General features: G+C 67.0%; 52 protein-coding genes, 1 other RNA gene and 1 pseudogene (1 of these 54 cut by a window edge). 23 read left to right on the forward strand and 31 right to left on the reverse strand.

The window, feature by feature from the left end; genetic code table 11:
* Positions 1-133: 133 nt before the first annotated feature.
* From ACZY0X_RS29530 to ACZY0X_RS29560, 7 genes are all read right to left on the reverse strand, one after another.
* Positions 134-955, reverse strand: a complete 822-nt coding sequence (locus ACZY0X_RS29530) for a serine hydrolase (RefSeq protein ID WP_463775471.1) — start codon at positions 953-955, stop codon at positions 134-136.
* Positions 952-2,352 (reverse strand): amino acid permease, encoded by a 1,401-nt coding sequence (locus tag ACZY0X_RS29535; protein WP_463775472.1) that lies wholly within the window; start codon positions 2,350-2,352, stop codon positions 952-954. The genes ACZY0X_RS29530 and ACZY0X_RS29535 overlap by 4 nt, the downstream gene beginning before the upstream one ends.
* A gap of 8 nt (positions 2,353-2,360) precedes the next feature.
* Positions 2,361-3,758: a type III PLP-dependent enzyme domain-containing protein gene (locus ACZY0X_RS29540; RefSeq protein WP_463775474.1), complete on the reverse strand. Its 1,398-nt coding sequence runs from the start codon at positions 3,756-3,758 to the stop codon at positions 2,361-2,363.
* A gap of 122 nt (positions 3,759-3,880) precedes the next feature.
* Complete coding sequence (locus ACZY0X_RS29545; RefSeq protein WP_463775475.1) at positions 3,881-5,389, reverse strand: PucR family transcriptional regulator; 1,509 nt, start codon at positions 5,387-5,389, stop codon at positions 3,881-3,883.
* Positions 5,390-5,587: 198 nt separating this feature from the next.
* Positions 5,588-6,355 (reverse strand): GTP pyrophosphokinase, encoded by a 768-nt coding sequence (locus ACZY0X_RS29550; RefSeq protein ID WP_463775476.1) that lies wholly within the window; start codon positions 6,353-6,355, stop codon positions 5,588-5,590.
* A gap of 41 nt (positions 6,356-6,396) precedes the next feature.
* Positions 6,397-7,581, reverse strand: a complete 1,185-nt coding sequence (locus tag ACZY0X_RS29555) for a cytochrome P450 (protein ID WP_463775478.1) — start codon at positions 7,579-7,581, stop codon at positions 6,397-6,399.
* A complete protein-coding gene (locus ACZY0X_RS29560) occupies positions 7,568-8,935 on the reverse strand; it encodes an ABC1 kinase family protein (protein ID WP_463775480.1) in 1,368 nt (455 codons plus the stop codon). The genes ACZY0X_RS29555 and ACZY0X_RS29560 overlap by 14 nt, the downstream gene beginning before the upstream one ends.
* 126 nt (positions 8,936-9,061) lie before the next feature.
* Here ACZY0X_RS29560 and ACZY0X_RS29565 point away from each other — a divergent pair, with 126 nt between their 5' ends.
* Entirely contained in the window at positions 9,062-9,661 is a 600-nt protein-coding gene (locus tag ACZY0X_RS29565; protein ID WP_463775481.1) for a TetR/AcrR family transcriptional regulator, read from the forward strand.
* Between the two features lie 25 nt (positions 9,662-9,686).
* On the opposite strand, the gene ACZY0X_RS29570 is transcribed toward ACZY0X_RS29565, so the two are convergent.
* Positions 9,687-10,514: an oxygenase MpaB family protein gene (locus tag ACZY0X_RS29570; protein WP_463775483.1), complete on the reverse strand. Its 828-nt coding sequence runs from the start codon at positions 10,512-10,514 to the stop codon at positions 9,687-9,689.
* Between the two features lie 36 nt (positions 10,515-10,550).
* Between ACZY0X_RS29570 and ACZY0X_RS29575 the strand changes: the two genes are divergently transcribed.
* Positions 10,551-11,525, forward strand: a complete 975-nt coding sequence (locus ACZY0X_RS29575) for a cobalamin biosynthesis protein (RefSeq protein ID WP_463775484.1) — start codon at positions 10,551-10,553, stop codon at positions 11,523-11,525.
* Here ACZY0X_RS29575 and ACZY0X_RS29580 read toward each other — a convergent pair.
* From ACZY0X_RS29580 to ACZY0X_RS29590, 3 genes are read right to left on the reverse strand one after another with little or no spacing between them, the layout of a single operon-like run.
* Positions 11,507-12,358: an SURF1 family cytochrome oxidase biogenesis protein gene (locus tag ACZY0X_RS29580; RefSeq protein WP_463775485.1), complete on the reverse strand. Its 852-nt coding sequence runs from the start codon at positions 12,356-12,358 to the stop codon at positions 11,507-11,509. The genes ACZY0X_RS29575 and ACZY0X_RS29580 overlap by 19 nt on opposite strands.
* Entirely contained in the window at positions 12,355-12,900 is a 546-nt protein-coding gene (locus tag ACZY0X_RS29585) for a low molecular weight protein-tyrosine-phosphatase (protein WP_463775486.1), read from the reverse strand. Before ACZY0X_RS29585 ends, ACZY0X_RS29580 begins: the two co-directional genes overlap by 4 nt.
* Positions 12,857-13,513 carry an HAD hydrolase-like protein gene (locus ACZY0X_RS29590; RefSeq protein WP_463775488.1) on the reverse strand — a complete coding sequence of 219 codons (657 nt, stop codon included), beginning with the start codon at positions 13,511-13,513 and terminating at the stop codon, positions 12,857-12,859. Before ACZY0X_RS29590 ends, ACZY0X_RS29585 begins: the two co-directional genes overlap by 44 nt.
* Positions 13,514-13,584: 71 nt before the next feature.
* Between ACZY0X_RS29590 and cobC the strand changes: the two genes are divergently transcribed.
* Genes cobC through ACZY0X_RS29610 form a run of 4 tightly spaced genes read left to right on the forward strand, consistent with a single transcriptional unit; the run spans position 13,585 to position 17,571 of the window.
* On the forward strand, positions 13,585-14,607 hold the full coding sequence (gene cobC / locus ACZY0X_RS29595) for an Rv2231c family pyridoxal phosphate-dependent protein CobC (protein WP_463775489.1): 1,023 nt from the start codon (positions 13,585-13,587) through the stop codon (positions 14,605-14,607).
* On the forward strand, positions 14,604-15,728 hold the full coding sequence (locus ACZY0X_RS29600) for a Nif3-like dinuclear metal center hexameric protein (RefSeq protein WP_463775491.1): 1,125 nt from the start codon (positions 14,604-14,606) through the stop codon (positions 15,726-15,728). Before cobC ends, ACZY0X_RS29600 begins: the two co-directional genes overlap by 4 nt.
* Positions 15,725-16,459, forward strand: coding sequence for a zinc ribbon domain-containing protein (locus ACZY0X_RS29605; protein ID WP_463775492.1), 735 nt, complete (start codon positions 15,725-15,727; stop codon positions 16,457-16,459). The genes ACZY0X_RS29600 and ACZY0X_RS29605 overlap by 4 nt, the downstream gene beginning before the upstream one ends.
* Positions 16,459-17,571 carry a bifunctional RNase H/acid phosphatase gene (locus ACZY0X_RS29610; protein ID WP_463775493.1) on the forward strand — a complete coding sequence of 371 codons (1,113 nt, stop codon included), beginning with the start codon at positions 16,459-16,461 and terminating at the stop codon, positions 17,569-17,571. The genes ACZY0X_RS29605 and ACZY0X_RS29610 overlap by 1 nt, the downstream gene beginning before the upstream one ends.
* Here ACZY0X_RS29610 and ACZY0X_RS29615 read toward each other — a convergent pair whose 3' ends face one another.
* Positions 17,572-18,147 carry a helix-turn-helix domain-containing protein gene (locus ACZY0X_RS29615; RefSeq protein ID WP_463775495.1) on the reverse strand — a complete coding sequence of 192 codons (576 nt, stop codon included), beginning with the start codon at positions 18,145-18,147 and terminating at the stop codon, positions 17,572-17,574.
* 47 nt (positions 18,148-18,194) lie between these two features.
* Between ACZY0X_RS29615 and ACZY0X_RS29620 the strand changes: the two genes are divergently transcribed.
* Positions 18,195-19,748 (forward strand): FAD-dependent oxidoreductase, encoded by a 1,554-nt coding sequence (locus ACZY0X_RS29620; RefSeq protein ID WP_463775496.1) that lies wholly within the window; start codon positions 18,195-18,197, stop codon positions 19,746-19,748.
* A gap of 129 nt (positions 19,749-19,877) precedes the next feature.
* Here the strand turns inward: ACZY0X_RS29620 and ACZY0X_RS29625 are convergent, their stop codons facing one another.
* From ACZY0X_RS29625 to ACZY0X_RS29640, 4 genes are all read right to left on the reverse strand, one after another.
* Positions 19,878-20,234, reverse strand: coding sequence for a transcriptional regulator (locus ACZY0X_RS29625; protein ID WP_463775498.1), 357 nt, complete (start codon positions 20,232-20,234; stop codon positions 19,878-19,880).
* Complete coding sequence (locus ACZY0X_RS29630) at positions 20,231-20,695, reverse strand: hypothetical protein (RefSeq protein ID WP_463775499.1); 465 nt, start codon at positions 20,693-20,695, stop codon at positions 20,231-20,233. Before ACZY0X_RS29630 ends, ACZY0X_RS29625 begins: the two co-directional genes overlap by 4 nt.
* Before the next feature lie 75 nt (positions 20,696-20,770).
* Positions 20,771-21,190, reverse strand: a complete 420-nt coding sequence (locus ACZY0X_RS29635; protein WP_463775501.1) for a VOC family protein — start codon at positions 21,188-21,190, stop codon at positions 20,771-20,773.
* 22 nt (positions 21,191-21,212) lie between these two features.
* On the reverse strand, positions 21,213-21,653 hold the full coding sequence (locus tag ACZY0X_RS29640; RefSeq protein WP_241404615.1) for a helix-turn-helix domain-containing protein: 441 nt from the start codon (positions 21,651-21,653) through the stop codon (positions 21,213-21,215).
* 29 nt (positions 21,654-21,682) lie between these two features.
* Between ACZY0X_RS29640 and rnpB the strand changes: the two genes are divergently transcribed.
* Positions 21,683-22,085: RNase P RNA component class A (gene rnpB, locus ACZY0X_RS29645), an RNA gene on the forward strand.
* 29 nt (positions 22,086-22,114) lie between these two features.
* Here the strand turns inward: rnpB and ACZY0X_RS29650 are convergent.
* Positions 22,115-23,614, reverse strand: coding sequence for a CYTH and CHAD domain-containing protein (locus ACZY0X_RS29650; RefSeq protein ID WP_463775503.1), 1,500 nt, complete (start codon positions 23,612-23,614; stop codon positions 22,115-22,117).
* A 180-nt stretch (positions 23,615-23,794) separates the two neighbouring features.
* On the opposite strand from ACZY0X_RS29650, the gene ACZY0X_RS29655 reads away from it, so the two are divergent.
* Positions 23,795-24,574 carry an enoyl-CoA hydratase/isomerase family protein gene (locus ACZY0X_RS29655; protein ID WP_463775505.1) on the forward strand — a complete coding sequence of 260 codons (780 nt, stop codon included), beginning with the start codon at positions 23,795-23,797 and terminating at the stop codon, positions 24,572-24,574.
* Between the two features lie 46 nt (positions 24,575-24,620).
* Here ACZY0X_RS29655 and panB read toward each other — a convergent pair whose 3' ends face one another.
* Complete coding sequence (gene panB, locus ACZY0X_RS29660; protein ID WP_463775507.1) at positions 24,621-25,463, reverse strand: 3-methyl-2-oxobutanoate hydroxymethyltransferase; 843 nt, start codon at positions 25,461-25,463, stop codon at positions 24,621-24,623.
* 158 nt (positions 25,464-25,621) lie between these two features.
* Between panB and ACZY0X_RS29665 the strand changes: the two genes are divergently transcribed.
* The 7 genes from ACZY0X_RS29665 to ACZY0X_RS29695 all read left to right on the forward strand — a co-directional run bounded on the left by ACZY0X_RS29665 (position 25,622) and on the right by ACZY0X_RS29695 (position 36,151).
* Entirely contained in the window at positions 25,622-27,013 is a 1,392-nt protein-coding gene (locus ACZY0X_RS29665; protein WP_463775509.1) for a WS/DGAT/MGAT family O-acyltransferase, read from the forward strand.
* Between the two features lie 45 nt (positions 27,014-27,058).
* Complete coding sequence (locus ACZY0X_RS29670; protein ID WP_463775510.1) at positions 27,059-28,573, forward strand: alpha/beta hydrolase; 1,515 nt, start codon at positions 27,059-27,061, stop codon at positions 28,571-28,573.
* 82 nt (positions 28,574-28,655) lie between these two features.
* The gene (locus tag ACZY0X_RS29675) at positions 28,656-30,185 is read left to right on the forward strand and encodes an alpha/beta hydrolase (RefSeq protein WP_463775512.1); all 1,530 of its coding nucleotides are present in this window, start codon (positions 28,656-28,658) and stop codon (positions 30,183-30,185) included.
* Between the two features lie 75 nt (positions 30,186-30,260).
* Positions 30,261-31,598, forward strand: coding sequence for a glutamine synthetase family protein (locus ACZY0X_RS29680; protein ID WP_463775514.1), 1,338 nt, complete (start codon positions 30,261-30,263; stop codon positions 31,596-31,598).
* 59 nt (positions 31,599-31,657) lie between these two features.
* Positions 31,658-34,621 carry a bifunctional [glutamine synthetase] adenylyltransferase/[glutamine synthetase]-adenylyl-L-tyrosine phosphorylase gene (locus tag ACZY0X_RS29685; RefSeq protein WP_463775515.1) on the forward strand — a complete coding sequence of 988 codons (2,964 nt, stop codon included), beginning with the start codon at positions 31,658-31,660 and terminating at the stop codon, positions 34,619-34,621.
* Entirely contained in the window at positions 34,614-35,294 is a 681-nt protein-coding gene (locus ACZY0X_RS29690) for a PaaI family thioesterase (protein WP_463775517.1), read from the forward strand. The genes ACZY0X_RS29685 and ACZY0X_RS29690 overlap by 8 nt, the downstream gene beginning before the upstream one ends.
* Positions 35,291-36,151, forward strand: coding sequence for a TIGR03619 family F420-dependent LLM class oxidoreductase (locus tag ACZY0X_RS29695; protein WP_463775519.1), 861 nt, complete (start codon positions 35,291-35,293; stop codon positions 36,149-36,151). The genes ACZY0X_RS29690 and ACZY0X_RS29695 overlap by 4 nt, the downstream gene beginning before the upstream one ends.
* A gap of 98 nt (positions 36,152-36,249) precedes the next feature.
* On the opposite strand, the gene ACZY0X_RS29700 is transcribed toward ACZY0X_RS29695, so the two are convergent.
* The 3 genes from ACZY0X_RS29700 to ACZY0X_RS29710 form a co-directional block, all read right to left on the reverse strand.
* Positions 36,250-36,675, reverse strand: coding sequence for a DoxX family protein (locus tag ACZY0X_RS29700; RefSeq protein WP_463775521.1), 426 nt, complete (start codon positions 36,673-36,675; stop codon positions 36,250-36,252).
* 28 nt (positions 36,676-36,703) lie between these two features.
* Complete coding sequence (locus tag ACZY0X_RS29705) at positions 36,704-40,078, reverse strand: hypothetical protein (protein ID WP_463775522.1); 3,375 nt, start codon at positions 40,076-40,078, stop codon at positions 36,704-36,706.
* A gap of 76 nt (positions 40,079-40,154) precedes the next feature.
* Complete coding sequence (locus tag ACZY0X_RS29710) at positions 40,155-40,670, reverse strand: PaaI family thioesterase (protein WP_463775523.1); 516 nt, start codon at positions 40,668-40,670, stop codon at positions 40,155-40,157.
* 258 nt (positions 40,671-40,928) lie between these two features.
* Here ACZY0X_RS29710 and ACZY0X_RS29715 point away from each other — a divergent pair, with 258 nt between their 5' ends.
* The gene (locus ACZY0X_RS29715) at positions 40,929-41,603 is read left to right on the forward strand and encodes a PadR family transcriptional regulator (protein ID WP_463775525.1); all 675 of its coding nucleotides are present in this window, start codon (positions 40,929-40,931) and stop codon (positions 41,601-41,603) included.
* Between the two features lie 10 nt (positions 41,604-41,613).
* Here ACZY0X_RS29715 and ACZY0X_RS29720 read toward each other — a convergent pair whose 3' ends face one another.
* Positions 41,614-43,317 carry a 3-ketosteroid-delta-1-dehydrogenase gene (locus ACZY0X_RS29720; RefSeq protein ID WP_463775526.1) on the reverse strand — a complete coding sequence of 568 codons (1,704 nt, stop codon included), beginning with the start codon at positions 43,315-43,317 and terminating at the stop codon, positions 41,614-41,616.
* A 151-nt stretch (positions 43,318-43,468) separates the two neighbouring features.
* Here ACZY0X_RS29720 and ACZY0X_RS29725 point away from each other — a divergent pair, with 151 nt between their 5' ends.
* From ACZY0X_RS29725 to ACZY0X_RS29740, 4 genes and pseudogenes are all read left to right on the forward strand, one after another.
* Positions 43,469-44,608 carry a Rieske 2Fe-2S domain-containing protein gene (locus ACZY0X_RS29725; RefSeq protein WP_463775527.1) on the forward strand — a complete coding sequence of 380 codons (1,140 nt, stop codon included), beginning with the start codon at positions 43,469-43,471 and terminating at the stop codon, positions 44,606-44,608.
* On the forward strand, positions 44,605-44,895 hold the full coding sequence (locus tag ACZY0X_RS29730; RefSeq protein ID WP_463775529.1) for a ferredoxin: 291 nt from the start codon (positions 44,605-44,607) through the stop codon (positions 44,893-44,895). Before ACZY0X_RS29725 ends, ACZY0X_RS29730 begins: the two co-directional genes overlap by 4 nt.
* Positions 44,892-45,356, forward strand: coding sequence for a nuclear transport factor 2 family protein (locus tag ACZY0X_RS29735; RefSeq protein WP_463775531.1), 465 nt, complete (start codon positions 44,892-44,894; stop codon positions 45,354-45,356). Before ACZY0X_RS29730 ends, ACZY0X_RS29735 begins: the two co-directional genes overlap by 4 nt.
* Before the next feature lie 63 nt (positions 45,357-45,419).
* Positions 45,420-45,608 (forward strand): annotated as a pseudogene (locus ACZY0X_RS29740) (hypothetical protein); the annotation flags it as partial.
* A 94-nt stretch (positions 45,609-45,702) separates the two neighbouring features.
* Here ACZY0X_RS29740 and ACZY0X_RS29745 read toward each other — a convergent pair.
* From ACZY0X_RS29745 to ACZY0X_RS29780, 8 genes are all read right to left on the reverse strand, one after another.
* Positions 45,703-46,485 carry an SDR family NAD(P)-dependent oxidoreductase gene (locus ACZY0X_RS29745; protein ID WP_463775532.1) on the reverse strand — a complete coding sequence of 261 codons (783 nt, stop codon included), beginning with the start codon at positions 46,483-46,485 and terminating at the stop codon, positions 45,703-45,705.
* Positions 46,486-46,499: 14 nt separating this feature from the next.
* Positions 46,500-46,928, reverse strand: a complete 429-nt coding sequence (locus ACZY0X_RS29750; protein WP_463775534.1) for a nuclear transport factor 2 family protein — start codon at positions 46,926-46,928, stop codon at positions 46,500-46,502.
* Positions 46,929-46,930: 2 nt separating this feature from the next.
* On the reverse strand, positions 46,931-48,007 hold the full coding sequence (locus ACZY0X_RS29755) for a hypothetical protein (RefSeq protein ID WP_463775535.1): 1,077 nt from the start codon (positions 48,005-48,007) through the stop codon (positions 46,931-46,933).
* A gap of 126 nt (positions 48,008-48,133) precedes the next feature.
* Entirely contained in the window at positions 48,134-49,075 is a 942-nt protein-coding gene (locus ACZY0X_RS29760; protein ID WP_463775537.1) for an alpha/beta hydrolase, read from the reverse strand.
* 2 nt (positions 49,076-49,077) lie between these two features.
* Positions 49,078-49,944, reverse strand: a complete 867-nt coding sequence (locus tag ACZY0X_RS29765) for an SDR family NAD(P)-dependent oxidoreductase (RefSeq protein ID WP_463775538.1) — start codon at positions 49,942-49,944, stop codon at positions 49,078-49,080.
* The gene (locus ACZY0X_RS29770) at positions 49,941-50,438 is read right to left on the reverse strand and encodes a polyketide cyclase (protein ID WP_463775540.1); all 498 of its coding nucleotides are present in this window, start codon (positions 50,436-50,438) and stop codon (positions 49,941-49,943) included. Before ACZY0X_RS29770 ends, ACZY0X_RS29765 begins: the two co-directional genes overlap by 4 nt.
* A 49-nt stretch (positions 50,439-50,487) precedes the next feature.
* On the reverse strand, positions 50,488-52,059 hold the full coding sequence (locus ACZY0X_RS29775) for an acyl-CoA synthetase (protein ID WP_463775541.1): 1,572 nt from the start codon (positions 52,057-52,059) through the stop codon (positions 50,488-50,490).
* Positions 52,056-53,228, reverse strand: coding sequence for an acyl-CoA dehydrogenase family protein (locus ACZY0X_RS29780; protein WP_463775543.1), 1,173 nt, complete (start codon positions 53,226-53,228; stop codon positions 52,056-52,058). The genes ACZY0X_RS29775 and ACZY0X_RS29780 overlap by 4 nt, the downstream gene beginning before the upstream one ends.
* A 102-nt stretch (positions 53,229-53,330) precedes the next feature.
* On the opposite strand from ACZY0X_RS29780, the gene ACZY0X_RS29785 reads away from it, so the two are divergent.
* Positions 53,331-55,220 (forward strand): flavin-containing monooxygenase, encoded by a 1,890-nt coding sequence (locus ACZY0X_RS29785; protein WP_463775544.1) that lies wholly within the window; start codon positions 53,331-53,333, stop codon positions 55,218-55,220.
* Positions 55,217-56,104, forward strand: a complete 888-nt coding sequence (locus tag ACZY0X_RS29790; protein ID WP_463775546.1) for an SDR family NAD(P)-dependent oxidoreductase — start codon at positions 55,217-55,219, stop codon at positions 56,102-56,104. The genes ACZY0X_RS29785 and ACZY0X_RS29790 overlap by 4 nt, the downstream gene beginning before the upstream one ends.
* A gap of 9 nt (positions 56,105-56,113) precedes the next feature.
* On the opposite strand, the gene ACZY0X_RS29795 is transcribed toward ACZY0X_RS29790, so the two are convergent.
* Positions 56,114-56,443, reverse strand: the 3' portion of a protein-coding gene (locus ACZY0X_RS29795) for a Dabb family protein (RefSeq protein ID WP_463775548.1). 297 nt of this gene lie beyond the right edge of the window; only the last 330 of its 627 coding nucleotides appear in the window; its start codon lies beyond the right edge, outside the window — the gene reads right to left on this strand; it ends in the stop codon at positions 56,114-56,116.

Below are 56,443 nucleotides of genomic sequence, written 5' to 3' on the forward strand. Positions count from 1 at the left end.
TGCTGCCCTGCCTACGAAACGCCATCGAACAACACCCCTAACCAACTCAGGTGTTGCAGCGACCGATTGAGACTGAGCGCAGAACCACGACGCTCACGCAGAAGTCGGGGCAGTTGTCACCGCGTTCCGGCGCTCAGCGCGCCAGATGCTGTCGGACGGCGAGGCCGATGCGCCCCATGGCCGCCAGCACTGGGTCGCGATGGTCCTCACCCCATGTCCAGTTGGCCAGGACGGCGTAGGCGACCCTGCGCCCGCTGGCGGTGTGCCCGACACAGCCGATATCGATCCGCGCGTCCGAGATGGTTCCGGTCTTGTTCCACAGCTCGAAACCGTGGTCGGCGTCGGTGTGAGCCAGGGGGTCGAGACCGAACGCCTGCGCCACCATCGACAAGTCGGTGTTCACGCCGAGCCAGCGCCGCACCCGCTCGGATACTGCGGCGCTGTGGATGGTGCCGGCGTCGACGCGGGCGACGAATTCGCACAGCTCCGCGGCGTTGCCTCGGGAGAGGGTCAGTGGATCGTTCTTGGGACGGTCCAACCGGACTATGTCCCGTAGTCCGCTCTCGGTGAACCCGAGATCCCGTGTCGCGCTTTGCACGACCTCAAGCCCGAGTCGGCGTAACAACATGTTCGTTGCCATGTTGTCGCTGACGGCCCCGACCAACAGGCAGAGGTCTTCAATCCGTTGGTGTTGCTGCCGCAGCAGGTAGAGGATGCCCGAGTCAGCCACCCGGTCCTCAGCCGTGGCGACGACGATCTCGTCCGGGTCCAACGTTCCGTCCTCGAATCGCCGTGCCACCTCTGCCAACAGGAATACTTTTCCAACGCTGGCTGTCTTGAGCACCCGATGCGAATCGTGTTGCCACAGAGTCTCGCCGGTGGTCAGGTCCTTGACGTGCACCGACACCGTCGCCGTGTTGGGCAGCCAGGATGAGGCCTGAGCGAAGAGGCTCATGCGACTTCGTCGAGTTCCGGCACCTCGGCGTCGACGGGGACTCTGCCGAACCGCTTGCGCAGCGTGTACGCGATCAGGACCACGATCAAGCTGAACACACTGGCGGCCAGCTGCACGCGCTGATCGGCGTTGAACACCATGGCTGCCAGGACGATCGCGTAGGCCACGATGACCGCGTAGGTCAGATACGGGAAGAACCACATCCGCAAGGTCAACTGGGAGGGGTCTTCGCGCTCGATCGTGCGACGCACCCGCAATTCCGACACGGCGATCATCACGTACATGAAGATCGCGACCACGCCACAGGAGTTCACCAGGAACAGGAACAGGGAATCGGGGGCGAAGTAGGCGAGCCCCACCGAGATCCATCCGATCACCGTGCTGGCGAGGACGGCACGTGCCGGAACGCGGCGGGTGTCGGTCTTCACGAGCCACTGCGGTGCGTCACCGTGCGACGCGAGAACCCGCAGAATGCGAGACGAGGTGTAGATGGAGGAGTTCAGCACGGAGAGCACGGCGGTGAGGATGACGAAGTTCATGATCATGGCGGCCCCTGGGATCTCCAGCTTGTCCAGGGCGGCGACGTAGGGACTGGACAGCACCGATCCGTCGCTCCAGGGCAGGATGCACACGACCAGGAAGATCGAGCCGACGTAGAAGAGGATGATCCGCCAGATCACGCCGGTGGTGGCCTTGGCCACCGACTTGGCGGGCTCGGCGCTCTCCGCGGCGGCGATGGTGACGATCTCGGCTCCACCGAACGCGAAGATCACCACCACGACCGCACCCAGTATCGATCCGAATCCGTTCGGGATGAACCCGCCGTGGTTGACCAGATTGCCCAGGCCACCCGAGTCACCCGGCCAGACCCCGAGCACCCAGAGCACGCCCAGCGTGATGAACGCGACGATGGCCGCCACCTTGATGCTCGCGAACCAGAACTCGAACTCGCCGAACCACTTCACGGAGATGAGGTTGACGGCGGTCATCACAACCATCAGCAGCATGGCCATCACCCACAGCGGTAACCCGACCCACACGTGCAGGATCTGTGCGCCGGCCACGGCCTCCACCGCGATGATGATGACGTAGTAGTACCAGTACAGCCAGCCGATGGTGAACCCTGCCCACGGTCCGATGCCGATGCGGGCGTAGTCGGCGAACGACCCGGCCTTGGGCTTGGCGACCACCATCTCGCCAAGCATGCGTAGCGAGCACAGAACCAGAGCGCCTGCCAGACAGTACGAGACGATGGCCGCGGGTCCTGCGGTCTTGATGACCGCTCCGCTACCGACGAACAGCCCGGCACCGATGGCGCCTCCGATGGCGATCATCGTCATGTGCCGCGTTTTCAGCGACCTGGCGAGGCCCGACTGGGGCTCGGTGGTTGAAGACACGTGAGAACTCATTCCGATGGGGTTGACGGGGACAGTGATGCAGAGGGCAGGGGCACGAGAGACGGCTCGCCGGACTCGGCGACGATCTGGTCGATGGATTGAGCGCGACGAGCTAGTGACCAGCGCCGGTGGCCGGCTGCGTCGGAATCAGAGGGGGTCTCGATCGTGTAGACGGCCGGTCGCCCCAGCGCGTTGTAGGAGAAGTGGCTGGAGAAGTAGTAGCCGCCGGTCTCCGGAATGGCCACCAGGTCGCCGGAGTGAATGCGCGGGAGTTCGCGGCCGACGGCCAGCATGTCACCGCTGAAGCACGCGGGGCCGGCCACATCCTGGACTAGTCGCTCGTCGTGCCGACGCCGCCCTGCTGCGTCGTAGACGTCGATCCGTAGCGGCCACGCGTCCGGCGCGAAGACCGTGCGGGTGGCGACCTGCACACCGGCGTGGGTGACGGCGATCGGCCGGCCGCCGGTGACCTTCGTGTACTCGACACGGGTGACTGTGGTGCCGGCCTTGGCCGTCAACGCCCGACCGAACTCGGTGATCAAAGTGTATGTCCCATCGAACAACTCGGGTGCGACGGACTCCAGGGCGGCACGGTGATCGGCGAAGGTCGGTGTGATGTCGTCCGAGTCGAAGTTGACCGGGAGCCCACCTCCAACATCGATTCGCTGAACTTGCTGGATACCGACGCGGATGGCGATCTCCTGGGCAAGGTCCACGAGATTGCGCACACCCTCGGCGGCGTGCCTGAGGCTCAGCCCTTGGGAGCCACTGTGCACGTGCAGCTGGGTCAGCCACGGCCGGGAGACGAACGCATCGATGAGGCGTTCGCGGTGATCCGCCAGCCCGATACCAAACTTGGACGTCGTAGTCGCGGTACTCATGGCGTCAATGGCACCCGCTCCGGTCTGCGGATTGATCCGCACGCCGATGATCGATCGGTGACCTCCCACTCGCCCGATCGCTTCGTCGACCCGCGCGAGTTCCTCGAAGTTGTCGACGTTGAACGAGATACCCAGTTCGAGGGCTCTCGTGATTTCCGTTGTGGTCTTGGCTGGGGAGTCGAGCACGATCCGATCCGCAGGGAAGCCGGCGGCCAGGGCCAGCCCCAGCTCGCCCGGACTGGCTACTTCGCATCCGAATCCCGCCTGCGCGAACCGCGTCAGGACCGGGCGCAGGGTGATCGCCTTCGCCGCAATGGTGTGCAGCGCCGGCATACCCGCCGGGTAGGTCTCGCTCAGAGTGCGCATCAGCTCATCGAGTGTGTCCAGGTCGATGACCCCGCACAGCGGGTGCAGGTCGTCGAGGAACCCTCGCCCCGCCACACCGGCTACGACCTCGTCGCGGCGGCGCAGCAGCGTGTCGGGGTGGGGTAGGACGTGTCCACCACACGTTGTTCCAGAAATCACAGCTGAAACCCTATGAAGAAGGACCATTCTGTGCCGGTCGCGTGGGATGAGGAATTATCCACGGATCTTCTGTCGATACTGAGGGTCACTCATGACAGCTGGGTCAGCATCTCCGAAATGCACTAAGGGCGACCACGATTTTCGTCAGATTCCACGGGGGGCTCAGCCCGACGAGCCTGATCCCGCCCCCACACCAGCAGGCCGAGGGCAACCCGAAGCCGCGCCACCGATGACTGCACTTCGATACCGGAGACCACGCCGATCCGCTCCAGTCGGTACCGCAGTGAATTGGCGTGAATCCCCAACTCGCGGGCCGCTTCGGCGAGATTTCCCGGATGTGCAAGAACTGCCGCGACGGTGTCGACGTATGAGGTTCCGTGGTCGCTGTCGTGCTGGCGGAGCGTCTCCAGTGGTTCGGCGATGGCGTGTGCCATCGGAGCCAGGAGGTCGGCGGCCAAGATCAGGGTCAGCGCGTCCGGCACGTCAGCTGCCGTGATGACCGTGGGACCACCGCGCGCCGGGGGCAGCTGGGCCGCATCTTGCAGCGAAGCGGCGTCGAGGACCTGCCGAGCGACCCGTGCGGAAACCTGCAGGTCCGACAGGGCGTAGACAGCAGGTCCGACCGACACCAAGCCCGCGCGGCCGCGTGAAACTCGAGCCAGCTGCTCCGTCAGCCAACTGGCCAGGTCCGGCTCCCCGGCCTCGCCGGCCAGAAGCGGTAGGACGACGAGCAGGTCGGAGCCCACTTGTGCCGTCCTCGCCCCGTTTCGCAGCGCCTGAATATGGAACATCAGCGAACGAGACGAGGGAGTGTCCAATCCCAGCGCGACCACGGCATGTCTGGCATCAGGTTGCAGCCCGAGCAGCGCAGCGGGAACCCCGGGATCGACCCCATGCGAAAGCAGGTCGACCAGCGCCGACTCCTGAAGCCGCCTTTCGTATTGGTCGCGGTGAACCTCTCGGAGCAGCATGGCGGCGGCGGGCTGGCGCACCTGTAAGAGCAGCTGTCGTAGGTCCTCACGGTCGGTGTCGTCGTTCAGCGCCGCCCAGATCGTGCCCAGGGTCTCGCTTCCGGACCTCAGGGCGACCACCATGCGCGCCGGGTCGTCGGCCTCGGCATTGCGTACCACCACGTCGTCGGATCGCCAGATCGCGGGCAGGAATCCTGTGGCCATCAACCGCTCGACCCGCCATGCGGGTACCGCACCCCCCAGGATCGTCTGATTCCGGATGGGATCGACGTCGTGGTCGACGACCGAGTATGCGAGAACACGCGAATCCAGGTCCTCGATCGTCACTGGTGCCCCGCTCCTGGTGCTGATCCAGTGGGCCAGCGCCTGCAAGTTGTCCACCTGCGGGGCCGGTGTGACGATGCGCCCGGCCCCGAGAAGCCGAATGAGGGCACTGAAGAGCTCGGTCCATCCGACCCACGGGGACCGCCGGAACAGATGGATCTGATTGTCCTGCAGCAGCGAAATATCTCTCGTCGCGTCCGGCGGAAGGACGAGGGCCGCGGCCGTCCCAACCTCGTCCAGTAGTGACCCGAGTGCGAAGCGATCCTCGATGCGTGCGCTGACCAGCACAATGCTGCCGCTGTAGTCAGACTGCGTGCCGGGCTCATGTAGGACCACGTCCCGCACCACTGGATCAGCTTCCGGTTCTGCTCCTGCTATGAATGGCACCAGCATGCCGGCTGCACCGGAAACGAGTGCAGACAACGGTTGATCAGGGTCGGGGTCACTCACGGTCGCCGATAGTCAAGTGCCACAACCGAAAACTCTACAACCTGCGACCCGCGCCAAGCGTGAACCGCCGAGATGGCAGAACTCTCATGTCAGATTTGGGATGCCGCCTTGCTGCCGCACGAGGCGGGCGATGACGGAATCTGACATCGGAATGGCGCCCCGCGCGAGTTCGACCGGCACCGGCGGCAGATCACCATGCACGTCGCGATGTAAGCGCTCCATCTCGTCATCCAATCGCGCAGCGGTGGCCGCGGCATCGCTGAGGCTGCGTGAGATGTCCGGCGGCACTTCGCCATCGAACTTGTAGTAGATCTTGTGTTCCAGGCTGGCCCAGAAATCCATGGCAACGGTGCGTAGCTGCACCTCCACCGGGACGGTGACGGGTCCGGTGGACAAGAAGACCGGGACTTCCAGGATGAGATGCAGGCTGCGGTAGCCGTTCGCCTTCGGCTGACGTACATAGTCCTTGACCTGTAGAACTGTGAGGTCGTCCTGCCGGGTGAGGGCCTCGGACACCCGATAGACATCAGAGGTGAAGGAACACGTGATGCGGACACCGGCGATGTCGGTGATCGTCTCGCGGATTGTCTCGAACCGGGACTCGCAGTTCTTGCGCTGGATCTTGTCGAGGACGCTCTCGGGCGTCTTGAGCCGGCTGGTCACGTGCTCGATCGGGTTGTACTGCTGCAGGTGCTGGAACTCCTGTTGAAGGATTCCGACTTTGGTGGTGATCTCCTCCATGCCGAACTTGTACGAGAACATGAACCGCGAGAACTCCTCGCGCAACGACCGAAACTCATCGAGGTCGAAGTCGAGGAAGGTCGCGGGATCCGTTTCAAGCACATCGTCCATAGAGACCAGCATGCCTGTGATCGCAGAATGCCCTGGTCGCCCTACTTTTTTGTGAACACAGCCGGGATGGTCAGTGGGCCGCGGATGGCGGGGGTGTCGCGCCAGGTGGGGTCACCCGCGAGTACGGGCCGACGCCGCAGGATGTGCTGCAGGGCCGCAGTCGTTTCGAGCCGCGCCAGCGCAGCGCCCAGGCAGTAGTGCGCGCCGTAGCCGAAGCTCAGCGGTGCGGGTCCGGCTCGGCCGGGGCGGAACTGGTCGGGCTGGCGGTAGACGGCGGGGTCTCGGTTGGCGGCGGCGATGCACACCAGAGCTGTTTCACCACGGCGGATGTCGATGCCGGACACGGTCTGGTCTGCGGTGGCGGTGCGTGCGGTGGCCTGTACAGGAGCGTCGAGCCTCAGCAGTTCGGTGAGAACCGCGGGATCGGCCTGGTCGATGTGGTCGGCCAGGCGGGTGCCGTCGGTCGTCGGTGTGAGCAGCCGGACGAGGCTGGCGCCGAGCAGATTGGCGGTGGTCTCGTGGCCGGCGACGGCGATCAGGATGGCGGTGATGACGACCTCGTCGAGGGTGAGGTCGGCGTCTGCGGCCAGGAAGCTCAGTAGATCGTCGGTGGGATGGCTGCGTCGGTCGGCAGCCGCGGGCAGGAAGTCGGCGATCAGCGCCGCGGCCGCGGCCAGACCTTCCTCGAGGTCGTGTTGATCGGCGAAGCCGCCCAGGATCCGGACTATGGCCGGGGAGTGCTCGCGCAGCGCGGCGCACTGCTCGGGGTCCAGACCCAGCCAGGCTCCGATGACGGCGACCGGTAGCGGGAGCGCGATCTCCGACATGACGTCGACGGGAACGTCGGTGGGAGTCCTCGAGACCGCGTCAACACAGATCGACTCGACACCCGCTTCGAGTCCGCCGATGAAGGAGCGGCTGAACACATCCCGCACGGCGCTGCGCAACCTGTCATGGACCGGGCCGTCAGTGAACAGCATGCTGGCGTCCACGAATGCCGAGCTGATCATGGGCGTCGCGGCGGATATGGCCGCGTTGGCTCGGGGGTCGCTGACCCAGTCCCGTCCGCCGAGCACGTCGCGGGCGGCGTCGTGGCTGAGGATCAGCCAGGCGTGCGCGGTGTCGTCCCACACGACATCGCCGTCGCGGCGCCGTGTCTCGTAGAACGGATAGGGGTCGGCGGCGTCCCAGGGGAGTCGCGGCGCCGCGATCTCAGGGGTGGTCATGCTGATCCAGGGCGCCGGGCAGGCCGCGTTCGCGCACCCATGCGTGGTGCAGCTTGCCGAGTTCGGTGATCGGCTCGGTGACACCGTCGATGTCGTCCATGATGGCGCGCATGGGCAGAGTTGCGCCCAAGCCGGCGGTCACCGCGTTGAGGGCGAAAGTGCTGCGGCCGGCGAACACGTAATCGTCCGGCGCGTTCATGCGGCCCATCGGATGGTCAGGGCCACGCGCGCCGAAGTAGCCATGGAGGACGCGCCGCGTTGTCTGCGGTGAGTAGGTCGCCGGCTGAGGCGCCTCGAAAATCTCATACAGCGCCTCCGCCTGCCACTGGTACAGCTCGTCAGCGGTGAGGTCCGACTCGTTGTCGAGGAAGCCGGCCTGCACCATGAGGTCGCGGTAATCGTTGGTGCGCCCCTCCATGACTGCGCGGAACATGGCGACCACTCGCCACCGCTCCAGTTCGGGCAGGATCTTTACACAGCCGAAGTCGACGAAGCCCACGGCGCCATCGGTGTTGAAACGGTAGTTGCCGGGATGCGGGTCGGCGTGCAGAAGATTGGCGTGACGGAAGTTGCTCTGGTTGAACCGGATGATGGCTTCGGCCCACGTGTTCTTCAGGTCCTGATCGGCCTGTTGGGCGGCGGCCCAGTCCATCCCTTCGAGGTAGGTCATCGTCAGCACCCGATCGCCGGACGCCTCGGGGACGACGTCGGGAACCCGGATGAACGGGTGGCTGCGGTATAGCTCGCTGAATGTTGAGATGGTGGCTGCTTCGTGTCGATAGTCCACCTCCTCGGAGATCCGCGCCGCGGCCTCGCGCGCTACGGCACGAATGTCCATCTTCATCCCCGCCGCCGAGGTCATGAAACGCAGAAACGTCGCCAGAAGCTCTGTGTTGGCCAGATCATCGCGGATGGCCTGCGCCACACCGGGATACTGAATCTTGACCGCAACCGCACGGCCGTCGCGCAGAACAGCGCGGTGGACTTGTCCGATGGACGCAGCTGCCATCGGAGTTTCCATGAACTCGGCGAAGTATTCGACGGCGGAACCGAGTTCGGCATCAAGAACCTCACGGACCAGCGCGGGATGCATTGGCGGAGCGTCAGCCTGCAGTCGGCTCATGGCTTTCTGGTAGGGCGCGAATCCACCCGTCCCGAGCTCCTCGGCCTCGACCATCGACATCATCTGACCGGCCTTCATCAGCACTCCCTTGGAGTGACCGAGCAGGTCGGTGTAGCGCTCGGCGGTGCGTTCGTGGAAGCGGTCGACCGCGTCGTCGTCGCCCGCCCGTTTCTGGAGACCGGCGATGAGACGACCGCCGGCCGCGCGGGCGGTGAATCCGGCCAGCGGCATGGTTCGTCGAATCCGACCCTGCGTAACGGGCTCGTCTCGAGATGGCAATTCGGTCCCTCCCACTTCCACGAACAGTCAAGTAAAGTGGTTCCGTACAGACGGTAAGTGACCACTTTGGAGGAGTCAATGACTGCACCGGCATCCACACGGGAGCGACTGCTCACCGAGGCGATGCGGTTGTTCAGTGACAAGGGTTTCGAGGCCACCAGCGTGTCTCAGATCGAGGCGGCCGCCGGTCTGGCGGCAGGCTCGGGCGCGCTGTATCGCCACTTCAAGTCCAAGGACGACCTGCTCGTCGCAGGCATCGACCGGCAGCTCGACCGGCGTGCCGCGATGGCTGACATTCGCGCACTCTTCGCGGGTCTGGGGGACCTGCACAGTGAGTTGACCGTCCTGGGCCGCTACCTGCTCACGGTGATCGACCAGGAATCCGAACTGCTGCAGATCGCCGCGCGCACGCCCGCGGGACTGTCTGAGCGCCTCGACACCGCCTATGCCGCGCTCGTCGACTCGCTCATCGAGGAGCTCTCGGGCTGGATCACCGCGTGGGCGCCACGGGCATCGTCCGAGCAGGCCAAAGTCCTAGCCGCACTTGGCATCAACAGCATCCTCGGCGAGCGGTTCGCGACGGATCTCTTCCGCCGGAGCGAGGCGCCGATATCCGATGACCGGTACCTCAGGGAGTGGACAGCGGTATTGGCGGGGCGCGTGCAATCCTTCAATTGAGCGGCTTGGGTGCATCACTGACGTGTCAGACGACCCGCTTGCCGCGGCGTGCCCGAGATCGCATGTCCCACAGGTAGGTCTGGTAGCCCAGCAGCCAGACGTCGCGGGGGATGACGCGGTCGGCGAGACGAAGTGCCGACAGCAGCCACTCGAAGCGGCGCTGCTGAACCGGCGTCCAGTCCAGCTGCATCAGCGTGCGGAACTCCGCGGGCAGGAATCCCGTCGTGGCGAAGAGATTGAACGGCCCGGCGAGGGCTCGAAGCGGGGCAGGAAGAAACGCGAACGCCGCGACTCCGCGCAGATGCTCGCGGACCGGTGGGTCGATCTGCAACCCATCCAGCGAGTGCTTCCAGTACTCCTCGAACGCGACCCGGTCCGCGGGCCACATCGACTCGCGCACCTGCAGGGTCGTGCCCAGCTTTCGGGCGTCGTCGTACACCGCGTCGGCAGCGTCGTCGCTCAGTGGTCCGTACAGGAACTCGTGCATGTCGACGTAGTACCGATAGAGGCAGGCGGCCACCCACAGCTGCAGCTGCGGATCGAACGCGTTGTAGCGCACCGGACTGGTTGCGCTGGAGCGGACCTGGGCGTGCGCCCTGTTGACCTCGGCGCGAATCAGGGCCCGGTCGGCATCGGTGCCCATCGTGGCGACCGCGAGGTACGTGCCGGTGGTGCGGGCGCGCTTGATCGGATGCTTGTAGACGTTGCCGCTGTCGACGGGGCTCTCGAGCACCCCGTAACCGACACCGGGCGCCGACAGTTGCATGATCACATTGGCCGCGGGCAACAGCGCGGCGGCGGGGTTGAGTAGGTGCACGACGCGCGACGGCTTCGAACTCGGTCCGAACCTCATGAAATCGAGTACACCACCTCGTGAGACGCTGCCGGGGTGCTTGCGCCGAGATCCCGCGGTCGCGCGGCGGGTCTCGCGCTCGGATACCTGATCGATCTGGCCCTCGGCGACCCCCGCCGCGGCCATCCGGTGGCATGGTTCGGTACCGCCGCTGCGAGCCTGGAACGACTCACCTACGCCGACCGTCGTGCCGCGGGTGCCGCGCACACCAGCGTGTTGGTCGGCGCACTGCTCGCCGCGGGCCTCGCGGTCGATCGCTCCGCGGCGCGGCGCGGCCCGATCTGGACGACGGTGTCGACCGCGGCGGCGACGTTCGTCGTGCTGGGCGGTACATCGCTGGCGCGCACCGGAGCCCAGATGTCGGACCGAGTCGCCTGCGCCGATCTCGATGGGGCGCGCGAACTGCTGCCGTCCCTGTGCGGACGTGACCCCGCCTCGCTGGACTTCGATGGCCTGACCCGGGCCGCATTGGAGTCGGTGGCGGAGAACACCTCCGACGCGGCCGTCGCACCGCTGTTCTGGGGTGCGGTCGCAGGGGTCCCCGGACTGCTGGTGTACCGCGCAGCCAACACCCTGGACGCGATGATCGGGCACAAGTCGCCGCGCTACGCCAAGTTCGGCTGGGCCGCAGCGCGATTCGACGACGTGCTGAACTACCTGCCCGCGCGGGTATCGGGTGTGCTGGTGGCCGGGTGTGCGGCAGTCACGGGCGGTTCACCCTGCGGGGCATTGACGGCGTGGAGGTGTGACGGGGCACGTCATCCGAGCCCCAACGCGGGTGTCGTGGAGGCGTCCTTCGCCGGCGCCCTCGGGGTGCGCCTCGGCGGACCGACGCAGTACGCGCACCGCCTCGAGATCCGGCCGACACTCGGCGATGGCCGACCACCAGAAGTCGCGGACCTGTCTGCCTCGGTGCGACTCTCGCGGGCGGTGCAGGCGGCCGCGGCGTGCGGTGCGGTCGCGACGGCGTCGTTGATCGCCGCCGTCGGCAATCAGTGCCGTCGGCCGTAGCGGTCGGCGAGCTTCTCGTCCTTGGTGCGCGTCACCGGCTCACCGGCGGCCGACGCCGATGCCGCGGCTGAGGCCGAACTATCGGCGGCGGCCTTGTCGCGGCGGCGCTGTTTGTACTCGGCGACGACGAAGTAGCCGACCCCGAGGGGTGCGATGATGCCGAACGCGATCCACTGGATGCCGTAGGACAGGAACGGGCCCGAGTTGAGATGCGGCAGCCCGATCACACCCAGACCGCCGGGCTGGTCCTCGACGAGCTGCAGGTATGAACCCGCGAGCGGAATGTCGGTGACCTGGGCTATCTGGTCGGTGTTGATCGAGTACACCTGCAGCGCGCCGTCCTGGTGGAACGGCTCCTTGCCGAGCGCGAGCAGCTCGGAGTCCCGCAGCCGCGCCGTGATGGTCACGGTTTCGGTGGGGGCGGCGGCGAACTCGGGCACCTTGTTGCCATCAATGGGTTTGATGTAGCCGCGGTCGACGAGCACGTTCGGACCGCCGTCCACCGCGAAGGGCGTCAACACCTCGAACGCCGGTTCGCCGTCGATGGAACGCAGCCGCGCGAGCACCTGGCCCTGGGGGAGATACCGGCCTGTCGCCGTCACGCGTTTCCAGGCGTCGTCGGGCGCTTTCGAGTCCTGCTGCGGCAGGACGCTCGTCACCGGCACAGGCTCTGACGTCAGAGAACTCGAGATCTGCGCGTTCTCACGTGTGGTCTTGGTGTTCTTGCCCAGCTGCCACGGCGCGAGCACGGTGAAGCACAGATAGGCGAAGCCGATGACGACGACATAGAGGGCCAACCATTGCGGCCGCAATAGGAACGCCCAGCGCTTCATCGGTCCGCCACGCTCCGGACGCTCAGTTGCTCGTCGACCCAGTCGTGCAGCCCGGGCAGCGACGCCTCGATCACGGTGAACACGTCCTCGAAGTCGACTCTCGTGCCGTAGTAGGGGTCCTCGACATCGAGCGCGTGAGCGCCCGACCGCGGGTCGAACGCCCGCAGCATCCGCAGCCGATCGGCGGGCACACCGAGGTCGCGCAGGATCCGAACGTGGTTGCGTCCCATCGCGACGACGAGATCGGCGGCCAGGTGGTCATCGTCGACCTGCGCGGCGTTGTGCGTCGTGGGATACCCGTGGCCGGCCAGCACGTGGTTGGCGCGCTCGTCAGCCGGGTTGCCTGCGTGCCAGCCGCCGGTACCGCCGCTGCTCACGCGTACCGCGCCGGACAGGCCGCGCTCCTCGATCTGATGGGCGAACATCTTCTCGGCCATGGGGGAGCGGCAGATGTTGCCCGAACACACGAAGGTGACGTGCAGCACCGCCGGACTGGAGTCAGACACCGAGCACCTCCCGAAGGTCGGCGACCGTCGAGACATGGCGACGGTCGGTCATCTCATCTTGCCCGTCGAAGTCGTCAGCGCCGTAACCCCAGTCCACCACCACGGTGCCGATGCCGTGGGCGGCTGCCCCCTCGACGTCGTGGCGGCGGTCACCGACCATCACCACGCCCGGCGGTAACGGCTCGAGTTGCGCCAGTGCATGTGCGACGACGTCGGCCTTCGAGGAGCGGACACCGTCGACGCTGGCGCCCGCCACCACCTCGAAGTGATCGTCGAGGCCGAAGTGCTCGATGATGCGGCGCGCTGTCGGCTCGGCCTTCGACGTCGCCACGGCCAGACGCACACCGGCGGCCTGCAGGTCGGCCAGCAGCGCCGGGATCCCGTCGAAAACGTAGTTCATCGACCAACCGCGGGAGCGGTAGTCGGCGCGGTAGGCCGCGATCGCCTCATCCGCCCGGTCACCGAGCCCCATCGAGGCCAACGTGACATGCATCGGGGGTCCGACGATCATCTTCGCCAGATCGACGTCGGGGACGGCGCCGACCGTGGCGCCCACCTGTTCCAGGGCATGCCGAAAGCTCGCCACGATGCCGCTGGCCGAGTCGGTCAGCGTGCCGTCGAGGTCGAAGATCACCAACTGAGCGCTCACGGCTCCATTGTCCCCGATGTCGCCGGTCGTCCCCGTGCCTGGCCCCGGCAGCCGCGCACTAGGGTCGTGATGTGGCAAGTCGGATCCGTACGGCGGCGCGCTACCACGGCGATGAGGCCGCGGCGCCCGGCATGCTGGACTTCGCCGTCAACGTGCGTGCCGCGGGCCCGCCGACGTGGCTGCTCGACCGGTTGGCGGCCCGGCTCGGTGAGCTGGGGCGTTACCCCAGTGCCGAGGACCAGCGACGGGCCACCGAAGCCGTCGCCGCGCGCCACGGCCGCGACCCCGATCACGTCGCACTGCTTGCAGGCGGTGCCGAGGGCTTCGCACTGCTGCCGCATCTGCGGCCCGCGATGGCCGCACTCATCGCACCGTCGTTCACCGAACCCGAGGCGGCGCTCGCGGCCGCGGGGGTGCCGTTCGAGCACGTCGCACTCCGACCGCCGTTCACCCTGGCCGACGCCGTCGTGCCCGATCACGCCGACCTGGTCGTGGTGGGCAACCCGACGAATCCGACGGCGGTGCTGCACACGCGGGAACAGATCCTGGCGTTGCGCCGCCCCGGACGCATCGTGGCCGTGGACGAGGCGTTCGCCGACGCGATCCCCGGGGAGCCCGAGTCGCTGGCCGGCCTCGCCCTGCCCGACGTGGTGGTCCTGCGCAGCCTCACCAAGACGTGGTCGCTGCCGGGGCTGCGCGTTGGCTATCTGCTGGGTGACCCGGAGGTGCTGGCTCGCATGACCGCGACCCGCCCACACTGGGCGCTCGGGACGCTGCAGTTGGAGGCCATCGCGGCGTGCAACGAGCCGGCGGCCGTCGCGGAGGCCGCCGATGCAGCGGCCCGGCTGGCGGTGCTGCGCGGCGAGATGGCGGCTGGTTTCACCGCCGCGGGCATCGAGGTGATCGACGGCCGCGCGCCGTATCTGCTCTTCGTCGTCCCCGATGCCGAGCTTGTCCGAAAGAGGTTGGACACCAAGGGGATCGCCGTCCGTCGCTGCGACACATTCGTCGGCCTGGACGGTTCCCATCTGCGTGCCGCGGTGCGAGAGGAATGGCCGGTGCTGCTCGAGGCGATCGTCGAGGCGATGCAATGAGCGCGCGGCTGTCCGACGTCATCGACGTGCTGAATGCGGCGTATCCGCCTGCCCTGGCGCTCGACTGGGACTCGGTGGGCCTGGTCTGCGGTGACCCGGCCGACGTGGTCGAGTCGGTGACGGTTGCGGTGGACGCCACGGCCGAGGTCGTCGCCGAACTGCCAGAGGCAAGCCTGCTGCTCGCCCACCACCCCCTGCTGCTGCGGGGCGTGGACACCGTCTCGGCGGGCACGGCCAAGGGAGCGCTGGTACACCGGCTGATCCGTGGTCGAAGCGCGCTGTTCACCGCACACACCAATGCCGATGCCGCCGCCCCCGGGGTGTCCGACGCGTTGGCTGAGGCACTCGGGCTCGAGGTCCGCGGCGTGCTGTCACCCGCAGCCGAGGGGCGCCGTCTCGACAAGTGGGTCGTCTACGTGCCCGCCGAGAACGCCGACACTGTCCGCGAGGGCCTGTTCGCCGCGGGTGCGGGCAGCATCGGCGACTACTCGCACTGCAGCTGGACTGTGGCCGGGACGGGCCAGTTCCTGCCGCACGACGGCGCCTCGCCGGCGATCGGACGGGTCGGGTCGATCGAGCGGGTGCCGGAGGACAGGGTCGAGGTGGTCGCGCCCGCCGGCCTGCGCGCCGACGTTCTGGCCGCGCTGCGGGCCGCGCATCCCTACGAGGAGCCGGCGTTCGACGTGTTCGCCATGGCGCCACTGCCCACCGGCGTGGGAATCGGCCGAAGCTGCGCGTTGCCGCAGCCCCAGCCGCTGTCGACCTTTGTGTCCCGCGTCGCCGCGGCGCTGCCCGCGACATCGTGGGGAGTGCGGGCGTCGGGTGACCCCGATGCGATGGTGTCGAGCATCGCGGTGTGTGGTGGTGCCGGTGACTCGCTGCTCGATGCCGTAGCGTCGGCCGGGGTGCAGGCCTACCTGACGGCAGACCTGCGCCACCACCCGGCGGACGAGCACCGGCGGACCTCTGACGTCGCGCTCGTCGACGTCGCGCACTGGGCGAGTGAGTACCCGTGGTGTGGTCAAGCAGCTGAGATCCTGACGCGCCACTTCGGCGCATCGCTCCCGGTGCGGGTGAGTTCCATCCGTACCGACCCCTGGAATGTCGAGAGAGAAGTATGAAGGCAGAAGCCGCCCAGCAACGTTCGCTCATCGAGTTGACCGAACTCGACGCCGATATCAGTCGGCTCGATCACCGAGCCAAGAAGCTCGCGGAGCAGGAGCGGCTCGACGTGGTCGCCGCCGAGCACCGCGATGCCAGTGACAAACTGGCGACCCTCCAGCTAGCCCTGGAGGACCTCGACGGTGAGGTCGCCAAGTTCGAGTCGGAGATCGACTCCGTGCGCCAACGCGAGGATCGCGACCGGGCGATGCTCGACGCGGGCAACGTCAATGCCAAGCAGCTCACCGAACTTCAACACGAGTTGGAGACCCTGCAGAGGCGCCAGTCCAGCCTGGAGGACGCGCAGATCGAGGTCATGCAACGGCGCGAGGAACTGCAGGACGAGGAGACTGCGCAGCTGCGCGCGATCGGCGAACTTCAGGGTCTCGTCACCGAGGCGCAGGTGGCCCGCGACCAGGCGCTCGCGGAGATCGACGCCGCGCGACAGACGATGGCCCTGCGCCGCGCCCAGATCGCAGCCGTGATCGACGCGGACCTGGTGGCCCTCTACGAACGGCAGCGCGCCCTCGGCGGTCCGGGAGCCGGTGTCCTGCAGGGCAGGCGGTGCGGCGCGTGCCGGATCGAGATCGACCGCGCCGATATGTCGAGGTTCGCTGCGGCGGCCGAGGACGACGTGCTGAGGTGCCCCGAGTGCGGGGCGATCCTTCTGCGGCAAAAGGGTTCGATGTAGTGAAGGTATTGGTCGAAGCCGACGGCGGATCGCGCGGGAACCCCGGGCCCGCCGGATACGGTGCAGTGGTGTGGTCCGCGGACCGGCAGAGCGTGCTCGCCGAGCGCAAGGAGGCCATCGGGATCGCCACCAACAACGTGGCCGAATACCGAGGTCTGATAGCGGGTCTGGAAGCCGCCGCCGATGTCGGCGCCACGGAGGTCGCGGTGTCGATGGACTCCAAACTCGTCGTCGAGCAGATGACCGGCCGTTGGCGGGTCAAGCACGTCGACATGATCCCGCTGCACGGGCGTGCCCGTGAGCTGGCCGCCGACTTCGACCGGGTGACCTACTCCTGGATCCCGCGCGCCAAGAACTCGCACGCCGACCAATTGGCGAACGAGGCGATGGATGCAGCAGCGGACGCGGCAGCGAAGGCGCTGACGTCCCAGCCGGCCGCCCCGAAAACCGCTGCGACGGCGGATCAATCGACATCATCTCCAGGATGGACGGGAGCGATGGGCGCTCCGACGCGTTTTCTCCTGTTGCGCCACGGCCAGACCGAGTTGTCGGTTGAGCGGCGCTACTCCGGTCGTGGGAATCCGGCGCTGACCGATCTCGGTCAGAGTCAGGCCGACGCCGCCGCGCAGTACCTCGCCGGGCGGAGCGACATAGCCGCGGTGATCAGCTCACCGCTGCGGCGTGCCACGGTGACCGCAGAGGCCGCGGCCAAAGCCCTGGGTCGGGACGTCACGATCGACGCCGACCTGATCGAGACGGACTTCGGCAAGTGGGAGGGTCTGACGTTTCGTGAGGCCGCCGAGCGTGATCCCGACCTGCACAGTCGGTGGTTGCGCGACACCAGTCTGGCGCCGCCGGACGGTGAGAGCTTCGACGAGGTCGCCCACCGGGTGCGTCGGGCCCGCAACCGGATCATTGCCGAGCACGGTGACGCGACCGTCCTGGTGGTGTCGCACGTGACGCCTATCAAGACCGTCCTGCGGCTCGCGCTCGACGCCGGTCCGAGTGTCCTGTACCGGATGCACCTCGATCTCGCCTCGCTGTCCATCGCCGAGTTCTACCCCGACGGCGTGGCATCGGTGCGACTGGTGAATCAGACCTCGTACCTGTAGTCAGGTCTGCACGTGCAGCTTCTCGCCGCGCGGCCCGAATATCGCGAGCGCCTCGACCGGGCCGTCAACGACGCCGAACCAGTGCGGTGTCCACGTCGAGAACTCCACCGCCTCACCGGGTTTGATGGTGAAATCGCGATCGCCGAGGATGAGGCGCAGGTTCCCCGACAACACGTACAGCCACTCCTGCCCGTCGTGCACGGGTAGCTCGTCGGGGGGTGTGCGGCGTCGCGTGCTCACCCGGATCTTGAACGTGTGCAGGCCTCCCGCGGGGCCGCTGCGCGTGAGCGGCCAATAGGTGACGCCGTCCCTGGTGTGCGAGGCGCCGCGGACCCGGGGGTCGTCGGCCTCGGGTGCGCGCATCAGGTCGTCAGTGGTGACCGACAGCGCCGACGCGAGGCGGGGCAGGTGATCGAGTGCCAGTCGGCGCTTGCCGGATTCGAGGCGGCTCAGTGTCGACACGTCGATGTCGGCGCGGGTGGCCACCTCCTCCAGCGTGAGTCCACGCTGAGTGCGCAACTCGCGTAGTCGGCGGCGGACGCGAGTGTCGACGTCATCCTGCGGCTTTGCCTGCATGGCAAATCAGCTTGGCAGTTCTGAAACGCGGGGGCAAGCTCTAGGGCATGACTGGTGAATGGGATTGCATCGTGGTGGGCGGCGGCGCGGCGGGATTGAGCGCCGCGTTGGTGCTGGGTAGGGCGCGTCGGCGCACGTTGGTGGTGGATGCTGGAGCGCCGAGCAATCTCGCGGCCCACGGCATCGGTGGTCTGCTGGGACATGACGGCCAGCCGCCAGCAGCACTCTACGAGACGGGCCGCGCCGAGCTGGACGAGTACCCGAACGTCGAGGTGCGTACCGGCGAAGTGGTCCGTGGCGAAAGGGGTTTCACCCTGGAACTGGCCGACGGCACGATCGAACGGAGCCGGACAGTCCTGTTGGCCACCGGCATGGACTACCGGCCGCCCAGCATTTCCGGCCTCGAAGAACTCTGGGGTCGTTCGGTGTTTCACTGCCCGTTCTGCCATGGCTGGGAGGTGCGCGACGCGCCACTGGCAGTCATCGCCAAGGGGGAGCGCGCCGTGCACTCTGCCCTGCTGCTGCGGGGCTGGTCCGATGACGTGGTGCTCCTGACCGACGGCGACGATGGGCTCGATGACGCCCAGCTCAAGCAGTTGGACGCAGCCGGTGTCACCGTCGATACGCGGTCAGTCACTCGATTGGTCTCGGAGAGTGGCGAACTGACCGCTGTCGAGTTCTCCGACGGCGAGCGGCTGGCGCGCCGCGCCGCGCTGGTCGCCACCACGCTGCACCAGAGATCCACTCTGGCGGCACAACTCGGCGCGATGACCGCGCCGGGCCCGGTCGCGGTGGACGGCCTGGTCGTCGATGCGCTCCAGCGCACCACCGTTCCAGGACTCTTCGCGGCGGGTGACATCGGCGCGCAGATGCCCCAGGTCGCGGCCGCAGTCGCGACGGGAAGCATGGCGGGCGCATCCATCATGCAAAGCCTGCTCGGCGACGACGTCGGTCTGCCCGTGCCGCCGTGGCCCACCCACGGGCTCACGGCGACGGAGTACTGGGAACGGCATTACGGTCAACGTCAACGCATTTGGAGTGGACGGGTCAACGCACAGCTGTCGAAGGTGGTCGCGGACCTGCCCACCGGTCACGCGCTGGACCTCGGCTGCGGTGAGGGTGGAGACGCTGTCTGGCTCGCCGAGCAGGGGTGGCACGTCACGGCGGTCGACATCTCGGAGACCGCGATCGCGCGGGCGGCCGCCGAAGCCGAGGCGCGGGGTGTGCGGGACCGGGTGAACTTCGAGCGCCACGACCTGTCCGACAGCTTCCCGGAGGGCACCTTCGACCTGGTGTCAGCCCAGTTCCTGCACTCCACAGTGCGTCTGGAGCGACCGCAGATCCTTGCCAATGCCGCCCGCGCCGTGGCGCCGGGGGGACATCTCGTGATCGTCGACCATGCCGGGATGCCGTCGTGGGCGACGAACGTGCCGCACGACCATCCGTTCCCGAGCGCCGAGGAGGTGCTGGCGAGCCTTGACCTGTCGGCGGGCGAATGGGACCGCGTGCGGATCGAGACGATCGAGCGTGAGGTCACCGGACCCGACGGCCAGGAGGCGACACTGGGGGACAACCTGATGGTTCTGCGGCGCACGGTCTAGCCGAGTCGCAGGGAGGACCCTGCCGTTTGTGGGCCGTCATCGAATGTTGACGGCCCACAATGGCAGGTGCACCAGTGGAAGCCCGCTCCAGTGGCGAGGGTTTGCCCGACTCCGGCAAACCCGCTGAACCTAAGGCAGTTTCACGGGCGTCGGCGTCGCATCTGACGAAACGTTGAGGTCGTGGTCCGTCCGGATCGGACCGTCGACGATGGCGCGCAGCGCGGCGACGTGACCGTCGAACGCGATCCGGCCAGCGTCGGTCAGCCTGGCGTGCACCCTGCGGCGTCTCGCCTCCAGGCGGCGTTCGGTGGTGACGTATCCCGCCTGTTCCAGAATTGACAGTTGCTTCGACAAGGCAGAATCCGAAAGTCCCAATGTCTCTTTGAGATAGGAGAACTCGACCCAGTCCACGGCGGCCAACATGGCCACCAATGTCAAGCGCGTGCTGGGGTGGATCAGTTCGTCAAAGCGCGGCGTCGTCGTCATGCATGGACCCAGCGGCACAGAGTCCGCAGAATCTCGGGTCCGCCCAGGCCGACGATGGCGGCGACGAACACGGCCGCGGCGATTCCGGGATGACGGGCACCGTCGGCGTGCAGGGCGACCGCCGCCGCAATCGTCACAGCGACCAGAGCGAACAGCATGCCAATCACCACCAGCGGTATCCGGTGCCCAACCGTATCGGCGCTGACCTGCATGCGGTCGGTCCTTCGGCGACCGCTCAGTCGGCGCGACGCAATCGCGGAATGAACGACTCCGAACCCGACCGTGGCCCCAATGACGAGCCACTGCGGCCCAACGTCGCCGATGAGTCCGATCACGACCCAGCCCGCCGCCAGGAGCCACCAGTACCACCGGGGCAGACCCACCTCATCCACCACGTGCGCTTTGGCGCGGTCAACGGCATCCAGCGCGGCGCGCGCGTCGGCCGGCGTGACGTTCTCCATAACCCCATCCTCACTTTCCCGCATGGAAAGTAGAATCCACTTTCCATGCGGGAAAGTCAAGCGGTAACCACCGTCCTAGTCGGTGCGCTGGGTGAGCCGGATGCTGTTGCCCGAGGGGTCGCGGAATCCGGAGTCAATGCCGTAGGGCATCTCGGTGGGTGGTTCGGTGAACTCCACGCCGCGCTCGGTCAGCTCCTTGTAGGACGCTGCGGCGTCATCGGTGAGCAGGAACACCGTGCCCGCGAAACCCTTCGCGGTCAGGTCGAGCACCTGCTTGCGCGTGTCCTCGTCCATCACCGGAGGACCCGGCACCGCCATCAGGACGATGCTGACGTCGTCCTGGCCCGGTGGGCCTACGGTGAGCCAACGAAAGTCGCCCATCTCCTCGGGGAACGAAACGTCCTCCCGCACCTCCATGCCGACCTGATCGGTCCAGAACTTGAGCGCGACCTCTTGATCATGAACCCACAGGTGTGTGCTTGCGATTTTCATCATGAGGCCGACGCTACGGCCGAGGTCAGGTGCCCGTCTTCTCCCGGTGTGCTGTCTTGACCCGGCTGTCGGCCGGTGGCCGGGTGTCTCGCGCCACGATGCAGCTCGGAATCCGTGCGCGCGATGCTGCGGGCGGCATGCTGGCCCGATAGGCCGCCGGTGGCCTGCCGTACACGCGGGCGAAACTGCTGGTGAATGACCCGACGCTCTGCAGCCCGACCATCACACAGATGTCGGCGACCGAGCGGTCGGTGTAGCGCAGCAACGATGCGGCCCGTTCCAGCCGCCGGGTCTGCAGGTAGGCGCGCGGGGACTCGCCGAACGTGCGGGTGAACATCCGGGAGAAATGCGCGCGTGACAGGCCCGCCGCCGCAGCGAGGTCCTCGACGGTGATCTGCTCGGCGTAGCGGGCGTCGACCAAGTCCTTGGCGCGCTGCAGATAGCGGGCCGGCGGCACCTGTGCCATGGGGATCAGAGTACGGTGATCAGCGCGGACGAGTTGGCCGGACGGCCGCGGACCCCCTCTGGGGATTCGAGGAAAGTCCGGACTTCACAGAGCAGGGTGATTGCCAACAGCAATCCGAGGTGACTCGCGGGACAGTGCCACAGAGAACAGACCGCCACCCAGCCTTCGGGCAGGGGGGTAAGGGTGAAACGGTGCGGTAAGAGCGCACCAGCATCCCGGGTGACCGGGGTGGCTAGGCAAACCCCACCCGAAGCAAGGCCAAGAAGGCCGCAACCTGGTTGCGGCCGCGCAGGCGTTTGAGGGCTGCTCGCCCGAGCCTGCGGGTAGGCCGCTCGAGGCACCCGGTGACGGTGTGTCCAGATGGATGGTCGTCGCCCCGCCACCAGTAATGGTGACGGGGAACAGAATCCGGCTTACAGGCCAACTCGTCCGCCCCAACGGGTCAGCCTGTCGCGAACGGGTCAGCCCGCCGCGCGAACCGCCTTCTTGAGCTTGCGCAGCGCGCCCTCGAGAAGATCCTCGGACCGCCGGGCCAGTTCGTCCTCCAGTTGAAACAGCAGCCCGTAGGTGAAGGTGTCCTCACCGTCGGCGTGCGCGGCGCTGGCCTCGGTCGACAGATGTGCGCGGCTGACCACGCTGTCCTGATGATCACCCAGCAGCGTCTGAATGAGCTTCGCCCCGTCCGCGACGTTCCGCGCACCGGTGGCTGCGGCGGTGTAGCGAAGCCGCTTGGCGCCCTTGCGGATCCGGTGCAGGGCCTCGTCCTTTCCCTGGATGCTCACCGCGGGGTCCGCCTTGGCGATGAGTGCCGCCTTCGCGGCCTTGCGCACCTTGCGGTACGCCGAGGCAACGGTGGTCTGCCGCGGCGGCTCACCGGAGGTCGACGCCACCGGCTCGGCGGTCTTGAGGTCATCGAGCGCGTCGAGCAGCCGGAAGTACCGCTCCGAGCGCATCGCGGCCAACGACCGCTTCAGCCCGGCCTGGTATCGCCGATTCGCACCATCGACCAGCCGTTCGCGGACGGGGCCGCGGACCAGGTGCGCGGGTAAATCGGCGAGTGCACGCTCGAAGCGCTCCGCGAGCACCTCGGCGTCGCGCGCCACACCGAGGACTCCGGCCAGCAGCTTGAGCTCTTCGAGCACCCACGCGTCGTCGGTGAGGCCGAACGACTCCTCGGAGCCCTTGACCAGGCTGCGGATCTTGCGGGTGACAACCCGCATCTGATGCACGGAGTCCCACGTGTCAGCGCGTACGGCGCGGTCCCACACCAGAAGCTCTTCGATCTGCTCGGCAACGGCGCGGTGCACCGGATCGTCGTGACGGGGCGCCTGGTCCGGTGCGGAGGTGGCCAGCACGCGCGCCAGCTTCGACCCGTGCCCGGCTGATTGCGCGCCCGCGTCGAGAAGCCGGTTGGCGAGGCGATCCAATAGATCGGCGGGTACCTCGGCGCCCTCGACGAGTTCGAGTTCCCATTCCCGCCAGGTCTGTTCGGCGCCGCCGACCGCCGACGCGGTGACCTGGTCATCGCAGAACTCGGCCAGCGGGGCACCCGAGTGGCCGTGCAACTCATCGACGATGCGCACGGTGGAGATGCGCGCCACGGGTGCGAGCGCGCGGTCCCGGACGATTGCCAAGACCACATCGCGCAGCTCGTCGGGCACCGCCTCCTCGGCGTCGCCCAATGGCAGCCGTACCTCGGTTCTCGAGTCCGGTCCGGCGGGCAGCTTGAGATGCCACCCTGCATCAGGACCGCCTGTGCGGCGGCGCAGCGTCACGCGGTGCGCGGCAAGGTGATGGTCGGCCGTGTCGTAGTAGACAGCGTCGAGGTGCTGTGGGTCCGAACGCTCGACCCGGGCAACGGCGGACAGCCCCTCGAACGAGGGGGAGACGGTGTCCTCGGTGACGGCGAACTTCCGTTCGGTCTCGATGTGACGGGACGCCTTGCGTTTGTCGGCTGCCATCTTCGCTTTCGATCTCCAGTGAGCACTGTCGTTGCTGAAACCTGTGAACAGGTTCCCACATTCAGGTGAACGAATGATGTTCGAGCCAAATCGCTGCGCTGAACGTCCGGCGGCGCGCCATTACAGATCGGCGCATGGCCGTAAGGCCGGTGACAAAGCCGGTGCGATAACGTTTGCTGCATGCCTGAATTCGACACGCTGACACTCGACCAGACCGGACCCGTCGCCCGCATCGTCCTGAACCGGCCCGACGCCGCTAATGGCATGGACGACAGGCTGACCCGTGAACTGGCCGTCGCCGCGGCGCTGTGTGACAACGCCGCCACCAAGGTGGTCACCATCACCGGCGCGGGACGCTTCTTCTGCGCGGGCGGCGATCTGAAGGCCATGGCCGCCGCACCCAACGCCGGCGAGTTCGTCAAGGGCATCGCATCCGATCTGCACCGCGCGCTGTCGACTTTTGCCCGGATGGACCCCGTGGTGATCACCGCCGTCAACGGCACCGCCGCGGGCGCAGGCTTCAGCCTCGCCGTGGCCGGTGACCTGGCACTGGCCGCCGAGTCGGCCAAGTTCACCATGGCCTACACGAAGGCGGGCCTGAGCCCTGACGGCGGCGCCTCCTACAACCTGCCCCGGCTCATCGGCATCCGCCGCACACAGCAGTTGATGATCACCAACCGGACGCTGTCCGCGGCCGAGGCGCTGGACTGGGGTCTGCTCACCGAGGTCGTGCCCGACGGCGAACTCGCCGCTCGTGTCGACACGCTGGCCCAGGAACTGGCCAACACGTCGCGGACATCCAACGGCGCCGTCAAGCGGCTGCTTCTGGGCACCTACCGCACCGGCCTCGAGGAGCAACTGGAACTCGAGGCGCGTGCCATCGCGGAGTGTGCACAGTCAGCCGACGGCCAGGAGGGCATCGCGGCCTTCCTCGGCAAGCGCGCCCCCGCCTTCGGCTGAGCCGAACAGTAGATGTAGCGGCTGAGCCGAACAGTCGATGTAGCGGTTAGTAGGAGTGCTCCTCGGCGGGGAACGCGCCGGAGGCAACCTCGTCGGCGTACTGGATTGCCGCCTGGCGCAATTCGGCGCCGACGTCTCCGAAGCGCTTGACGAACTTCGCGGTCTTGCCCGACGTCATGCCTGCCATGTCCTGCCAGACCAACACCTGGGCATCGCAGTTGGGGCCCGCGCCGATGCCGACCGTGGGAATGGTGAGCTTGCCGGTGATCTGGGTGGCCAGCTCTGCGGGCACCATCTCGAGTACGACGGCGATCGCGCCGGCCTCGGCCACGGCGATCGCATCGTGGATGGTCTGGTCGCCCGCGTCGCCGCGGCCCTGGATGCGGTAGCCGCCCAGCCCGTTGACGCTCTGCGGGGTGAAACCGATGTGCGCCACCACCGGAATGCCTGCCTGGGTCAGCGTGGCGATCTGTTCGGCCACGCGCTCGCCGCCCTCGAGCTTGACCGCGGCCGCACCCGTCTCCTTCATGAAGCGGGTGGCGGTCGCCAATGCCTGCGCCGGACTGGCCTCGTAGCTGCCGAACGGCAGGTCCGCCACGACCAGCGCATGCGGTGCACCACGCACCACGCCGCGTACCAGCGGGATCAACTCATCGATGGTCACCGGAACCGTGGTGTCGTAGCCGTACACGACGTTGGCGGCCGAATCGCCGACCAGGAGCACCGGGATCTCGGCCGCGTCGAACACGCGGGCGGTGGAGTAGTCGTAGGCCGTGAGCATGGCCCACTTGTGGCCCTCGGACTTCCACTTCAGGAGGTGGTGCGTGCGGACTTTCGTGCGCGGAGCTTGCTCGGGCGTGGAGGCACCGTAAACAGACTGTTCAGACATCGTCGTCCCTTGTGTGGTCGGTTCGATCCTCGAGGCCCAATCCGGGTCCCCGGGTTCGTTTGACGGCAACCAGTCTGCCATCCATCGACACGAAGATGAACCGTGAGTGAAGTGCATTTCCTCACACGGAGCCATCCGGACCGGCCTACGATCGCCGCATGCAACGGCTCAGCGGTCTAGATGCCAGCTTTCTCTACCTCGAGACCGCTGATCAGCCACTTCACGTGTGCTCGATCCTGGAGATCGATCCCTCGACGATCCCGGGCGGCTACACGTTCGACGGGTTGCGTCACGCGCTGAGGCTGCGAATCAAGGCGATGCCCGAGTTCCGCGAGAAGCTCTCCGACAGCCGACTTAACCTCGATCACCCGGTGTGGGTGGAGGACAAGGACTTTGACGTCGACAGGCACCTGCACCGGATCGGTCTGCCATCGCCCGGCGGTCGCGCCGAACTCGGCGAGATCTGCGGTCACATCGCCTCGCTGACGCTGGACCGCAGCAGGCCGCTGTGGGAGATGTGGGTCATCGAGAACGTCGCGGGCACCGAGGAGAACACCGCCGGTCGGCTGGCGGTGCTGACCAAGGTGCACCACGCCTGTGTCGACGGCGTCACCGGAGCCAACCTGATGTCACAGCTGTGCACCACGGAGGCCGATGCGCCGGCGCCGGAGCCGGTCGAGGGCGTCGGGGGTGGATCGGACCTGGAGATCGCGGTCAGCGGGGCGATCAAGTTCGTCACCCGGCCCTGGAAGCTGGTCAATGTGGTGCCCTCGACGCTGTCGACCGTGGTGGACACCGTCAAGCGCGCCCGCAACGGACTTCACATGGCGGCACCGTTCAATGCGCCCAAGACGACGTTCAACACCAATGTCACCGGGCGCCGCAACGTCGCATTCGCCCAGTTGAGCCTCGAGGACGTCAAGACCGTCAAGAACCACTTCGGGGTCAAGGTCAACGACGTCGTGATGGCTCTGGTGTCCGGGGTGCTGCGGCGGTTCCTGCTCGACCGCGACGAACTCCCCGACAGCTCGCTGGTGGCGATGGTCCCGGTGTCGGTGCACGAGAAGTCGGACCGGCCCGGCCGCAACCAGGTGTCGGGCATGTTCGCCAGCCTGCAGACGAACATCGAGGATCCCGCAGAGCGACTCAAGGCCATCGCTGAGGCGAATTCACTTGCTAAGCAGCATAGTTCGGCGATCGGCGCAACGCTGCTTCAGGACTGGTCGCAGTTCGCCGCGCCCGCGGTGTTCGGTGTCGCGATGCGGGTGTATGCCTCGAGTCGGCTCACCAGCGCCAGACCGGTGCACAATCTCGTCATCTCCAACGTGCCGGGACCCCAGGTGCCGCTGTACTTCTTGGGCGCGCGAGTCAAGGCCATGTTTCCCCTCGGGCCGATATTCCACGGCTCGGGGCTCAACATCACGGTGATGTCGCTGGGCGGTGGACTCGACGTCGGACTGATCTCCTGCCCGGAGTTGCTGCCCGATCTGTGGGACATGGCTGACGACTTCCACCTCGCACTCGAGGAGTTGCTGGCCGCCACGCGCTAGCGCCCTCATCAGGGCCGATGATCACTCATGGCAGCATGGTCAGCCATGAACCTCAGACGCGGGCTGCTCGCGGCCGCCACGGTGACAATGGTGGTGGCCGGATGTAGCAACGTGGTCGCCGGCCGCGCGGTGATTGACGTCCCGCCGCCGGGAACGCCCGTGGCCTGGTCGGCGGACGAATGCGAGTCCTCGCCCAGCGACGTCCAGATCCCCGAGGGCGCCGAGTGCGGCAAGCTGTCGGTCCCCGTGGACTACACCAAGCCCGACGGCGAGGTCGCCCAGATCGCGATGATCCGGTTCCCCGCCACCGGTGACAAGATCGGCTCGCTGATCATCAACCCCGGTGGCCCCGGTGAGTCGGGTGTCTCCGCGGCGGCGTCGCTGGTGGGCAGCATGCCGGACGCGGTGCGTGAGCGCTTCGACCTGGTCGGCTTCGATCCGCGTGGCGTTGGACGCTCGACGCCCGCGGTGTGGTGCAACTCAGATGAGGACAACGATCGGCTGCGGGCCGACCCGCAGGTGGACTACAGCCCGGAGGGTGTCGCCCACATCGAGTCCGAGACCAAGGACTTCGTGCAGCGCTGCGTGGACAAGATGGGGGAGGAGTTCCTCGCCAACATCGGAACCGCGAACGTGGCAAGGGATCTCGACGCGATGCGCGAGGCCCTGGGTGACGACAAGCTGACCTACCTCGGCTACTCGTACGGCACCAGAATCGGGGCGGCCTACGCCGAGGCGTTCCCGGACAAGGTGCGCGCCATGATCCTCGACGGTGCCGTCGACCCCAACGCCGATCCGCTCGAGGCGGACATCCGTCAGGCCGCCGCGTTTCAGACCGCGTTCAACGACTACGCCGCGGACTGCGCGAAGAGCCCGAGCTGTCCGCTGGGCACCGACCCCGCCAAGGCCGTCGAGGTCTACAAGTCGATGGTCGACCCGCTGGTGGACGATCCCGCCAAGACCGACGACCCCCGCGGCCTCAGTTACGGCGACGCGGTGATCGGCACCATCCTGCCGCTGTACTCGCCCAACCTGTGGCGCCACCTCACCCAGGCGCTCTCGGAGATGCGGGCGGGCAGGGGCGACACGATGCTGGCGCTGGCCGATCTCTACATGGGACGTGACCCGCAGGGGCACTACAACAACTCCACGGATGTGCGGGTGGCCGTCAACTGCGTCGATGAGCCACCGATCACCGACCGGGACAAGATCATCGATCAGGACAAGCGTGCTCGCGCCGCCGCGCCGTTCATGAGCTACGGCGAGTTCACCGGCAACGCCCCGATGGGCACATGCGCGTTCTGGCCGGTGCCACCGACGTCGGAGCCGCACGAACTCAAGATCGAGGGTTTGCCGCCCACCCTGGTGGTGTCGACGACGAACGACCCCGCCACGCCGTATCAGGCCGGTGTCGACTTGGCCAAGCAACTCGGCGGAACGTTGCTGACATATGAGGGCACGCAGCACACTGTCGTGTTCCAGGGCAACAAGTGCGTCGACGACATCTCCGCGAAGTACCTCGTGGACGTCGTCGTGCCGCCAGCCGGTGGGCGTTGCTGACGCGACCGTTAGATCACCGTCGGGTTGCTGCCTAGTCACCGCTCGACATCGGATGCGGCTGTGAAGCCGGTTGCGTGCGAACATGTCTGCCATGTGGCGGGTGGGCAAATTGATCTCGGCACCGCTCGCCACTGTGGTGCTAGCCGGTGTCCTCTGCCCGACTGCGGGAGCGTCGCCCGAGGGCGCAGCCGTGCAGTCCTATGGCCAACCGCCCGTCTGGGGTAGCTGCGCGGCCCTGTTCGGAGACGTCTCCGCGATTCCGACCGCGGAGTGCGGCACCGTTGCGGTGCCGGTCGATTACGCGAATCCCGCTGGGCCGCAAGCACAACTGGCGGTCATCCGGGTGCCCGCCACCGGGGACCGTATCGGTGTGCTGATGGTCAATCCCGGTGGGCCTGGCGCCTCGGCGGTCGACACGGTCGCCGCCATGGCCGGCGGGCTGGCCGACACCGACATCACCCGCCGCTTCGACCTCGTCGGCTTCGACCCGCGCGGCGTCGGTCACTCGACCCCGCAGATCCGCTGCCGCTCGGATGCGGAGTTCGACGCGTTCCGGCGTGAGCCGATGGTCAACTACAGCCAAGCGGGAGTTGCGGCGATCGAGGGCGTGTACGCCCAACTAGCCCAGGGCTGCGTGGACAAGACCGGCGTCGACTTCCTGGCCAACGTGGGGACCGCGTCGACCGCGCAGGACATGGACGTCGTGCGCGCGGCGCTCGGGGAGAACCAGATCAACTATCTGGGGTTCTCCTACGGGACAGAACTCGGCGCGAAGTACGCCGAGCAGTACCCGGACCGTGTCCGGGCCATGGTCCTCGACGGCGCCGTCGACCCCGGTTCGGATCCCGTGGCCGAGAACATTCGACAGCTCGCCGGATTCCAGATGGCCTTCGACGACTACGCGGCCGACTGCGCCCGTTCGACCGACTGCCCACTGGGCCAGGACCCCGCCCTGTTCGTCGCGCGCTACCACCAGCTGATCAACCCACTGGCTTACGGGCCGGCCCGAACCTCGGACCCGCGCGGGCTCAGCTACCAGGACGCGATCACCGGCACCGCCAACGCGCTCTACACGCAGAGGTACTGGAAGTACCTCACCAGCGGACTGCTCGGCCTGCAGCGCGGCACCGATCCCGGCGACCTGCTGCTGCTCGCCGACGACTACCAGGGCCGTGATCAGGCGGGCCACTACTCCAACCAGCAGGATGCGTTCACCGCGATTCGATGTGTGGATGCGCCCTACCCGTCCGATCCGGCCGTGTGGGTCGACGCCGATCGGCAGGCGCGGGCCGTGGCGCCGTTCATGGCCTATGGCGAGTTCACCGGGTTCGCCCCCCGGGACGTGTGTGCGGCGTGGCCGGTGCCCCCGACGTCGGTGCCACACGATGGCATCTCGCCTGGCCCGGGAAAGGTCGTCGTGGTGTCGACCACGCGCGATCCGGCGACGCCGTATCAGGCAGGTGTCGAACTGGCTCGTGAACTCGACGCGTCGTTGATCACCTTCGACGGCACCCAGCACACCGTGGTGTTCAACGGGGACGCGTGCGTCGACCCCGCAGTGGTCGGTTTCCTGGTGGACTCCCGGCTGCCGCCGCCTGACCTCCGGTGCTAGGACCGACGGCTGATCGGCGTGCAACAGCAGCCCCCACGTAACACAGATTTAACAGCCGGTGCCTACGCTGCGCACATGGACCGCCAGAAGGAATTCGTGCTGCGCACGCTGGAGGAACGCGATATCCGTTTCGTTCGGTTGTGGTTCACCGACGTGCTCGGTTACCTCAAATCGGTCGCCATCGCGCCCGCCGAATTGGAGGGTGCGTTCGAAGAGGGCATCGGCTTCGACGGCTCCTCCATCGAGGGCTTTGCGCGGGTCTCGGAATCCGACATGGTGGCCCGGCCCGATCCCTCGACGTTCCAGGTGCTGCCGTGGACGACGAGCGGCGGCAAGAACCACTCCGCCCGCATGTTCTGCGACATCACCATGCCGGACAGTTCCCCGTCGTGGGGCGACTCGCGCCACGTGCTGCGCCGCCAGCTGGGCAAGGCCAGCGATCTCGGCTTCTCCTGCTACGTGCACCCCGAGATCGAGTTCTTCCTCCTCAAGCCGGGCGCTGACGAGGCTCCGCCGGTGCCTGCCGACAACGGCGGCTACTTCGACCAGACGATTCACGACTCGGCCCCGAACTTCCGCCGCCACGCGATCGACGCGCTGGAGCAGATGGGCATCTCGGTGGAGTTCAGCCACCACGAGGGTGCGCCCGGGCAGCAGGAGATCGACCTGCGCTACGCCGATGCGTTGTCCATGGCAGACAACGTCATGACGTTCCGCTACGTGGTCAAGGAGGTCGCGCTCAACGAGGGTGTGCGGGCGTCGTTCATGCCCAAGCCCTTTGCCGAGTACCCCGGCTCGGCGATGCACACCCACATGAGCCTGTTCGAGGGCGAGACCAACGCCTTCCACACTCCCGATGATCCGCTGCAGCTGTCCGATGTCGGCAAGTCGTTCATCGCGGGCATCCTCGAGCACGCCTCCGAGATCAGCGCCGTCACCAACCAGTGGGTGAACTCCTACAAGCGGCTGGTGCACGGCGGCGAGGCGCCGACCGCCGCGTCTTGGGGTGCGGCCAACCGGTCAGCGCTTGTCCGGGTGCCGATGTACACGCCGCGCAAGGCGTCCTCGCGACGCGTCGAGGTACGCAGCCCCGACTCGGCGTGCAACCCGTACCTGGCGTTCGCGGTCCTGCTGGCCGCGGGCCTGCGGGGTGTGGAGAAGAACTACGTCCTCGGCCCGCAGGCCGAGGACAACGTGTGGACGCTGACACCCGAGGAGCGCCGCGCGATGGGTTACAAGGAGCTGCCGGGCAGCCTCGGTGCCGCCCTGATCGAGATGGAGAACTCCGAGCTGGTCGCGGAAGCGTTGGGGGAGCACGTCTTCGACTTCTTCCTGCGCAACAAGCGCGCCGAGTGGGAGAACTACCGCAGCCACGTCACGCCGTTCGAGCTGAAGGCCTACCTCTCGCTGTAGGTTTCGGCGGGCAGGAGCGGAGCGACCGGGGGTGTAGGTAGGTGCGCTAACGTCAGAACGTGGCCAAACCCGCAACCCACCGTCCGACGCTGCCAGGTGTTGGCAGGCTGGGTCTGGTCGCGCCGACAGCGCGTGACGATCTGGACCGGCTGGGCTGGCACACCGATGACCACATCGAACTGCTGTGGTCGCTCTCGCGCGCACCCGACGCCGACGCCGCCCTGCACACGATGGTTCGCCTCGCCGAGTCGCTTGAATCCGGTTGGGACGAGCTGAACCACGCGCTGATCACGGATCGGGCGCTGCGCGGTCGACTGTTCAGTGTGCTCGGCTCGTCGTACGCGCTGGGTGATCACCTCGTCGCCGAGCCCAACTCCTGGCATCTGCTGGCGGGCAATGTGACACTGCCGTCCGCAGCCGATCTGCGCCGCGACTTCGACGCCGCCGCCGAGAACTCCACCGACGCGACCGCGGGGCAGGCGCTGCGGCTGATGTACCGCGACAGGCTGCTGGTCCTGGCCGCACTCGACCTCGCTCCCACGGTGGAGAACGAACCCGTCATTCCATTCCCCACGGTCGGTGAACACCTCGCGAATCTCGCCGACGCGGCTCTGGGTGCCGCGCTCATCATCGCGACGCGCATGGTGTGCGGTGATGACACGCCCCCGCCCCGGCTGGCGGTCATCGCGATGGGGAAGTCCGGCGCGCGCGAACTGAACTACGTCAGCGACGTCGACGTCATATTCGTCGCGGAGAACGCCGACACCATCGCGATCCGCGTGGCCGGCGAGATGATGCGGTTCGCGAACGACGCGTTCTTCGAAGTGGACGCCGCCCTGCGCCCGGAGGGAAAGCACGGCCAGCTGGTGCGCACGTTGGAGTCCCACGTGGCGTACTACGAGCGGTGGGCCAAGACGTGGGAGTTCCAGGCCCTGCTCAAGGCGCGGCCCGCGGTGGGCGACGCCGAACTCGGTGAGCAGTACATGGCCGCGCTGCGGCCGATGGTGTGGACCGCCTGCGAGCGGGAGGATTTCGTCCCCGAGGTGCAGGCGATGCGCCGTCGCGTCGAACAGCTGGTCCCGGCCGACGTCCGCGCCCGCGAGATCAAACTCGGTACCGGAGGGCTGCGCGATGTCGAGTTCGCGGTACAGCTACTGCAACTCGTCCACGGCCGTACCGACGAGTCGCTGCACGTGGCCTCCACGGTGGACGCCCTGGCAGCACTCGCGGAAGGTGGATACATCGGCCGCGACGACGCAGCCAACCTGACGGCGTCCTACGAGTTCCTGAGGTTGCTCGAGCATCGCCTCCAGCTGCAGCGGCTCAAGCGCACACACATGCTGCCGGAGCCGGGCGACGACGAGGCGCTGCGCTGGCTGGCCCGCGCCGCGCACGTCCGACCCGACGGCCAGCGCGATGCGCTGGGCGTGCTGCGCGACGAACTCAAGCGCCAGAGCATGCGCGTCTCGCGCTTGCACGCCAAGCTGTTCTATCAACCGCTGCTCGAGTCGGTGGGCGGCACCGCCGTCGAACTCGGGAGCGCGATGACGCCGGAGGCGGCCGAACGTCAGCTCGCCGCGCTCGGATACGAGGGCCCGCAGAGCGCGCTCACCCACCTCGCCGCACTCACCGGCAACAGCGGCAGGCGGGGTCGCGTGCAGCGGGTTCTGCTGCCGACGCTGCTGGACTGGCTGTCCGACACGCCCGACCCCGATGCCGGGTTGCTGGCGTACCGGCGCATCAGCGAGGAACTCGCCGATCAACGTTGGTATCTCGCGACGCTGCGCGATGAGAGCGCGGTGGCCAAGCGGCTGATGCGGGTGTGCGGCACGTCGGCCTACATCCCCGAACTCCTCATGCGTGCGCCCGAGGTGATCCAGCAGTACGCCGACGGACCCAACGGAGCCAAGCTGCTCGAGGTCGAACCCGACGGCGTGGGGCGATCACTGGTGGCCTCAGCTGGGCGACACCGGGATCCGGTCCGCGCCATCGCGGCAGCGCGCACCCTGCGGCGACGGGAACTGGCCCGCATCGCCTCGGCCGACCTGTTGGGCATGCTCGAGGTCACCGAGGTGTGCAAGGCCCTGACCGAGGTGTGGGTGGCTGTCCTTCAGGCAGCGCTCGACTCGGTGGTCCGCGCCAACACACCCGCAACCGGACCACCAGCCAAGATCGCGGTCATCGGCATGGGCCGCCTCGGCGGCGGTGAACTCGGCTATGGCTCGGACGCCGACGTCATGTTCGTCTGCGAACCCGTGGGCGACACCGAGGAGTCGGTGGCCGTGAAGTGGTCGGTGAGCGTCGCCGAACAGATCAGGGCCAGGCTCGGCACGCCGAGTGCGGACCCTCCGCTCGAGGTGGACGCCAACCTGCGGCCCGAGGGGCGCAGTGGTCCGCTGGTCCGCACCCTGGCCTCCTATCAGGCGTACTACGAGCAGTGGGCGGCGCCGTGGGAGATCCAGGCCCTGCTGCGGGCCCACCGGGTGGCAGGCGACGAGGACCTCGGACATCGGTTCCTGCTGCTCGTCGATGCCACTCGCTACCCGCCGAACGGCGTGTCAGCTGAGGCCGTGCAGGAGATCCGGCGAGTTAAGGCGCGCGTGGACGCCGAGCGGCTACCTCGTGGCGCCGACCCGAACACCCACACCAAGCTCGGCCGTGGTGGGCTCGCCGATATCGAGTGGACGGTCCAGCTGCTGCAGTTGCGACACGCGCACCGACTGCCGTCACTGCACAGCACGTCGACGCTGGACGCGCTCAACGCCATCGGCGCGGCCGAGTTGATCGCCGAGGGCGACGTGGATCTGCTGCGCCAGGCGTGGCTCACCGCGACGAAGGCCCGCAACGCGCTGGTGCTGGTCAAGGGCAAGGCCACCGACCAGCTGCCCGGCCCGGGCCGTCAGCTCAACGCCGTCGCGGTGGCCGCGGGGTGGGACAACGGTGATGGCGGCGAGTTCCTCGACAACTACCTGCGCGTCACGCGCAGGGCAAAGACAGTGGTACGGAGAATCTTCGGTGAATGAACCCAGTGGCGGCTATGCGTTCGACGTGATCACTGGCGAGGAGTACGAGCGGTTGCGCTCCATCTACGAGCCGTTGGCCGTGTCCATGCGCAAGCTCATCGAGGCGGGTATCCGCACCGGCGCCGACGAGGAGGCCGTCAACGCGGCCCGCGCGGAGATCGACTCGGCGACCGCGACATTGGAGCGGGAGCAGTGGGATGGCACCGCGGCGCGGCGGCATGAGGGAACGGGGCGTCCGCTCGTGTGGGCGAATCCGGCAGTGGGACTGCGCAACGCGATCGCCCCGCCTATGGAGGTCGTGCACGATCCCGACGGCGGGTGCTGGGCGGAGTTCACACTTGGCCCGTCATACGAGGGTCCTCCGGGGCTGGTGCACGGTGGCATCTGTGCTCTGGTGCTCGACCACATCCTGGGGGAGGCCGCCAGCGACGGTCTCACCAAACCGCTGTACACCGGCACCATCACACTTCGCTATCTGCGGGGCACACCGTTGGGTCCGGTGCGTGCCGAGGCGTTCATCGAACGCACCGAGGGCATCAAGACCTACGCCCGCGGCTATCTGAGCGATGCCCAGGGCCGCACCGTGGAGGCCGACGGTGTGTTCATCAGACCCGCGTGGGCGCGGGATGTCAGCAACCAGGAGCGGAGCGAGCAGGGGATGGAAACTGCATGAAGTTCTACGTCAGCACGGCATTCCTCGACATCAAGGAGGTCGTCGAAATCGCCAAGGCCGCAGACGATCTCGGATACGACGGGATGGGCATCGCCGATCACGTGGTCAACCTGGAGACGCTGCAGACGCCCTACCCGTACACGGACGACGGGTCGCGGCGGTGGCAGGCCTTCACGCACTGGCCCGATCCGTGGGTGATGATCGGTGCGCTCGCGCTGGCGACCACTCGCCTGAGGTTCGTCACAACCGTGTACCTGCCCGCGATGCGCGATCCGTACACCGCGGCGAAGGCCATCGGTACCGCCGCGTGTCTGGCCGACGGACGGCTTGAACTCGGAATCGGCGTCGGCTGGTGCGAGGAGGAGTTCACGTTGATGGGGCAGCGGTTCGACCGCCGCGGCAAGCGCACCGACGAGATGCTGGAATTGATGCGCGCGCTCTGGCAACCGGGCTGGACCGAGTTCTCCGGCGAGTTCTACACCACTCCGCGACTCGAGATGGAGCCCACACCGCCGCACATTCCGATCTATGTCGGAGGACTTTCGGATATCGCATTGCGGCGCGCCGCGCGTAACGACGGCTGGATCGGCGACCTAATCACCACCGACCGGGCGATCGCGTCGGTCGAGAGACTGCGGGAGCTACGGGCCGAAAAGGGGCTGACGATGGACGATTTCACCGTCCTGACGCCGCTGGCCGACGCATTCCTGCCCGAGCACTATGCACGGGCCGAGGCAGCAGGCATCCACGGGATCATCACCATGCCGTGGATGTTCTACGCCGGGCCCGATGCGACCACCGCCGACAAGATCGACGGTATGAAGCGCTTCCGCAAGGACCTGGCGCTCGACACCTAGGTCTGAGGGGGCGGGCCCGCGAACGTGACGCCACTGCGAAGAACTAGCCTCCCTTTCGCAGTGCGTTCACGTTCGGCGTTGTGGTGGAGTCACCAGGTTTAGCGCTTGCGCATGGCGTCCACCGCCCACGCGCCGCCGCCGGTGAAGACGAGTAGCAGGAAACCGAAGCAGTACAGAACCGCCAGCTCGCCGCCGTTCTCGATCGGCCAAAGGGCATTGGGCTGATGCTGCGTGAAGTAGGCGAACGCCATCTCGCCGGACCCCACGAATGCGGCCAGGCGCGTGACGAGCCCGACGAGCAGCAGTAGGCCGACCACCAGTTCGATGACGCCGGCCCACCAGTACGGCCAGGTGCCGAATGGCACCGACGGTCCGGTCAGTGTGCCGTCGGCAGCAGCGGTGCCGACCGGCCAGGCGAACAGCTTCTGCGTGGCGTGCACGGTGAGCAGCAGGCCGAACACAATGCGGAACAGACTCAGGATCTGCGGTGTGGCGGCGGTGAGTGTGCTTTCCAGTTTCCTCATGGGAAAACCCTAACGCCGGAAGTAGCCGTCAGACCTCGACATTCCGTCCCGTCGAGACGATCGTCACCGAGTCTCCGACCGGAACCACCACCAGCGAGCCGTCGGCGCTGACCGCGGCCGGCGCGACGGTGCCGTCGCCGACACGCGCCGAGGCGATGATCGTGTTGGTCGACGGATCGAACACCGACAGGATGCCCTCCTCGCGACGCGACAGGTAGATCCGGCTGCCGTCTGCGTTGGCGGTGACATAGGGGCCCGGCGACTCGACGCGGATCGGGACGTTGGCGCGCACGGTGTCGGTGTCGGTGTCGATGACGGCCATCGAGGTTCCGTGCAGTGCGGCGTAGACGCGTCCGGGCGCCGCGGTGAGGTTGTGCGACCCGGACGTCGTCCTGATCGTGGCGACCACCTCATCGGTGGCGGTGTCGATCGCCGTGACCGTGAAGTCACTGGTGGCGAAGTAGATTCGGCCGTCAGCGCCCGACACCATGCCCTCGGCATAGCCGCCGGTGGGGACGGCGCGGATGCGGGAGCCGAAGCTCTCGCTGCCCGGATCGACGTTGTGGACCGACATCTCGCCAGCCCGCAACGCGTAGGCCTTCAGACCGTCGGGGGCGAGCACGGCGTGATCGGCGCCCTCGAGTGCGGCGATGACTTCGTACGTGGTGGTGTCGATGACCATGACGTACTCACCGCCGGGTACCACCAGTCGGCTGCCGTTGGCGCTCAGGGATGTGGAGCCGCGGGGGTCGTCGGCCAGTGCCACGATCGCGAGCAGGTCGCCGCTGGTCGTGTCGAGCACCTCAACGCGAGATCTGCCGGCGGGGTCGATGATCGGGACGTAGGCCGTGGTGCCGTCTGGGCTGACCGCGACGCTGCGAACCTCACCGCCGACGGCCAACGTTGCGATGACGGTCGCCTCATCGGACGGCGCAACGACGTAGGTGCCGCGCACCGACGCCGAGCCGCCGTGCCCGTCGCTCACCGTGATCGACACGGCGTCGTGGACGCCAGGTGGCAGGTGGCCCGAGAGCGCGGTGTCGGGTACGAAGCGGAATTCTCCACCACCCAGGTTGGTCAGCGTGCCAGGAGCCAGCGGCGCCGCCGTGTAGAGGAGTTCGTCGCCGTCGGCGTCAGCCCCCGCGGCGGTGTAGGTGACACCGCCGGACCCGGGGTCGTCTGCCTGATCCACGTCCACAGTCGGAGCGAGGTTGGCGGTGCGCGCTGAAATGACTGCCAGCGTGCCGGTTTCGTACTGGGGGACGTACACGTGCCTCCCGTCGGGGCTCAATGCGATCTGATATTGGTCATTCGGCTTGCCGTGTATGTCGATTGTGTCGGCGCTCTTGGTGACCGTGTCGAGTACCGACACCGTCCCGTCGCCGTTCAGTAGGAACAGTTGCTGACCGTCGGGGGACACCGCGGCGTTGGTCGGATTTGGTCCGACCGTGACAGTTGTGTGCGTGAGCGTGGCGGTGTCGATGACGGCCAGGGTGTCGCCGTCGAGGCTCGCCGTGTAGAGAATCGACCCGTCCGGGCTGAACACCAGGAACAGGGCTCCGCCGAGGTCGGGGAACGACCGCACGAGCGTGTTGGTCTGCGTGTCGTAGACGTCGAGGTCCGGGACCGTCGAGGCGAACAGGTGACGGCCATCGGGACTGACGGCGAGGTGCGTGACGTCCCGCTCGGCGGGGATGTCGACGATCGAGAAGGTCGTGGTGTCGACCGCCCGGATGGACCTGGCGAGGGTGTCTCGAACAAAGAGTGTGCTCCCGCCGGGGGTGATCGCGGGCAGGTCGGCGTCTGGCCCTAGGTGGGTGCGGCCGATGACGGTGGCGGTGTCGATCACGACGAGTTCGAACCCGTCCTCGGGCGAGTTGACCAGCACGCATGCGCGGCCGCTGTTCGCATCGAGCACGAAGTCAGACGCGTATCCGTCAACGGGAACCGTGCCGATCACGGCATTGGTGGCGGTGTCGACCACGGTCATGGTGCCGTTACTGGCGTTCGCGGCGTACAGGCGCGAGCCGTCCGCGGTCAGCAGGGCGCGCCCGAGGGGAGCCGCGGTGTCGAGATAGGTGACGCTGCCTGTCCAGCTGTCGAGCACGCCGATCGCCGAGTCCATGGCGTGCGGTATGTAGACGTAGCGACCGTCGGGTCCCGCGATGACGTAATTCGGTCCGTTGCCGACTGGAATGCGTTGAACCTCTGCGGTTTCGGCAGAGATTGGGGAAAGCAGCGAGACCTGGACCGGGATCTCTGTGGTGGACCCGTTCTCCTCGCCGATCGACATCGTGAAGGTGTCCGTCGTCGTCGAGGCGGTCGCATCGGTGGCTGCGGCGGCGTGCAACGCCCGTTCGGTGGGGGCGTAGTTCCATGCCCCGTCCACGAACGTCACGTCGCCGTGCACCGGTCCGCTCACCGCGCACACGAGCGGTTCGCAGTTCCCGTTGGTCACTGGCTGTTCCGGTGTGGGCGTCGACAGTGTGTTCTCGGGTCGGGCCGACTCGCGTCGCCACGCCGCCCAGGCGAGTTGGAGCACGGGCGCGGCCCCGCCACCCGGCACCATCGGCCCGCCCGGGGCGAAGCCGAACAGGCTGAGCGCACCGACGATGAGCGCGACCCGCGTGCGTTCCGGGAGGGCCGGTGCCGGGGCGGGCACGTCGACGTCGGTGACTTTCGACGGCAACGTCCTGGCCCACTCGTTCCGGGTGGCCTCCGCGCTCGTGCTGGCGGTGCCCTCACGGATCGGTTCGGAAGCGGGCACCGCCGTCATGGAGATCTGGGTGATATCGGGATTGGTGCCGTCGATGACTGCCAGTGGCGGCAGCACGCGACCGTCGTCGATCCATTCGTACCCGTGGCCGCCCTGGTCTCCGCGGTCGACCTGGGGTCTGGGTCGTGTGGGTGCAGCCGGCGCGACGGGAGCGACGGGAGCGGGGACATCAGCTGCGGGTGCCTCATGGGTCACCGCCGCCGGTGGCGACTCGGCGGTGGTGGCGGCCGGCGGCTCTGCGCCGGTTACCTCCGATGAGGTCTGCGCGCCGCCGGAACTCGAGATGATGACGCCTGGCGCCACCTCCACGGTGTTGGCGGTAATGGACTGGTCCGCCGTACCCCCGTTGGGAGACGTGTCGACGGTGGGCGCAGACGATTGCGGCTCGTCGGCGGGCGGGGTCGGCGGAGTGACTGGCTCGGGCGCGACGCTGCTGGGGTTGTCGACGCCGTCATCGAGGGTGTCGGCCGTGGTGTCGGGTTCATTCGAGAGGGAGCCCAGGTCGAGGGGATTTGCCCAGGCAATACCTGTGCTTGCGGGGACGGCGAGGCCTATTCCGAGCGCGACCGCGAGGGCACCGATCCGACCGACGTAACTTGCTCGGCCCCCAATCTCGGCACACCGCACAGCTGTACCCCCACCCCTAGGCGCCGTCTCTTCGGGACGTTACGGAATCAGGGGGGCCGAGGAATCGGGGGATACCCTAGATCTGGTCCCCGATTGGTCGGGAAACGTGCTGTTTGGGGTGGATGAACACGCCGCTGCACTCCACGGTGACGCCGTCGTCGTCCTCGATGCAACCCGTCGCGAAGGTCTTGGCTCCCTCGAAGCGATCGACGTGCGCGCGAGCGCGCAGGGTTCGCCCGAGTCGTGTGCCCCGGAGATAGCGGATGGTCAGCGTTCCGGTGACAGCGGGCCGTCCCGGCAGATGAGCGGTGGCGCCGAGCACGTGGTCGAGGATCAGCGCGCACACACCGCCGTGCACGTGGCCCGCTGGGCCCTCGTAGGCCGCGCCCAGCGTGAACTCGGTCCACACGGACCCGTAGGAATCGTGGTGCACCGTCAGCGGGGGAGCCACGGGATTGCGGAGGCCTATGACGACATTGCCCCATGCGACGCCCTGGCCGTCTGATCCCTGCCTGATCCCGAACGAGCCGGGCATCATCGATGCGCTCAGTTCGTCGGCAGCCGCGTCGATTTTGGCCGTCGCCGCCGCCACCACATCCGCGTGAACCTCCGAGCGGATACTGACGTCGATCAGCCTGCGGAGCGACTCTGCGAGTGGTCGGTAGACCGTCGCGAGTGCATCCAGATCCAGTGGGGAATTGCGAATGCCGGCCTCGTCGATGCTCGTGCCTCTCCGTGCGTAGGGGACTTTCGATCCAGCGTGATCGTGTGGGCGGGGTGGCCGCAACGTGGGCTCCCATCCAGCGGTGAGTCGACGTGGGAGGCTGACCCGCATTGTTAGGCTGGCAAAGTGGAGAGCAGTGAACAGTCGGGCAAGCCGAGTCTCGCGGCGACGAGCTGGGCGCTGCTGGGCATGTTGTCCTACGAACAGGAACTGTCGGGCTACGACATCCGAAAGTGGAGTGACTGGAGCCTGCGCTTCTACTATGGCAGCCCGGCGCACAGTCAGATCTACTCCGAGCTGAGGAAGCTGGAGAAGCTCGGAATGGTGACGTCGCGGGTGGAGAACACCAGCGGTGCCCGGAGTCGACGCCTGTACAAGATCACCGAATCGGGGCTGGAGGCCGTGACTCGGTGGGCCAATGAGGCGCCGGTCGACCCGCCGGTGCTCAAACACAGCCCGCTGCTGCGTGTCACGTTGGGGCATCTGACCAACCCGACGAAGCTCAAGGAGATCCTCGCCGAGCACGTCGCCTACGCGGACGGTATGCAGCGCGAGGCCGCAAAGGATGCCAGGTGGGCCGGCGCCGATCCCGCCTGGGCCTACGCACGCGTAGCGCTCCAGTGGGCCGAGAGGTACTACGCCAACGAACGCGAACTCGCCCTGACGATGATCAAGGACCTCGATGAGGCGGAGGCCGCGTTCCCGCAGATCGCTGAAGGTACTACGGGCAAGGTCCCTTGGCCTGCAACGGAATACTGGTATGAGATCGAGAAGAGGGCGGACGCGGCCGAGCCCGATTAGCGGCGGAGCGTCATCGTTGCGCCGCGTCCATGGCGGCGATGTACCCGTACACCAGACCCTGCGCGATCGTGGCGCCCGCGCCGGGATAGGTCGCACCGAATGCGTTGGCGGCGGTGTTGCCGATCGCGTACAGGCCATCGATGGACGTACCGTCCTCGCGTAGCACCCGAGCCCGGTCGTCGGCGCGAAGTCCACCGCAGGTGCCGAGGTCACTCAGGACCATCTTCACCGCGTAGAACGGTCCCTTCACCAAGGGGCGCAGGTTGGGATTCGGCGTGATCGTGGGATCGCCGTAGTAGCGGTCGTAGGCACTCTCACCGCGATGAAAGTCGGCGTCGATGCCTGCGTGCGCACCATCGTTGAACCGGCGCATGGTCTGCGTGAACTGGTCCTCGGGAACCCCCATCTGGGTGCCGAGAGACGCGAGCGAATCTGCGCGGCAGGCGATTCCGGCGTCATACCAGGACTGGGGGATCGCCATCCGCGGGAACAGCTCCGCGGCGAAGACGTACCCGTTGCGGTACTGCTGGTCGAACACGATCCACATCGACTCGACCGGGTTCCCCGAGCGTTCGAGGTCCAGCATGCGTTGTCCGAACGACATGTAGTCGGTGGCCTCGTTGACGAACCGCTCGCCGCGCTCGTTGACGATGAGCGAGCCGGGCAACGACCGTTCGGCCAGCATGACAGCCGGCGCGCGGTCGGGCAGTGGCGCCACGGCGGGAAACCACCACGCCTGATCCATCAGGTCGGTACCCGCCCCGAGTTCCCCGGCGATACGGATCGCGTCGCCGGTGTTCGTCTCGGCGCCGAGACTGAGGTTCGCGCCGAGTGCCTCGGATTGGAATTTCCAGCGCATGTCCATGCTGTGGTCGAAACCGCCCGCGGCCAGGATGACACCGCGCTGGGCCGTGACTGCGATGCGTCGGCCATCGTGATCGACCACCGCACCGGTGACGCGACCCTGGTCATCCTCGGTCAGGCCCACCAGCGATGTATCGGTCCAGATCGGGATTCCCGCTCGCAGCACCCCGGCGAAGAGGCCGGCGGACAACGCCTGACCGCCCGCGGCGTAACGCCGACCCAGCAACAGTCCACCAACCCCCTGCGCGAGCCGCTTGGCAATGGTGGCAATGCCCTTACGTGGGACCCGGGCCATCAGATTCAACCACCGGTAATCAGCGCCGGTCGTGGGCATGGGGACGGTGACCTCCATGACCCCGGGCCGCAGTCGTGTCCGGTACTCGCCGAGCAGAGATGTGTTCAGCGGGCGACACTCGCACGTCCGACCTGCAGCGCTGCCACCCGACGCCTCGGGATGGTAGTCGGAGTAGTCCTTGGCCCAGAACAGCTTCATGGGAGTCGTGCGCCGAAGCATCTGCACGGTGGCGGGCAGCTGATCGACGAAGGTCGAGGCGCGCTCGGCGGGTGCGGTCCCGGCGACCACTGACTGCAGGTAGGTCCGGGCCCGCTCCGGGGTGTCTCCGGCGCCGGCGTCGGATAACACTGGACTACCCGGAAGCCACAGCGCGCCACCGGATCTAGCGGTGGAACCACCCACCGTTGACGACTTCTCGACGATCAGCACGGACAGCCCGAGTTCGCTCGCAGCGAGTGCGGCGGCCATGCCGGTACCAGAGCCGACGACGAGTAGGTCGACGGTGGTGTCGGCTACCGGTGCGCCGGCGGGGATGGTCATGCTGTGGTCGGTCACGGCCGCGACGGTAGCCGTGCCGCTCCGACGAGCGGATCCGTTGTCCTATTGAGCGGAACGATGCGTCCAACTGGACGTGTCAACGGGATTGAATCGGCCACGACGCCGACCCCGAAACGAAACAGCCCCTCATGATCAAGGACGGTCCGATATGACACTGCAGGCGAACACTGATGAAGTCCGACTCATCGAGGCTGGCGCCGCACCGACCCGGTTCGCTCGGGGCTGGCACTGCCTGGGCTTGGTACGCGACTTCGGTGACGGCACGCCACACGCGGTCAACGCGTTCGGCCAGAAACTGGTCGTCTTCCGCGGGTCGGACGGCAGGATCAACGTCCTCGACGGCTACTGCAGGCACATGGGTGGTGATCTGTCACAGGGACAGGTCAAGGGCAACGAGGTCGCCTGCCCCTTCCACGATTGGCGCTGGGGTGGGGACGGCAGATGCAAAAGCGTGCCCTATGCGCGTCGCGTCCCTCGATTGGCCCGCACCGCCACCTGGACGACCCTGGAGCAGGATGGAATGTTGTTCGTGTGGAACGACCCCGAGGGCAATCCGCCGCCGGAGGGCGTGACGATTCCACGCATCGAGGGCGCGACGAGTGACGAGTGGACCGACTGGCACTGGTACACGACCACGGTCGACACCAACTGCCGCGAGATCATCGACAACGTCGTCGACATGGCGCATTTCTTCTACGTCCACGGCTCCCTGCCCACCCAGTTCAAGAACATCTTCTCCGGCCACGTCGCCACCCAGTACATGAGCAGCGGATCGCGGCCCGATCTGGGAGGTACCGAGGGCGCTGTCATGCTCGGCACGACCTCGCTGGCGTCCTATCACGGGCCGTCCTTCATGATCGACGACCTCACCTATCACTACCCCGAGACCGATCACCACACGGTTTTGATCAACTGCCACTACCCGATTGACGCGCACTCGTTCGTGCTGCAGTACGGCATCATCGTCAAGAAGTCCGCCGACCTGCCCGAGGACGTCGCGATACAGACGGCGGTCGCGCTCGGCGATTTCGTCAAGATGGGCTTCGAACAGGACGTCGCGATCTGGCGGACGAAGGCCCGAATCGACAATCCGCTGCTGGTCGAGGAGGACGGCCCCGTCTATCAGTTGCGGCGTTGGTACGAGCAGTTCTACGTCGACGCCGCTGATGTGACCCCCGATATGGTGGACCGCTTCGAGTTCGAGATCGACACCACGCGCCCCACCGAGCACTGGAACAGAGAGATCGAGGCCAATATGGCCGCGAGGGTTTCCGGAACCGCGCCATGACCGTGCGTGCCGACAACCGCCTCGATGACGCGCCGATGGCACCGGTGCGGTGTCGGCGTTGCGCCGCATCAGTACTCGCGCGCAAGAGCAGCTGGCATCAGACCAGCGTGCAATGGTCAGCTGCGGCGTATGAGGGCTGTGCCGAGAGACGTGAGGCCGACAAGCTCGCGGCGCACGGGACGCGCGCGCTGTTCCTGGTGTGCTCCGCGTTGCGCACGTCGATCGCCGACGCTGTGTTGCGCGGTGAGTTGCCGGTAGTCGAAGACACAGTCGGTGTGACACCGTGACGGGATCCTCATCGACGTCGGTCGCCGACGAGTTGGAAGCCATCAGGCAGCTCAAGGCGCGCTACTTCCGCCTCATGGATACCAAGGCATGGGACTCCTGGCGCGATGTGTTCACCGACGACGTCGTCGGTGTCTTCGACAACGCGGTGTCACCCAATGGCGCCGACGGTCAGCCCGGGCCGACGTGGGAGGGCGTTGACGAACTCGTCTCCTCGATCCGCGCGGCGATCGAGGATTGCACAACAGTGCACCACGGTCATACCCCAGAGATCGCCCTGACCTCGCCCAACACTGCGACGGGTATCTGGGCGATGGCCGACATCGTGGTGTTCCCAAACGCTTACACGCTGCACGGCGCCGGTCACTACCACGAGACGTACACCAAGTCCGATGGCATGTGGCGGATCGCGTCAGTACACCTCACCCGAACCAGGATGGACTTCGTCCCACCGGCCGCTTAGGTTCTGGGTCGCTGGGTTGTGTGGGCCCAGAGTTTTGTCGGACCCCGCTGAGATAATGGTGTTATGTCCTCAGCCGCAGCCTCTTTGGCCGGCGAGGTGCGTCCCGATGAACGTCTTGAGGTGTTGTTCGACGAGTTGGCCGAACTGTCCGGTCAGCGCAACGCCATCGACAGTCGTGTGGTGGAGATCGTGGCCGAGTTGGACCGTGACGAGTTGTGCGGGTCCACCGGTGCGAAGTCGATCCCGGCGTTGGCCGACCGGAGAACGCGCCGACTGGTGGTGGTACCAACCCTTCCAACCACAACCCCCACCAACAACGAATTAGTGCCGCCATCAAGCTTTGCGGTCAGGCGTGCGCGCCGCCATCCACCCGGATCTCGGTGCCGGTGATGAAGCGACCGTCGTCGGAGGCGACCATGGCGATAACCGATGCCACCGCGCTGGGATCGCCGAGGATCTCGTTTTCCCGGCCACCGATCAGCGGGGTCTGCTTGGCCCACAGCCCGAGGTCGTAGCCCTCCGGCATCTTGTCGAGCGTGCTCATCGCCAGGGCGGTCGCCACTCCGCCCGGCTGGATGTTCACCGCACGAAGACCCTGTTTGGAGTACTCGAGGGCCAGCGCGTGGGTGAACGCCAGCACGCCGCCCTTGCTCGCTGCGTAGGCCGCCATGTACGGATGTGCGAAGGAGGCGGCGGTCGACGTGAAGTTGACCACGACCCCGTGTCCGCTGGCGATCAGTGCGGGCAGCGCCTGCCGGGTCATCAGGAAGGTGCCGGTGAGGTTGACCGCCAGGGTGGCGTTCCAGTCGGCCAGGGTGTGCTCATGGGTGTGCGCGCACCGTTGGATGGCCGCGGCATTCACCAGGACATCAAGGCCACCAAGCTCTTTCACCGCCGCGTCGACGGCCGTGGCGACGGCATCCTCGGACGAGACGTCGAGTACCGCGGTGGTGAGTCGCTCGCCTGCATCGGCGGCATCGGCGGCGGTTGCGGTCGCGGCCAGGCCCTCCGCGGAGACGTCGTAGGCCACCACCGTGGCGCCCTCGTCGAGCAGTCGCGCAACGGTGGCTTGGCCGATCCCTGAGCCGGCGCCAGTGACGATGACTGTGCGGTCGGAGAATCTCTGCATGGTCGCTCCTTCGGTCACGCTGGTTGCAATACGTTGAAGTCGCCGAGGGTGATGCTCACATCGAAGTGACGGTGCATGATTCGCCAGCCCTCGGGTGTGCGGATCAGCTGGTCTCGGTAGACGCCGATGGCCTCGTAGGGCGTGAGGGCGGCGCGCTCTCCCGCACCGACATGGATGACGCGAGCCTTGGTGGCGCACTGGGCCTGGTCACCGTCGATGTGGATCTCGTGGTTGCCGAGAAGATGCTGGGTGGCCCCACACCCATCCAGGAAACCGCGTATTGACTTCACGATCGCAGCCCGTCCGTCGAGAAATACTCCGTACTGGCCGACGGCGTCCCGGTGGAAGACGTCGTTCAGTCCCTCCCAGTCTCGCGCATCTAGCGACGTCGCGTACTTGTTCAGAACGTCGATGACGGCATGGCGATCAGCACACCTGCACATGGTTATGCCAGCGCGAAGGCGCTCAGCGGGGCCTTCTCGGGATACGCGGCAGGCCCGCCCAGGTCGTAAGCGGCGTTGAGGGCGCCGATGAACTCCGGGTCGTGCAGCGGTGCCGCGGGAATGTCGAGCTTGCCACCCTTCTTGTTGACGTCGTCGACGAGCATGTCGATCGCCTTGTCTACGGTCAGATCATCGGAGCCGTCCATGTTCTTCTTCAGCTCGTCGTAGTCGGCAAACACCTCGGCCGACCAATGCACCAGGAAGCGCAGTTCATCGGTGCGGTGGCGCGCGATCACGTCATCGCCATTCCTCAACAGCCAGTGTTCGCGATCCGCGGGGTCGCCCGAGAACACCGTGTCGAAGGCGAGACCGGCGGGCATCTGCTGATCGAGGGGTCCGTTGGCCTCGCCGCGGTGCATCATCATCTCGTTCTGAACGACGACGCCACGGTTGTTGATCGGCGGGAGCACACGCGCAGGGGCCCGCAGCGGTCCCTGGGGCCAGTAGGTGAATCCACTGCCCTCGTCGGCCGAGAACCACGTGATGACCTGTGCCATCTTGATGAGGTAGTCGGTGAACAGACCCGACTTACCCATGACACTGCACAGCCAGGTCGGGGCATTCTCGTGGCGAACGCCGCGGAAGCTGGGCGAATCCAGGTGTCCTGGATCGCGATTCGCGCAGGGGCCGTTGATGTTGAACAGCATCAGCTCGGGCTTGGCGTACGCGGCATTCCAGTATGACTTGGCCTTGGCGAGGAAGTCCTCGTTGTAGAAGACATCGTGCAGTTCGGGATACAGCACAGCGCCATAGTTGGCGAGGTAGCCGCGGAATGTCGGTGTCAGGAAGAGGTCCAGTGACGGTGTGAAGCCCTCGGGGAAAGCGCCACTCATCGTGGCAATGAGTTCCTCGGCGGAGGCGAAGTGCTGCGCGATGATCAGCTTCCACGGTCCGTTGGCGTGCACCACGTCGAGGAGGCGCTGCCGCTGATCGTCGGTGTAGACGTTGTTGACCTCAACGGGCGGCGATACGGGTCGCAGGACGTCGGAAAGCTCCATCCGGCGTGCGTCGGTGAGCATGCTGTCTCCTCTGGTCGTTCTGGTGCGTCGATTGTGTGGGGCGTCTGCGGGCCCCGATGCCGCGCTGTCCGGTGATCGGGACACGAAGGTGATCAAAACGGCAAGGTGATCAAAACGGCAGTGTCGTCAAAAAGGCAGGGGATGGGCGAACTTCGCCCGCAGTAGCGCGCCGATCTCCGCAATCGCCAGGCGACCGCGTGCGGTGGTGTGTGAGTACATCAGAAAGCCGTGACACACACCGGGATAGCGCGTCACGGTGGTCTGCACACCGGCGTCGCGCAGTCGGCCCGCGTACCGTTCGCCCCAGTCCCGGATGGGGTCGCACTCGCCGGTCACGACAAGCGCCTGCGGCAGGCCCGACAGGTCTGCGGCGTGGGCGGGCACCCGGTAGTGGTCGTGCTGTGACACCCCGCAGTCGGCGAGGTCGAGCATGTAGACGATGTCGTCGTGGCGCAGCATCGGCGCTTCGGGCATCGCCGTGATCGACGGTGCCCCCATATCGCGGTCCAGTCCCGGATAGAGCAGGACCTGCACGCTCAGTTTGGGTCCGCCGACGTCCCGTGCTGCCAGAGCGACCGCGGCGGCCAGCGATCCGCCGGCGCTGTCGCCGACCACGCCGAGTCGGTTGACGTCGACCCCCAACTCGGTGGCATGCGCGGCGACCCATTCGGTAGCGGCGTACGCGTCGTCGAACTGCGCTGGCGGCGGGGACTCCGGGGCCAGTCGGTACTCGACCGAGATGACCGTGGCGCCGCTGAGCGCCGCCAGGGTGCGGGCCAGCGGCTCGAATGAGTGGTTGGTGCCCATCACCATTCCGCCACCGTGGAAGTAGACCAGCGCCGGTGCGGCGGTGTCGCCGGACGGCCGGTAGATCCGCAACGGGATCGGCCCCGCCGGCCCTGGAACGACGCGGTCGACGATGGATGCCATGTCGGGCAGGTCCGCAGGCAGGGGAGTGGCCTCGATGGCGGCGCGGACCGCCGCGATGCCGCGCTCGCGCATGGGCGGTATCGGCCCGAATGCGGCGATCCGGGCCGCGGCGTCAGGATCCAGTGCTGGAACCGTCACAGTCACTCCGCCTCGGGGTCGAACCGGCGCCCGGTCCGCAGCATCGGAGCCCGTTGGCTGGCAAGAACATTGGCACGTTCGGTCATCGCCGACCCGACGTACTCGGGCTGCGTGAGAAGGTAGAACCGGCCTTCGGCGGCTTGGTCGAACACCACCTCGGCGGCGGCAACCGGGTCCATCGCGGCGGCTTTGATGTCGAGCATCGCCGAGCGTTGCGATTCGGCGGCCGCGGTGTCGCCACCGTGTGCGTCGACACCACCGGCGGACTCGAAGATGTTGGACACCACCGCGCCCGGCAACACCGCCTGGACGTGGATGTGGTCGAAACCGGCGTGCTGAACCTCGAGTTGCAGACACTCCGTCAGCGCGAGCACGGCGTGCTTGCTCATGATGTAGGGCGCCTGCAGCGGGACGACGGCGACGCCGCCGATCGAGGACAGGTTCCACACCCACGCCGGAGCCGCCGCCGCGATCATCTTAGGCAGGAACGCGCGGATCCCGTGAAAGACGCCGCTGACGTTGACCTCGACGACACGGTTCCAGTTGGCGACCGGGGTATCCCACAGGTAGCCGAACTGTTCGACACCGGCGTTGTTCACCAGCAGACGCACGGGGCCGACCTCGGCGTAGGTGCGGTCGGCCAGCTCCTGGACAGCGCTCGAATCGCGCACATCGCACGGGATGCTCACCGCCGTGCCACCGTCAGCGTTCAGTTCGTCCCGCAGCGTGCCGATCGCCTCCTCGTCGACATCGGCGAGCACCACCGTCATGCCCAACCGGTGTGCGTGCCGCGCGAGTCCGGCACCGATTCCTGCGCCTGCGCCGGTGATGACGGCGACACCGCCGCCGAACACGTCTTGGGCGGTCACGCGGGCGAGGCGGCGGACTTCGCGGCGGTGTATTGAGCGAACGGAACCGAGTCCTCGGCGTCGAGCACGACGCTCATCGAGGTGAACACCAGCCCGCACTCTCCACGCCGAATTCCAACGTCGACGACCCCGCTCGACACGTCGAACGGGACGTTGTTCGTGATCTGGTTGACGTACAGATAGAAGCGGGCAGTCGTGACCTCACCTCCCGGTCCGGCGCTGACGCCGGTGCGAAAGACGTTGGTCGCGTGGTGCCGGAGCGGGTAGGGGTTCTCGTTGCGATGCTCGGTGAGCCAGGCCAGCGTCTCGGCGCCGCCGTGCAGTTCGGCGGCAAGCAGTTCCTCGAACGGGCAATCACCGGAATCGGAACGGCTGAGGTACTCCATCTCGTCGCCGATGCGGATGGCCAACTCGTCGAAGTGGCCCTGGTCGTAGTGGAACCAGAAGCCGGCGATGAATTCCTGAACCTCGGCCAGGCTGATCTCGTTGCTCATGGCCACGAGTCAACTCGACGGTGTGGCAGGTCTCACCGGTGTTGCCCGATCAGTGGAACACCGAGGCGAACTGGCTTCGCATCTCCCGCTTGAGCAGCTTGCCGCTGGGGTTCTTGGGCAGGGCGTGGACGAAGAGGATCCGCTTGGGCGACTTGTAGCCGGCGAGGTGGTCACGGCAGTGGCCGATGAGTTCGCCCTCGTCGACGTTGGTGCCGTCCTTGATCACCACCGCCGCCACCACGGCTTCCACCCAGACCGGATGCGGCAGACCGAAAACGGCGACCTCCTGTACCGACTCGTGGCGATACAACACCTCCTCGACCTCGCGGCTCGCCACGTTCTCACCGCCGGTCTTGATCATGTCCTTCTTCCGATCGACGACGTGCAACAACCCGATATCGTCGTAGTAGCCGAGGTCTCCGGAGTGAAACCACCCGCCGCGGAACGCCTCTGCGGTCTTGGCCGCGTCGTCGAGATAGCCCAACATCAGGTGCGGGCTGCGGTGGGCGATCTCGCCGACGGTGCCCGCGGCCACCGGCATATCGCAGTCGTCGAGGATCGTCGTCTCGACGTTGAGCACCGGTCGGCCCGCCGCGCCGGCGTGCGCCTCCTGGTCTGCGGGTCCAAGTGCTGAGGCCAACGGTGCGATCTCGGTCTGGCCGTAGAAGTTCCACAGCGACAGGTTGGGCAGCCGTTCGCGGATCTCGTGCAGGATCTCGGTCGGCATGGCGGAGGCGCCGTAGTACCCCTTGCGCAGGCTGGAGAGGTCTACCTGATCGAACACGGGGGAGCGCAGCAGGCTTATCCACACCGTCGGCGGGGCGAAGTAGTTGGTGACGTCGTAGCGTTCGATGGTGCGCAAGACCGTCTCGGGATCGGGCCGGGGCAGGATGATGCTGGTCGCGCCGAGGTAGAGGTCGGTGGCCAGGAAGTTGTCGAGCTGTGCGCAGTGATACAGCGGCAGCGAGTGAATCTCGACATCGTCGGCGCTCATGGCACCCGCCGTGATGGTGCTGACGTACTGCCACATCAGACTGCGGCTGGTGTGCATGACACCCTTCGGCCGCGACTCGGTGCCGCTGGTGTACATCAGTCGCAGCAGCTGGTCGTCGGCGATGGCCAGGGTCGGCGCTGGCGAGGTGGTGGTGAGCCATTGCCTGAAATCAGCCCAGCCGTGCGGTGCCGAGGTGCCCGTCGCGGTGAGCGCGACACGTGAGTCGACCTCTCCGCCGAGCCGCATCGCCTCCTCGGCGACACCGATGAGTTCCGGCTCGACGATGAAACCCCTCGCTCGGCAGTGCCCAAGGATGTAGCTGATCTCCTCGGCGGTGAGCATGAAGTTGATCGGTACCAGCACAACCGCCGCGCGGGCGGTGGCGAAAGCGAGCACGGCGTACTGCCAACAGTTGTGCGCCAGTAGCGCCACGCGGTCGCCGGCACCGAAGCCGTTGTCGCTCAATGCGGCCGCGGCTCGGTCGACCAGGCTGTCGAACTCGGCGAACGTCATCACCACGTCGCCGTCGATTATGGCCACCTTGTCCGGGTAGCGGCGAGCCGATCGGCGAGGGACATCCCCAAGGGAGTGGTTGCGGGCGCTGGCAACGAGGTCGTCGAGGCTCACGCCGACGGCCCAGCCTGCGTCGGGTCCAGCGCGAGGTCACGTCCGATGATCTCGCGCATGATCTCCGAGGTGCCCCCGTACACACGGGTGACGCGCGCGTCGATCGCGGCGCGCGCGATGGGGTACTCGCGCATGTATCCGTAGCCGCCGAAGAGCTGCTGGCAGCTGTCGAGCACCCGGAACTCCATCTCGGTGGCCCACAGTTTGGCCTTCGCGGCGTCGGCCGGGGTCAGCCCGCCAGCGTTGAGTTGGGTGACACAGCGGTCGATGAACGATTCGGCGACGGTGACCTCGGTGGCGACGTCAGCGAGTGCGAAGCGGGTGTTCTGCAGTGCGCCAATGGGTTTACCGAACGCGCACCGTTGGCGAACGTAGTCGACGGTCCAGTCCAGCGCCGCGCGGGCCCGGCCCAGGCTGCCGACCGCGATCTGCATGCGCTCCTGGGCGAGGTTGCGCATCAGGTACTCGAAACCCCGGCCAACCTCGCCGATCACGTTGGACTTGGGCACCGCCACGTCGGTGAACGACAGCTCCGAGGTGTCCTGGCAGTGCAGGCCCAGTTTGTCGAGATTGCGTCCGCGCTCGAAGCCGGGCATGCCGCGCTCGATGACCATCACGGTCAGTCCGCGGTGCCGATCGGGCGATGTCCGCACCGCGGTGATGACCAGATCGGCGTTCTGCCCGTTGGTGATGAACGTCTTGGCGCCGTTGACGACGAAGTGATCGCCGGCGTCGACACCGCTGGTGCGGATCGCGGCGACGTCGGAGCCCGCGCCGGGTTCCGTCATGCCGATCGCGGCGATCAGGTCGCCCCTGACGAAGCCCGGTAGCCAGCGCTGCCGCTGGGCGCCGGTTGTGAACTCGAGCAGGTACGGCAGGCAGATGTCATTGTGAACGGCGAAGCTCAGGCCGACATTGCCTGCGCCGACCGCCATGAAGCGCTCGATCAGGATCTGGTTGTAGCGGAAGTCCTTGACGCCGACGCCGCCGAACTCCTCCGGGGCAGCGAATCCGAGCAGTCCAACCGAGCCCGCAGCCGCGAACACCTCGCGGGGCGCGATTCCGGCGTCCTCCCAGGTCTCGATGTGCGGGGCGATCTCCTTGGCGGCGAAGTCGGCGGCCAACTCACCGAATGCGAGGTGGTCGTCGTCGTAGTGGAGGCGGTGCATGCGCCGAAGGCTAGGTACCACCGACCGCAGCGGGGCGAACACCTCCCGCTCAGAGGACAACGCAGGACCGGAGTATCTGGCGCCCTGGAGATACTCGACGCCATGACAACCGATCTCGGCGAACTACGAGCGAACCTCCTGCTGGCCGACCCGGGTGTACTGGTCGCGGTGCTGGCGCAGCTCACGGGTGACCCATCGGTCATCGCCAGGTTCGAGGCCAGGATCACCCACGTACCCGATCCGCCGGAACGCGCGGGGACCACCGACGCCGATACCGCCGAGGAACTGGCCGACGCCGTGATCGAGGCGCTCACCGCGCAGCGCCGCACAGGTGCGATGGCAGCCGACGATCCGGAGTTGTTCACCCGGCTCCTGCCGGTGGCACTGGGCTCCGACGTCGACACCGAGCACGTGCCGCTCCTGCTGGAGCAGGGGGGATTCGCCCCTTCGCAGCCCACGCTGTCGCGCGAGGTCCCCATCCCGGGCACCGTGAACGTCGCGATCATCGGCGCGGGTATCGCCGGCATCAACGCGGCGCTCGCAGCCGCGGAGGAGGGTGTCAGCTACGAGATCTTCGATCGCAACGACGAGGTCGGTGGCACGTGGCTGACCACCACCTACCCCGGCATCGGAGTGGACACCCCGTCGGCGTACTACTCGCTGTCACGCGAGGTGAACCCCGATTGGAGCAACTACTACCCGCAGGGTGCGGAGTACCAGGCCTACCTGGTGGCCCTGGCCGACAAGCACGGGCTGCGCGGGCACACCCGGTTCGGCACCGAGGTCGAGGCGCTCTGGTGGGACGAGGACCACGACCGTTGGCAGATCCACTCGGTCGGACCCGACGGTGAACGCGATGTCAGCCATGCCCGCGTGGTCGTCACGGCCGCCGGCTACCTCAACCGGCCGCGCTGGCCGGACCTGCCGGGCCGGGACGCGTTCGGCGGTACCAGTGTTCACTCAGCACTGTGGGATCCCGCGCTGGATCTCACGGGCAAGCGGGTGGCGATCATCGGGGCCGGCTGCACCGCCGTCCAGATTGTCGACGCATGCGTCGACCAGGTCGAACATCTGACAGTGTTTCAGCGGCAACCACATTGGGTGGCTCCCCGGAAGCGACTGACCGACGAGGTTCCCGAGCACCGCCGCTATCTCGGTCGCCTTCTGCCGTACTACGCGAACTGGCACAGGCTCAAGTCCTACTGGGGCACCGCGGACAACAACTACCCGATCATCCTGCAGGACCCGGAGTGGGCGAAGACGCACCTGTCGATCAACCCGACCAACGACATCCTGCTGCAGATGTGCCTGGAGTACATCGACAGCACCTTCGGTGCGGGAACCGAACTGGCGAAGAAGGTGACGCCGGACTTCGCTCCCTACGGCAAGCGCATCATCCGCGACCCGGGTGGCTATTACGCGGCGTTGACCCGCACGCACGTCGACGTCGAGGCCAGCGAACCAGCCCAGGTCAACGTCAACGGCATCGTCACCGCGGATGGTCGCCAGATCGATCTCGACGTCATCATCTACGCCACCGGCTACCACCTGGACTTCCTGTCCACCGTGGACATTCGCGGCCGCGACGGCAGGAGGCTGGCCGACGTGTGGGGCGACAGCCCGAGTGCGTACCGCGGCGGCACCGTGCCGGGATTCCCGAACCTCTTCATCACCTCAGCACCGAACTACAGCCCGGGACACGGCGCCGGGGCCAACTTCTCGATGGAGGTGCTGGCCCACTACATCATTGAGTGCCTTCAGCTGATGGCCCTACGAGGAGCCGACACCATCGAGGTGACCGAGGAGGCCTTCGACGAGTACGTGGCGGCGATCGACGAGGCGATGAGCCGTACCGTGTGGTGTCACACTCCCAACGCGCACACCTACTACCGCTCCGGATCGGGGCGCGTGGTCGTCTCCACGCCGTTCCGGCTCGTGGACCTGTGGCATGAACACCGCGCGCCGGTCGAAGAGGACTTCGTGCTGAAATGACGCAAAAGCTCGCCGGTAGAACGGCATTGGTCACCGGCAGTAGTCGGGGAATCGGACGGGCGATCGCGCAGCGACTGGCTGCCGAGGGTGCCACGGTGGCGGTGACCGCCCGGTCGTACACACCGTCGGTGTCGAGGCGGGCGGGGATCAGCTCAGCGCTACCCGGAACGATCGAGGAGACGATCGCCCTCATCGAGGGGGCGGGAGGTGCGGCTTTCGGCCTGGCGGCCGACCTGGAGGATCCTGACCAGCGAGATGAGCTGGTGCAGCGGGTGGTCGATCGGACCGGCCGCATCGACATCCTGGTCAACAACGCCGGATTCGCCGACTACGCCGTTGTCGACGATATGGCGCTGGACACGTTCGACCGCACCCTGGAGCACTACATTCGAACGCCGTTCGTCCTGACGCGAGCGGCCGCTGCCCACATGCGCAGTCAGGGGGCAGGCTGGATCGTGAACATCGGTTCCGTCACCGGCCTGGCGCCTGCGCGGCCCTATCGCGAGTACAACAAGACCTCCGGAGACGTCGTCTACGCGTCGTGCAAGGCTGCTCTGCACCGCTTCACCCAGGGGATCGCGGCGGAACTGGTCGACGCCAACGTCGCGGTCAACTGTGTCGGTCCGTCGACGGCGATCCGCACACCCGGCGCGGCATCGCTCATCCCGGACACATTTCCGACCGAACCCGTTGAGTACCTGGCCGAGACGGTACTGGCGATGTGCCACGCGCCCGCCACGGAACGGACCGGGCTGGTGGCCTTCAGCCTGCACTATCCATGGTCACAACAGCTGCCAGTGCACACCCTGGACGGAGCCTCGGTGCTGCCGCCGCTGGAGCCGCCGGCCACCGCCAACCCCAACATCCTGCCCGCCGGGTTATAGCCGTCTGGCTCAGCCCAGCACGAGGGATCGCATCTCACAGAAGCTGTGGCACAACCGATCCCGGATGATGACGTCGGGGCACTCGGGGTCGAACCAGCGGTCGACGACCGCCCAGTGAATCGGATGCATCAGGTACGGACCCATCAGACCGTCGAGATTGGTGAACGCCTGCTCGAACACGTGCGTCCACGGCGTCGCGCCGACCGTGTCGGTGACGCGGCTCAGTTGCCACGCTGTGATGGCAGGCACGTAGCGCGGCATCGACAACAGGTCGTGCTCGAACCGCGCCACGGTGTCTGCGCTCGTGTGAGGAGACACCCGCAGGAGCAGGGTGCGGTA

Source organism: Mycobacterium sp. IDUB_39, assembly GCF_055419205.1.

What these genes read in the sequence shown, in the direction of transcription:
- ACZY0X_RS29770 (WP_463775540.1), bottom strand. Translation starts at nt 50,438, where the DNA reads ATGAGCAACGAGATCAGCCTGGCCGAGGTTCAGGAATTCATCGCCGGC.
- ACZY0X_RS29780 (WP_463775543.1), bottom strand. Translation starts at nt 53,228, where the DNA reads ATGCACCGCCTCCACTACGACGACGACCACCTCGCATTCGGTGAGTTG.
- ACZY0X_RS29585 (WP_463775486.1), bottom strand. Translation starts at nt 12,900, where the DNA reads ATGTCTCGACGGTCGCCGACCTTCGGGAGGTGCTCGGTGTCTGACTCC.
- ACZY0X_RS29790 (WP_463775546.1), top strand. Translation starts at nt 55,217, where the DNA reads ATGACGCAAAAGCTCGCCGGTAGAACGGCATTGGTCACCGGCAGTAGT.
- ACZY0X_RS29725 (WP_463775527.1), top strand. Translation starts at nt 43,469, where the DNA reads ATGACACTGCAGGCGAACACTGATGAAGTCCGACTCATCGAGGCTGGC.
- ACZY0X_RS29580 (WP_463775485.1), bottom strand. Translation starts at nt 12,358, where the DNA reads ATGAAGCGCTGGGCGTTCCTATTGCGGCCGCAATGGTTGGCCCTCTAT.
- ACZY0X_RS29550 (WP_463775476.1), bottom strand. Translation starts at nt 6,355, where the DNA reads ATGGACGATGTGCTTGAAACGGATCCCGCGACCTTCCTCGACTTCGAC.
- ACZY0X_RS29700 (WP_463775521.1), bottom strand. Translation starts at nt 36,675, where the DNA reads ATGAGGAAACTGGAAAGCACACTCACCGCCGCCACACCGCAGATCCTG.
- ACZY0X_RS29630 (WP_463775499.1), bottom strand. Translation starts at nt 20,695, where the DNA reads ATGGAGAACGTCACGCCGGCCGACGCGCGCGCCGCGCTGGATGCCGTT.
- ACZY0X_RS29745 (WP_463775532.1), bottom strand. Translation starts at nt 46,485, where the DNA reads ATGCAGAGATTCTCCGACCGCACAGTCATCGTCACTGGCGCCGGCTCA.
- ACZY0X_RS29665 (WP_463775509.1), top strand. Translation starts at nt 25,622, where the DNA reads ATGCAACGGCTCAGCGGTCTAGATGCCAGCTTTCTCTACCTCGAGACC.
- ACZY0X_RS29565 (WP_463775481.1), top strand. Translation starts at nt 9,062, where the DNA reads ATGACTGCACCGGCATCCACACGGGAGCGACTGCTCACCGAGGCGATG.
- ACZY0X_RS29530 (WP_463775471.1), bottom strand. Translation starts at nt 955, where the DNA reads ATGAGCCTCTTCGCTCAGGCCTCATCCTGGCTGCCCAACACGGCGACG.
- ACZY0X_RS29785 (WP_463775544.1), top strand. Translation starts at nt 53,331, where the DNA reads ATGACAACCGATCTCGGCGAACTACGAGCGAACCTCCTGCTGGCCGAC.
- ACZY0X_RS29615 (WP_463775495.1), bottom strand. Translation starts at nt 18,147, where the DNA reads ATGCAGGCAAAGCCGCAGGATGACGTCGACACTCGCGTCCGCCGCCGA.
- ACZY0X_RS29655 (WP_463775505.1), top strand. Translation starts at nt 23,795, where the DNA reads ATGCCTGAATTCGACACGCTGACACTCGACCAGACCGGACCCGTCGCC.
- ACZY0X_RS29635 (WP_463775501.1), bottom strand. Translation starts at nt 21,190, where the DNA reads ATGATGAAAATCGCAAGCACACACCTGTGGGTTCATGATCAAGAGGTC.
- ACZY0X_RS29695 (WP_463775519.1), top strand. Translation starts at nt 35,291, where the DNA reads ATGAAGTTCTACGTCAGCACGGCATTCCTCGACATCAAGGAGGTCGTC.
- ACZY0X_RS29600 (WP_463775491.1), top strand. Translation starts at nt 14,604, where the DNA reads ATGAGCGCGCGGCTGTCCGACGTCATCGACGTGCTGAATGCGGCGTAT.
- ACZY0X_RS29570 (WP_463775483.1), bottom strand. Translation starts at nt 10,514, where the DNA reads ATGAGGTTCGGACCGAGTTCGAAGCCGTCGCGCGTCGTGCACCTACTC.
- ACZY0X_RS29670 (WP_463775510.1), top strand. Translation starts at nt 27,059, where the DNA reads ATGAACCTCAGACGCGGGCTGCTCGCGGCCGCCACGGTGACAATGGTG.
- ACZY0X_RS29620 (WP_463775496.1), top strand. Translation starts at nt 18,195, where the DNA reads ATGACTGGTGAATGGGATTGCATCGTGGTGGGCGGCGGCGCGGCGGGA.
- ACZY0X_RS29730 (WP_463775529.1), top strand. Translation starts at nt 44,605, where the DNA reads ATGACCGTGCGTGCCGACAACCGCCTCGATGACGCGCCGATGGCACCG.
- ACZY0X_RS29680 (WP_463775514.1), top strand. Translation starts at nt 30,261, where the DNA reads ATGGACCGCCAGAAGGAATTCGTGCTGCGCACGCTGGAGGAACGCGAT.
- ACZY0X_RS29675 (WP_463775512.1), top strand. Translation starts at nt 28,656, where the DNA reads ATGTCTGCCATGTGGCGGGTGGGCAAATTGATCTCGGCACCGCTCGCC.
- ACZY0X_RS29640 (WP_241404615.1), bottom strand. Translation starts at nt 21,653, where the DNA reads ATGGCACAGGTGCCGCCGGCCCGCTATCTGCAGCGCGCCAAGGACTTG.
- ACZY0X_RS29650 (WP_463775503.1), bottom strand. Translation starts at nt 23,614, where the DNA reads ATGGCAGCCGACAAACGCAAGGCGTCCCGTCACATCGAGACCGAACGG.
- ACZY0X_RS29605 (WP_463775492.1), top strand. Translation starts at nt 15,725, where the DNA reads ATGAAGGCAGAAGCCGCCCAGCAACGTTCGCTCATCGAGTTGACCGAA.
- ACZY0X_RS29750 (WP_463775534.1), bottom strand. Translation starts at nt 46,928, where the DNA reads ATGTGCAGGTGTGCTGATCGCCATGCCGTCATCGACGTTCTGAACAAG.
- ACZY0X_RS29625 (WP_463775498.1), bottom strand. Translation starts at nt 20,234, where the DNA reads ATGACGACGACGCCGCGCTTTGACGAACTGATCCACCCCAGCACGCGC.
- ACZY0X_RS29755 (WP_463775535.1), bottom strand. Translation starts at nt 48,007, where the DNA reads ATGCTCACCGACGCACGCCGGATGGAGCTTTCCGACGTCCTGCGACCC.
- ACZY0X_RS29555 (WP_463775478.1), bottom strand. Translation starts at nt 7,581, where the DNA reads ATGACCACCCCTGAGATCGCGGCGCCGCGACTCCCCTGGGACGCCGCC.
- panB (WP_463775507.1), bottom strand. Translation starts at nt 25,463, where the DNA reads ATGTCTGAACAGTCTGTTTACGGTGCCTCCACGCCCGAGCAAGCTCCG.
- ACZY0X_RS29560 (WP_463775480.1), bottom strand. Translation starts at nt 8,935, where the DNA reads ATGCCGCTGGCCGGATTCACCGCCCGCGCGGCCGGCGGTCGTCTCATC.